Source organism: Bradyrhizobium sp. LB13.1 (assembly GCF_054056815.1).
In genome coordinates, this window is the sequence record NZ_JBSRYQ010000001.1 from 739137 (window position 1) to 796807 (window position 57671).

The 57671-nt window shown below is 64.7% G+C and carries 42 protein-coding genes, 1 tRNA gene and 10 pseudogenes (2 of these 53 cut by a window edge); 25 read left to right on the plus strand and 28 right to left on the minus strand.

The window, feature by feature from the left end; all coding sequences use genetic code 11:
- A protein-coding gene (locus ACVWYI_RS03500) for a type II toxin-antitoxin system ParD family antitoxin (protein WP_456661249.1) crosses the window boundary here: on the minus strand, positions 1-205 show its 5' portion. 53 nt of this gene lie to the left of the window's left edge; only the first 205 of its 258 coding nucleotides appear in the window; it begins with the start codon at positions 203-205; its stop codon lies off the left edge, out of view.
- Positions 206-444: 239 nt separating this feature from the next.
- On the opposite strand from ACVWYI_RS03500, the gene ACVWYI_RS03505 reads away from it, so the two are divergent.
- The 8 genes from ACVWYI_RS03505 (at position 445) to ptsN (ending at position 8649) form a co-directional block, all read left to right on the plus strand.
- The gene (locus ACVWYI_RS03505; RefSeq protein ID WP_456661250.1) at positions 445-1935 is read left to right on the plus strand and encodes a hypothetical protein; all 1491 of its coding nucleotides are present in this window, start codon (positions 445-447) and stop codon (positions 1933-1935) included.
- A gap of 193 nt (positions 1936-2128) precedes the next feature.
- The gene (locus ACVWYI_RS03510) at positions 2129-2743 is read left to right on the plus strand and encodes a ribonuclease D (RefSeq protein ID WP_456661251.1); all 615 of its coding nucleotides are present in this window, start codon (positions 2129-2131) and stop codon (positions 2741-2743) included.
- A gap of 144 nt (positions 2744-2887) precedes the next feature.
- The gene (gene lptC, locus ACVWYI_RS03515; protein ID WP_456661252.1) at positions 2888-3616 is read left to right on the plus strand and encodes an LPS export ABC transporter periplasmic protein LptC; all 729 of its coding nucleotides are present in this window, start codon (positions 2888-2890) and stop codon (positions 3614-3616) included.
- A 5-nt stretch (positions 3617-3621) separates the two neighbouring features.
- On the plus strand, positions 3622-4341 hold the full coding sequence (locus ACVWYI_RS03520; RefSeq protein ID WP_456661253.1) for an LptA/OstA family protein: 720 nt from the start codon (positions 3622-3624) through the stop codon (positions 4339-4341).
- 229 nt (positions 4342-4570) lie between these two features.
- Positions 4571-5581 carry an LPS export ABC transporter ATP-binding protein gene (gene lptB / locus ACVWYI_RS03525; RefSeq protein WP_456661254.1) on the plus strand — a complete coding sequence of 337 codons (1011 nt, stop codon included), beginning with the start codon at positions 4571-4573 and terminating at the stop codon, positions 5579-5581.
- 90 nt (positions 5582-5671) lie between these two features.
- Entirely contained in the window at positions 5672-7285 is a 1614-nt protein-coding gene (gene rpoN / locus ACVWYI_RS03530; RefSeq protein ID WP_247352756.1) for an RNA polymerase factor sigma-54, read from the plus strand.
- Positions 7286-7368: 83 nt separating this feature from the next.
- Positions 7369-7968, plus strand: a complete 600-nt coding sequence (gene hpf / locus ACVWYI_RS03535; protein ID WP_247352758.1) for a ribosome hibernation-promoting factor, HPF/YfiA family — start codon at positions 7369-7371, stop codon at positions 7966-7968.
- 219 nt (positions 7969-8187) lie between these two features.
- Positions 8188-8649 carry a PTS IIA-like nitrogen regulatory protein PtsN gene (gene ptsN, locus ACVWYI_RS03540; protein ID WP_007598573.1) on the plus strand — a complete coding sequence of 154 codons (462 nt, stop codon included), beginning with the start codon at positions 8188-8190 and terminating at the stop codon, positions 8647-8649.
- Positions 8650-9226: 577 nt separating this feature from the next.
- Here ptsN and ACVWYI_RS03545 read toward each other — a convergent pair.
- The 10 genes from ACVWYI_RS03545 to ACVWYI_RS03590 all read right to left on the minus strand — a co-directional run bounded on the left by ACVWYI_RS03545 (position 9227) and on the right by ACVWYI_RS03590 (position 17604).
- On the minus strand, positions 9227-9721 hold the full coding sequence (locus ACVWYI_RS03545) for a PIN domain-containing protein (protein ID WP_456661255.1): 495 nt from the start codon (positions 9719-9721) through the stop codon (positions 9227-9229).
- Positions 9718-10020, minus strand: a complete 303-nt coding sequence (locus tag ACVWYI_RS03550; protein ID WP_456661256.1) for a type II toxin-antitoxin system Phd/YefM family antitoxin — start codon at positions 10018-10020, stop codon at positions 9718-9720. Before ACVWYI_RS03550 ends, ACVWYI_RS03545 begins: the two co-directional genes overlap by 4 nt.
- 119 nt (positions 10021-10139) lie before the next feature.
- Positions 10140-10412 (minus strand): BQ00720 family protein, encoded by a 273-nt coding sequence (locus tag ACVWYI_RS03555; protein WP_007598581.1) that lies wholly within the window; start codon positions 10410-10412, stop codon positions 10140-10142.
- Between the two features lie 51 nt (positions 10413-10463).
- The gene (locus ACVWYI_RS03560; protein WP_018645065.1) at positions 10464-10889 is read right to left on the minus strand and encodes an Hsp20 family protein; all 426 of its coding nucleotides are present in this window, start codon (positions 10887-10889) and stop codon (positions 10464-10466) included.
- A 305-nt stretch (positions 10890-11194) separates the two neighbouring features.
- Positions 11195-12274 carry a sn-glycerol-3-phosphate import ATP-binding protein UgpC gene (locus tag ACVWYI_RS03565; RefSeq protein ID WP_456661257.1) on the minus strand — a complete coding sequence of 360 codons (1080 nt, stop codon included), beginning with the start codon at positions 12272-12274 and terminating at the stop codon, positions 11195-11197.
- Positions 12275-12279: 5 nt separating this feature from the next.
- Positions 12280-13128, minus strand: coding sequence for a sn-glycerol-3-phosphate ABC transporter permease UgpE (gene ugpE / locus ACVWYI_RS03570; protein WP_354048887.1), 849 nt, complete (start codon positions 13126-13128; stop codon positions 12280-12282).
- A complete protein-coding gene (gene ugpA / locus ACVWYI_RS03575) occupies positions 13128-14009 on the minus strand; it encodes a sn-glycerol-3-phosphate ABC transporter permease UgpA (protein WP_456661258.1) in 882 nt (293 codons plus the stop codon). The genes ugpE and ugpA overlap by 1 nt, the downstream gene beginning before the upstream one ends.
- A gap of 47 nt (positions 14010-14056) precedes the next feature.
- Positions 14057-15373 (minus strand): sn-glycerol-3-phosphate ABC transporter substrate-binding protein UgpB, encoded by a 1317-nt coding sequence (gene ugpB, locus ACVWYI_RS03580; RefSeq protein WP_456661259.1) that lies wholly within the window; start codon positions 15371-15373, stop codon positions 14057-14059.
- Between the two features lie 406 nt (positions 15374-15779).
- Complete coding sequence (locus tag ACVWYI_RS03585) at positions 15780-16997, minus strand: CaiB/BaiF CoA transferase family protein (protein WP_456661260.1); 1218 nt, start codon at positions 16995-16997, stop codon at positions 15780-15782.
- 181 nt (positions 16998-17178) lie between these two features.
- On the minus strand, positions 17179-17604 hold the full coding sequence (locus tag ACVWYI_RS03590) for an organic hydroperoxide resistance protein (RefSeq protein ID WP_456661261.1): 426 nt from the start codon (positions 17602-17604) through the stop codon (positions 17179-17181).
- 149 nt (positions 17605-17753) lie between these two features.
- On the opposite strand from ACVWYI_RS03590, the gene ACVWYI_RS03595 reads away from it, so the two are divergent.
- Positions 17754-18215 (plus strand): MarR family winged helix-turn-helix transcriptional regulator, encoded by a 462-nt coding sequence (locus ACVWYI_RS03595; protein ID WP_247352774.1) that lies wholly within the window; start codon positions 17754-17756, stop codon positions 18213-18215.
- Positions 18216-18414: 199 nt separating this feature from the next.
- On the opposite strand, the gene ACVWYI_RS03600 is transcribed toward ACVWYI_RS03595, so the two are convergent.
- Both ACVWYI_RS03600 and ACVWYI_RS03605 read right to left on the minus strand, forming a co-directional pair.
- Positions 18415-18490 (minus strand) — tRNA-Ala (locus ACVWYI_RS03600).
- A 66-nt stretch (positions 18491-18556) separates the two neighbouring features.
- Entirely contained in the window at positions 18557-18967 is a 411-nt protein-coding gene (locus ACVWYI_RS03605; protein ID WP_247352776.1) for a TIGR02300 family protein, read from the minus strand.
- A 112-nt stretch (positions 18968-19079) separates the two neighbouring features.
- On the opposite strand from ACVWYI_RS03605, the gene aroA reads away from it, so the two are divergent.
- The 12 genes and pseudogenes from aroA to ACVWYI_RS03665 all read left to right on the plus strand — a co-directional run bounded on the left by aroA (position 19080) and on the right by ACVWYI_RS03665 (position 31141).
- A complete protein-coding gene (gene aroA, locus ACVWYI_RS03610; RefSeq protein ID WP_456661262.1) occupies positions 19080-20465 on the plus strand; it encodes a 3-phosphoshikimate 1-carboxyvinyltransferase in 1386 nt (461 codons plus the stop codon).
- Positions 20462-21100 carry a (d)CMP kinase gene (gene cmk / locus ACVWYI_RS03615; protein ID WP_456661263.1) on the plus strand — a complete coding sequence of 213 codons (639 nt, stop codon included), beginning with the start codon at positions 20462-20464 and terminating at the stop codon, positions 21098-21100. Before aroA ends, cmk begins: the two co-directional genes overlap by 4 nt.
- A gap of 263 nt (positions 21101-21363) precedes the next feature.
- Positions 21364-23070: a 30S ribosomal protein S1 gene (gene rpsA / locus ACVWYI_RS03620; protein ID WP_247352781.1), complete on the plus strand. Its 1707-nt coding sequence runs from the start codon at positions 21364-21366 to the stop codon at positions 23068-23070.
- 192 nt (positions 23071-23262) lie between these two features.
- Positions 23263-24244, plus strand: a pseudogene (sppA, locus tag ACVWYI_RS03625) (signal peptide peptidase SppA).
- Between the two features lie 172 nt (positions 24245-24416).
- Entirely contained in the window at positions 24417-24722 is a 306-nt protein-coding gene (locus ACVWYI_RS03630) for an integration host factor subunit beta (protein ID WP_007598410.1), read from the plus strand.
- 71 nt (positions 24723-24793) lie between these two features.
- On the plus strand, positions 24794-25186 hold the full coding sequence (locus ACVWYI_RS03635; RefSeq protein ID WP_247444536.1) for a lipopolysaccharide assembly protein LapA domain-containing protein: 393 nt from the start codon (positions 24794-24796) through the stop codon (positions 25184-25186).
- An 81-nt stretch (positions 25187-25267) separates the two neighbouring features.
- Entirely contained in the window at positions 25268-25939 is a 672-nt protein-coding gene (locus tag ACVWYI_RS03640; protein WP_247352787.1) for a phosphoribosylanthranilate isomerase, read from the plus strand.
- A pseudogene (trpB, locus tag ACVWYI_RS03645) lies at positions 25936-27154 on the plus strand (tryptophan synthase subunit beta). Before ACVWYI_RS03640 ends, trpB begins: the two are co-directional and overlap by 4 nt.
- Positions 27151-27987: a tryptophan synthase subunit alpha gene (gene trpA / locus ACVWYI_RS03650; protein ID WP_456661264.1), complete on the plus strand. Its 837-nt coding sequence runs from the start codon at positions 27151-27153 to the stop codon at positions 27985-27987. The pseudogene trpB and the gene trpA overlap by 4 nt, the downstream one beginning before the upstream one ends.
- Positions 27988-28099: 112 nt before the next feature.
- Positions 28100-29043, plus strand: a pseudogene (gene accD, locus ACVWYI_RS03655) (acetyl-CoA carboxylase, carboxyltransferase subunit beta).
- Positions 29040-30383 carry a bifunctional folylpolyglutamate synthase/dihydrofolate synthase gene (locus ACVWYI_RS03660; protein ID WP_456661265.1) on the plus strand — a complete coding sequence of 448 codons (1344 nt, stop codon included), beginning with the start codon at positions 29040-29042 and terminating at the stop codon, positions 30381-30383. Before accD ends, ACVWYI_RS03660 begins: the two are co-directional and overlap by 4 nt.
- 17 nt (positions 30384-30400) lie before the next feature.
- Entirely contained in the window at positions 30401-31141 is a 741-nt protein-coding gene (locus tag ACVWYI_RS03665) for a metallophosphoesterase family protein (protein ID WP_354069156.1), read from the plus strand.
- Between the two features lie 138 nt (positions 31142-31279).
- Here the strand turns inward: ACVWYI_RS03665 and ACVWYI_RS03670 are convergent, their stop codons facing one another.
- From ACVWYI_RS03670 to ubiE, 12 genes and pseudogenes are all read right to left on the minus strand, one after another.
- The gene (locus tag ACVWYI_RS03670; RefSeq protein WP_456661266.1) at positions 31280-32287 is read right to left on the minus strand and encodes an ATP-dependent DNA ligase; all 1008 of its coding nucleotides are present in this window, start codon (positions 32285-32287) and stop codon (positions 31280-31282) included.
- A 147-nt stretch (positions 32288-32434) separates the two neighbouring features.
- On the minus strand, positions 32435-32755 hold the full coding sequence (gene trxA / locus ACVWYI_RS03675) for a thioredoxin (protein ID WP_247352799.1): 321 nt from the start codon (positions 32753-32755) through the stop codon (positions 32435-32437).
- Between the two features lie 63 nt (positions 32756-32818).
- Positions 32819-36332 (minus strand): annotated as a pseudogene (gene addA / locus ACVWYI_RS03680) (double-strand break repair helicase AddA).
- A complete protein-coding gene (gene addB, locus ACVWYI_RS03685; protein WP_456661267.1) occupies positions 36326-39472 on the minus strand; it encodes a double-strand break repair protein AddB in 3147 nt (1048 codons plus the stop codon). The pseudogene addA and the gene addB overlap by 7 nt, the downstream one beginning before the upstream one ends.
- Positions 39473-39673: 201 nt before the next feature.
- A complete protein-coding gene (locus ACVWYI_RS03690; RefSeq protein ID WP_247352806.1) occupies positions 39674-40396 on the minus strand; it encodes a nucleotidyltransferase family protein in 723 nt (240 codons plus the stop codon).
- Between the two features lie 124 nt (positions 40397-40520).
- The gene (locus tag ACVWYI_RS03695; RefSeq protein WP_247352808.1) at positions 40521-40838 is read right to left on the minus strand and encodes a PilZ domain-containing protein; all 318 of its coding nucleotides are present in this window, start codon (positions 40836-40838) and stop codon (positions 40521-40523) included.
- 124 nt (positions 40839-40962) lie between these two features.
- Positions 40963-42496, minus strand: a pseudogene (gene tsaE / locus ACVWYI_RS03700) (tRNA (adenosine(37)-N6)-threonylcarbamoyltransferase complex ATPase subunit type 1 TsaE).
- A pseudogene (locus ACVWYI_RS03705) lies at positions 42493-44998 on the minus strand (ATP-binding protein). The pseudogenes tsaE and ACVWYI_RS03705 overlap by 4 nt, the downstream one beginning before the upstream one ends.
- A 191-nt stretch (positions 44999-45189) precedes the next feature.
- A complete protein-coding gene (gene dut / locus ACVWYI_RS03710) occupies positions 45190-45648 on the minus strand; it encodes a dUTP diphosphatase (protein WP_456661268.1) in 459 nt (152 codons plus the stop codon).
- Positions 45645-47098 (minus strand): annotated as a pseudogene (coaBC, locus tag ACVWYI_RS03715) (bifunctional phosphopantothenoylcysteine decarboxylase/phosphopantothenate--cysteine ligase CoaBC). The gene dut and the pseudogene coaBC overlap by 4 nt, the downstream one beginning before the upstream one ends.
- 56 nt (positions 47099-47154) lie before the next feature.
- Positions 47155-48732, minus strand: a complete 1578-nt coding sequence (ubiB, locus tag ACVWYI_RS03720) for a 2-polyprenylphenol 6-hydroxylase (protein WP_456661269.1) — start codon at positions 48730-48732, stop codon at positions 47155-47157.
- Positions 48729-49491: pseudogene (gene ubiE, locus ACVWYI_RS03725) on the minus strand (bifunctional demethylmenaquinone methyltransferase/2-methoxy-6-polyprenyl-1,4-benzoquinol methylase UbiE). Before ubiE ends, ubiB begins: the two are co-directional and overlap by 4 nt.
- A gap of 81 nt (positions 49492-49572) precedes the next feature.
- Between ubiE and mutM the strand changes: the two are divergent.
- Positions 49573-50454 (plus strand): bifunctional DNA-formamidopyrimidine glycosylase/DNA-(apurinic or apyrimidinic site) lyase, encoded by an 882-nt coding sequence (gene mutM / locus ACVWYI_RS03730; RefSeq protein ID WP_247444547.1) that lies wholly within the window; start codon positions 49573-49575, stop codon positions 50452-50454.
- 263 nt (positions 50455-50717) lie between these two features.
- Here the strand turns inward: mutM and ACVWYI_RS03735 are convergent, their stop codons facing one another.
- Positions 50718-51461: a nucleotide-binding protein gene (locus ACVWYI_RS03735; RefSeq protein WP_456661270.1), complete on the minus strand. Its 744-nt coding sequence runs from the start codon at positions 51459-51461 to the stop codon at positions 50718-50720.
- Positions 51462-51698: 237 nt separating this feature from the next.
- Here ACVWYI_RS03735 and ggt point away from each other — a divergent pair.
- A pseudogene (ggt, locus tag ACVWYI_RS03740) lies at positions 51699-53378 on the plus strand (gamma-glutamyltransferase).
- 68 nt (positions 53379-53446) lie between these two features.
- Here the strand turns inward: ggt and ACVWYI_RS03745 are convergent.
- The gene (locus ACVWYI_RS03745; RefSeq protein ID WP_456661271.1) at positions 53447-54805 is read right to left on the minus strand and encodes a serine protease; all 1359 of its coding nucleotides are present in this window, start codon (positions 54803-54805) and stop codon (positions 53447-53449) included.
- A 234-nt stretch (positions 54806-55039) separates the two neighbouring features.
- On the opposite strand from ACVWYI_RS03745, the gene ACVWYI_RS03750 reads away from it, so the two are divergent.
- Positions 55040-55843 (plus strand): HesA/MoeB/ThiF family protein, encoded by an 804-nt coding sequence (locus ACVWYI_RS03750; protein WP_456661272.1) that lies wholly within the window; start codon positions 55040-55042, stop codon positions 55841-55843.
- A gap of 9 nt (positions 55844-55852) precedes the next feature.
- Here the strand turns inward: ACVWYI_RS03750 and ACVWYI_RS03755 are convergent, their stop codons facing one another.
- A complete protein-coding gene (locus tag ACVWYI_RS03755) occupies positions 55853-56860 on the minus strand; it encodes an aldo/keto reductase (RefSeq protein ID WP_456661273.1) in 1008 nt (335 codons plus the stop codon).
- 115 nt (positions 56861-56975) lie between these two features.
- On the opposite strand from ACVWYI_RS03755, the pseudogene ACVWYI_RS03760 reads away from it, so the two are divergent.
- Positions 56976-57671 (plus strand): annotated as a pseudogene (locus ACVWYI_RS03760) (LysR family transcriptional regulator) (it continues 212 nt past the right edge of the window).

Below are 57671 nucleotides of genomic sequence, written 5' to 3' on the forward strand. Positions count from 1 at the left end.
CAGAACCCGGCTTGGTCCGGCCGGCATCGGCATCCATGAGTCCGCGTGCAATCGAGGCGTCCAGGGCGGCCAGCCTCGTCTCTCTTTCCTGTACGAGGCGTACTCCCTCGCGCAGCACCTCGCTCTTGGAATGGTATCGTCCGGACGACACGGGCTCGTTCACCACGCTCTCGAGCGTCTCTCCCAAATCAGCGCTCACAGCCATGCCAGATCTCTCCGTTTCGCCGCCAATAACTTATTGGCGGAAAGTATTTTTCAAGCAAAACAGCTGGTTGGAGACCTCGGAAACCTGCCGCCGCACCAAATTTCGTTCCCCAATACCCCGATTGCGCCATCCGAATTTACTCCACTTTAGACAACTTGGCCTAAGTCAGCGGTCAGGCTCGCAACCGGCGGTCGGCGAGCACGCAGAGCCGTCAGGCTCGCTTTGTCGTGAGGGAAGCGGTGGATCAGCACCAGGTCTGGCGCGCGTCGGCATTCGACAAGGTTGCGAACGCGATCAGCCCGTTTCTTCTGAGATCGGGAATCTATCTGTTCCTGATCTCGTTCATTTGCCTGTTCTACGTCTTGAACGCGCCGCTTCTGCTCGGTCATTACGATCTGGGCTGGCATCTGGCGGCCGGAGATCTCATCCGGGACAGCAACGCTATCCCGCCCCAGGACCCCTGGTCGTTCACCCACGGCGACAAGCCATGGTTCAATCTGTCCTGGCTCTGGGACGCGCTTGCCAGTGCGACGCTTCAATACGCGGGCTTTGGCGGCCTCGTCGTGCTGACGGTGGCCTGTGGCGCGGCGATCGTCGGCATCCTGACTGCGATCTCTCTTGGCTACGGCGCATCGGCGATCGCGGTTTGCGTCTCGGTCTTCCTTGCCTGCCTGCTCTATCCCGCCTACGAAGCTTCGCCGAACATGTATCTCGCGGTCTCGCCGAATACATGCACGATGTTGTTCTGCGTCGTCTTCTACCGCGAGTGCCTGAGACGAACGCGATGGTTCGTGCTTCCCGTGTTGATGGCGCTCTGGGCCAATCTGCACGGTGGCTTTCTGCTCGGCTTCTTCGTGATCGGCGTGTTCTTCGGCGCCGCCTTGCTCAGAGCGGCCTGGGCTGACCTCAGGATCCTTGCGCTCACCGGAATCGGGTGTCTTGCCGCGACATTCGTCAACCCGCTCGGCTGGAATATCTATGCCGGTGCTGCCGCGACGATGGGGCACTTCGTCCAGGGCAATATCGGCGAATGGCTGTCCTACTATCACAACATGGAAATGCCCGGCAGCATTCCCGGCATCCTGTACATGCTGGCCTTCGTCGCGCTCGAGCTGCGCTACAGAAACTCCAGGCCAGTTCCACTCGAACCGAGATTGATGTCATGGCTGTTCCTGATTCTGGGGCTGTATCAGTTCAGGTACATCGCCTTCTTCTTCATCTTCTCGACCGCACCGATGGCGCTTCACCTCAGCCGCTTGCTGCCGGAACGTCTCACGGGTCTCGATGTGCGTGGACCGTTGCTGGCTGCCGGCATCGTCGGTCTGTGCACCCTGCCGATGGCTTACCTACGCGCTGCGCCGGCGCTCGCACTTCCGCAGATGCTGTCGACCGAAGATGCCGGCTATCTGCAAAAGCATCTCGCAGGTCAGCGGGTGCTGAACAACTGGAACGTCGGCGGTTACCTGATTTTCGCGACGCACGGAACTGTCCCCCTGTTCGTCGACGGCCGCGCCGCGACGGCCTATCCGGATGATCTGCTGCGCGACTATTTCAAGCTGGTGAGTTGGGAGGTCGACGAAGCCGCGTGGGACATGGTGCTCGACAAATACCGGATCGACGCCGTGCTGTGGGTCAAGGCGCACGACCAGCTGCGGCACTTTCTCGTGGTGCGCCGAGGCTGGCGCGAGCAATACACCGGCGCCTACGAGACCGTTTACGTCCGGCCTTGATCCGGTTTTGCCGGCGATGCCAAAAGACAATGACAAACGATAATGACGAGTAGCGCCGCAGCTCTGTATGACCAGCCGCGCCTGATGCTTGCGCCGACGGCTGCCAGCGGATACATCGCGGCCGGCCCTCGCCAGCGTCTGTCCCGGGTATTAGCCTGCCAAGCGCACCGATTCGATTGAGGTTTGAAACGCCATGACCGTACGCCTGCACCGCGGCGACCTGCCCGATCTGTCCCGCTACACCGGAGCGGTGGCGATCGACACCGAGACCATGGGCTTGAACCCGCACCGAGACCGGCTCTGCGTGGTGCAGCTCTCGCCCGGCGACGGCAGCGCAGACGTGGTGCAGATCCCCAAGGGGCATACCGACGCGCCGAACCTGAAGGCCCTGCTGGGCAATCCCGCGATCACGAAGATCTTCCACTTTGCGCGGTTCGACGTCGCGGTGCTCTACCAGACGTTTGGCGTCATGACCGGGCCGATCTACTGCACCAAGATCGCCTCCCGCCTGATCCGCACCTATACCGACCGCCATGGCCTCAAAGACCTCGTGCGCGAGGTGCTCAACGTCGATCTCTCCAAGCAGCAGCAATCGAGCGATTGGGGTTCCGACAGCCTGACCGAGCCGCAGCTCGCCTACGCCGCCTCCGACGTGCTGCATCTGCACGGCTTGCGCGAGCGGCTCGATGCCATGCTGGCGCGGGAAGGCCGCACCGCGCTGGCAAAAGCCTGTTTCGACTTCCTGCCGACCCGCGCCCTGCTCGACCTCCAGGGCTGGGCCGAAGAGGACATCTTTGCGCATTCCTAGAGCTTCGCGTGGCGGCTCGCTTGGGCGGTCGCCCCGTTTCGGTCACTTTCCTGACGGCCTGTCGCCGGCTGCATATTTTGGCGTTGCCGGCTACAATAGGGCGCCCGTCAACCGGACCAGGCGAGCGACACCTCAGGAGCCCAGGTGAATTCGGCCCATAATCCCACCTATGACGCCGCGCTTGCGGCGAAGTTCGCCGGCGCGGCTCGCCACAGCCGCCTGGTGCGGATTCTGCGCATCGCGGTGCCGACCACGGTGGCCGTGGCCATGGCTGTGATCGTGGCCGTGTCAACCTTCCTCAATCCCTTCAAGATCCCGGTGAAGCTCGACTCCGGAAACCTCGTGGTGACAGGCACCAAGATCACGATGGAATCGCCGCATATGTCCGGCTTCACCCCGGACCAGCGGCCCTACGAGCTCTGGGCCAAGACCGCGACACAGGACATCACCGATCCCGACCATGTCGATCTCCATGATTTGCGCGCGAAAGTGTTGATGGAAGACCAATCGACCCTTTTCCTCGATGCCCGCACCGGACGGTTCGACAACAAGCAGCAGCAGCTCGACCTGCACAAGGACATCTTCCTGCGCACCTCGACCGGCTACGAGGCGCGGCTGAACTCGGCCTTTGTCGATATGGGCAAGGGCACGGTCTCCTCGGATGAGCATGTCGACGTCAAGCTGACCAACGGCACGCTGACCGCCGATCGGCTGCGGATCACGGAAGGCGGCGATGTCATCCGCTTCGAGGGCAATGTGGTGATGCATCTCGACAAGCTGGACGATCCTGCCGCCGCTCAGCCTGCGCCACCCGAGCCTGCGCCGCCGGTGAAGACACGCACGCCGCAGAACAAGTCTGCCAATTCAAAGTGATTTTCATGATCAGGTTTTTTCCGCGCAACAAAGACAAGCGGCGCGTCATCCCTGGTGCGGCCGCGCTCGCCGTCGGCGTCGCACTGCTCGCAACGGGTGCGGCAATCGCGCAGAGCACGATGCAAGGCGTGCCCAACGCGATGCAGGGCTTCTCGCAGAATCGCGATCAACCGATCCAGATCGAAGCTGCCTCGCTCGAGATGCGCGACAAGAAGAAGGAGGCGACCTTCTCCGGCAATGTGAAGGTCATCCAGGGCGACACCACCATGACCTCGAAGACGCTGGTGGTGTTTTACGATTCGGGCGGCGACAAGCCGGCCACACCGCAGCCTGCGGCGAAGGCGACAAAGGGCGCTCCGATGCAGTCGGCGACGCCGGGGCCGGGCGGCAGCTCCTCGATCAAGCGGCTGGAGGCGCGCGGCAATGTCGTCGTCACCCAGAAGGACCAGGTGGTGACAGGCGAGACCGCCGTGTTCGACACCAGGACCAATCAGATCACCATGCTCGGCGGCGTCGTCTTGACGCAGTGCAAGAACGTGCTGCGCGGCGACCGGCTGGCGGTCGACATGACCACCGGCGTGTCGCGGGTGGAATCCGACACCGGCCGGGTGCAGGCGCTGCTGCCACAGGGCGGCGGCAATGATTGCGGATCCGGAGGACCGGGCAAGCCCGGCGCGGGGCCTTTGCAACTGCCTGGCGCGCCGGTAAACCGAAGTAAAATTTGAAGAATGATTTCAATCGCTTGGGCCGAGCGCTGCTGATCCGAGGTTGAAGCTTGCCCGGCGAGACTGTATCTGGTGCGAAGGGCTTTCGAAGCGGGATTCGCCGCTTATCGGGGGTGTTTCACTGGGCACGGGACATCCCTTAACTCATGCTGTGTCGGCGAATCGCAAGCCGGCGCGGCAGATCGCGTGAGTTCCGCGCAGGATCGTCGCGAAAGGCTAGAAGGCGGGGATGGTCGATCTCTTCAGCATGTTCCGTCGGCGCCCCGCCAAGCGCGGCCGGCCAGGATTTGCGCGCCAGGATATCACCGCGCTCGGTGACAGCGTCGGCGGTCTCGTGGCCAGCCCGGTACGGGACGCGCCGCCAATTGCGCGTGACCAGCCGATGCATGCGCCCGACCCGTTCCAGGCTGACTTCCAGGCCACCTATCAAGCCGAGCCGCGCGCGCAGGCGGTTCATCCCGTCAGGGCCGCCGCCGCCAGGCCCAATGGTTCCGGCGGGCCTCAGCTGTTGAAGCGGCCGGGCTTCCTGGCTGTGCATAGCGTGGAAAAGAGTTTTGGCAGCCGCCAAGTCGTGCGCGGCGTCAGCATCTATGTGCGCCGCGGCGAAGCGGTCGGCCTGCTCGGTCCGAACGGCGCCGGCAAGACCACCGTGTTCTACATGATCACCGGCCTGATCAAGGCCGACCGCGGCGCGATCGAGCTCGACGGCCACGACGTCACCAAGCTGCCGATGTATCAGCGTGCGCGACTGGGCATCGGCTATCTGCCGCAGGAAGCCTCGATCTTCCGCGGCCTCACCGTCGAGCAGAACATCCGCGCCGTGCTTGAAGTGGTCGAGCCCTCGCGCAAGAAGCGCGAGCAGCAGCTCGACTCGCTGCTCGACGAATTCAACATCACGCGCCTGCGTAAATCGCCGTCGATCGCGCTGTCCGGTGGTGAGCGGCGCCGCGTCGAGATCGCGCGAGCGCTGGCGACGCGTCCGAACTACATGCTGCTCGACGAGCCCTTTGCCGGCATCGATCCGATCGCGGTCGGCGACATCCAGGACCTCGTCCGCCATCTCACCAACCGCGGCATCGGCGTGCTGATCACCGACCACAATGTGCGCGAGACGCTCGGCCTCACCGATCGCGCCTACATCGTCTATGCCGGTGAAATCCTGACCGAGGGGAGCCCGGATGAGATCGTCGCCGATCCGGACGTACGCCGTCTTTACCTTGGCGAGGAGTTCCGCCTCTAGCCCGTTTTTCCATTTCGTCAAGACGTGTACATCAGGCTCGGACTAGGATAAGCAAAAATCGGACCAACTTTTGGGATCGGTTCTTGCTTCATGGCGCTTACGCAGAGATTAGAGTTCCGGCAATCGCAGTCGCTGGTCATGACGCCGCAGTTGATGCAGGCGATCAAGCTGCTGCAATTGTCCAATCTCGATCTCACGACGTTCGTGGAAGAGGAACTCGAGCGTAATCCGCTGCTGGAGCGGGCCAATGACGAGCCCCCGGCGGGCGAAGCCCCGGCCGAGACCGGCCAGTTCAACGATAGCGACGGCGGCCACAATGACGAGCCGGGCGGCGGTCCGGGCGAGGCGTTCGAGCCGGGCCAGGAAGAATGGATGAGCAAGGATCTCGGCACCCGCGCCGAGATCGAGCAGACCATGGACACCGGCCTCGACAACGTCTTCTCCGAGGAGCCGGCCGAGGCTGCCGCACGCAACGCCCAGGATGCGGCGCCGACCACCTATACCGAATGGGGCGGCGGCGCCTCCGGTGACGAGGCCTACAATCTCGAAGCCTTCGTCGCTGCGGAGACCACGCTCGGCGACCATCTCGCCGAGCAGTTGTCGGTTGCCTTCACCGGGGCCGCGCAGCGCATGATCGGCCAGTACCTGATCGACCTCGTCGACGAGGCCGGCTATCTGCCGCCGGATCTCGGCCAGGCTGCCGAGCGGCTTGGCGCATCGCAACAGGACGTCGAGAACGTTCTTGCCGTGCTGCAAAAATTCGATCCGCCCGGCGTCTGCGCGCGCAATTTGAGCGAATGCCTGGCGATCCAGCTCCGCGAGCTCGACCGCTACGATCCCGCGATGCAGGCCCTGGTCGAGCATCTCGATCTCCTCGCCAAGCGCGACGTCGGAGCCTTGCGCAAGCTCTGCGGCGTCGACGACGAGGACATCGCCGACATGATCGGCGAGATTCGCCGGCTCAATCCCAAGCCTGGCATGAAGTTCGGCTCGGCCCGGCTCCAGACCATGGTGCCTGACGTCTATGTCCGCCCCGGTCCCGACGGCGGCTGGCATGTTGAGCTCAACAGCGACACCTTGCCGCGCGTGCTGGTCAACCAGACCTACTATTCGCAGCTCTCGAAGAAGATCGGCAAGGACGGCGACAAGTCCTATTTCACCGACGCGCTCCAGAATGCGACCTGGCTGGTGCGCGCGCTCGACCAGCGCGCCCGCACCATCCTGAAGGTCGCGACCGAGATCGTGCGCCAGCAGGACGGCTTCTTCACCCATGGCGTGGCGCACCTGCGGCCGCTGAATCTGAAGGCCGTCGCCGACGCCATCCAGATGCATGAATCGACGGTGTCGCGCGTCACCGCCAACAAATACATGGCGACCAATCGCGGCACGTTCGAGCTGAAATATTTCTTCACGGCCTCGATCGCTTCGGCTGACGGCGGCGAGGCGCATTCGGCCGAAGCCGTGCGTCACCACATCAAGCAGCTGATCGATTCGGAGGCGCCGTCCGCGATCCTGTCAGACGACACCATCGTGGAACGCTTGCGCGGCTCGGGCATTGATATTGCCCGCCGCACGGTCGCGAAGTACCGCGAAGCCATGCGCATTCCTTCCTCGGTGCAACGCCGCCGCGACAAGCAGAGCGCTCTTGGTAACGTCCTCTCCACCGCAATGTCCGATCGCTCCCGCAGCACCGTGCCGGCCTGATTGCGCTGGCGCGAAATCGCGCTACTCTCATCCCCCCTTCGCGGCCGATCCCAGCTAGGCACTCAAACCAAGCGAGGTATCACATGACTCTTCGGATTTCGGGCAAGAGCGTCAGCGTCGGCGAGGCCCTGCGCGGCCGCGTCACCGACCGGACTGAAGAGGTCCTGCGTAAATATTTCGACGGCAACTATTCCGGGCACATCACGCTCAGCAAGGACGGCTTCGGCTTCCGCACCGACTGCGCGCTGCATCTTGATTCGGGAATTACGCTTGAGGCCGATTCGAACGCGCCCGATGCCTATGCCAGCGCCGACCTGGCGCTCCTGATGATCGAGAAGCGCCTCAAGCGCTACAAGAGCCGGCTCAAGGACCGCTCGGCCCGCAAGGCCCATGTCGCCTCCGCCGCTCTCGCCGCCATGGATGCCACGAGCTACGTGCTGGAGGCGCCGGGCGAGGGTGAGGACGAAGACGAGGTCACCGGCTACAGCCCCGTGATCATCGCCGAAGCCACCACCTCCCTGAAGCAGCTTTCGGTGAGCGAGGCCGTCATGGAGCTCGACCTCAGCGGTGCGCCCTGCCTGGTTTTCCAGCACGGCTCCAGCGGCCGGGTGAACATCATTTACCGCCGGGCCGACGGCAATGTGGGCTGGATCGACCCGCCGGGGGCCAAATCAGGTGGTTAGGGCCGGAACCGGGGCCCGTACCATCCGCAGCCTTAACAATGACGGGGGCAAAGCCGCACGCAGCAGTTGGCACCGGGATTGCGTTGGAGTAGAAGCGCCCCACATCAGGACCGGGCTAAGTTCCCCTCCTGCTTCACCTTCTTGACGCCGGCCCGGCGTGGTTCTCACCAAGCTGGCCAATTCGGAACCTGACGGTTTAATTCACCTCGGAAACCTTCCATGCCGATTACCGATCTGGTCGCGCCCGAGGCGATTCTCCCGGCATTGAAGGTCAACAGCAAGAAGCAAGCGCTCCAGGAACTCGCCGCCAGGGCGGCCGAGCTGACCGGGCAGAACGAGCGCTCCGTGTTCGAGGTGCTGCTGCAACGCGAGAAGCTCGGCACCACCGCGGTCGGCTACGGCGTCGCCATTCCCCACGGCAAGCTGCCCAAGCTGGAAAAGATTTTTGGCCTGTTCGCCCGCCTCGATCGTCCGATCGATTTCGAATCGATGGACGGCCAGCCGGTCGATCTCGTCTTCCTGCTGCTCGCCCCCGAAGGCGCCGGCGCCGACCATCTGAAGGCGCTCGCCCGCATTGCCCGCCTGCTGCGCGACCAGGACATCGCCAAAAAGCTCCGCGCTTCGCGCGACGCCCAGGCGATCTATTCCGTGCTGGCACTGCCGCCCGCGACTGCGGCTTAACAGGTTAGAGCCAATCGTTCATATATCGAGACTTCGCTCGCTCCTTTGCTCGACCAGATTTGCCGATGCTTTCTAAGGGAGAGCTTTCAGGTACTGCGACGGGGGCGTGCCTCCGTAAACTTCGCGAGGGGGCTGGCCCTTGATTACATTTCCCGTACTCGCCGGCATGTTTGGATGGTTGGCCAGCGTAGTTTGGCAATTGCGGCTTGCGAGTACCAAGGGAAAAGTTTGGAGCCGTAACGGCTATGTAACCCGTACAAGTAACGAGACAGTTTTCGGCGCCTGCGTGTGTTTCTACTGGGTCGCACTTGGGTGGGGAGCCGTGATGCTATTTTGCATGGTGATATCGATTATCAGGCAAATCTAGAACTGAGCATGACCCGGATTTGAGCATCCCGGCGTCGCCTTCCGGCTGATAGCACGCAGTATGCGGAAGCAAAGCGGGCACGCTTTCGTGCGAAGGCATGCCCCGCTTGAGATCCTAATCGTGCGACGTGCGTGCGCTCAGTGCACGCTCACCGCTTGCAGCTCCTTGCTCCAAGCGTTGGCGACTGCGGCGTAAGTCAACTTCCTTCCGCTATAGGGTAGAGATTGCTTCGAGCGTCACTGGCGGCCGCATCAGCGTCTCGTTGCCGTGGCGATAGAACTTCTGCGTCCAGGGGTTAAACACCGGCACGCGTGCTTCGATGAATTCGTCGATGTCCCGTGTGACTACGGCGAGATCTTGCAGGGCTGCGATGGCTGCAATGAACAGATCCGGTTGGCCGAATGTGTGGCCGCGCTTGCGACCCTCAACGATCATCGCCTTCCACCGCACGATCGCGTCTTCGGTGATGGCAAGGATCCGTCTCGCAAACAATGGTCGCACTGTGTTTTCCAACCACGATCGAAGATCGGCGCGCCTGGTAGCATCGGACAATTGTTCGATGCCGTAGACGATCTCCGCGATCATTACGTCGCTAACGTAGAGTTCCTCTCCACTTTGGCTCGCGACGAAATCCATGACGTCAGGATTGGGCTGGGGCCTACGTAGTTCCGACACGACGTTGGTATCGAGCAGCCAGCCCCTCAAAGCTCGACATCCCGAACGCTGGACTTGACCGTCAGGCGCTCGAATTCCACGTCGGCTAGCGGGGACTTCGCAAAGGCCGTCACAATATCGCGGCCGCTCACGGGTCGCTGAAGGCGATCGAATTCCTCTGCGGCAACGATAACCGCCGCATCTTTGCCGTGCAGTGTAACCCGTTGTGGTCCTGTGCGCTGGGCCTCCCTGACAATCTGACTCAGGTGAGTTTTTGCATCTTGAAGGCTCCATCGGCGCGATCTGGAGCCATTCTTGGAAGAGGGACGCTTTGCGGTGGTCATGCTCATCGCCTCTAGTCTAAACAACCAGAATTTAGCATATCCGAATTTGACCGCCAAAGCAAAACGGGCACGCCTTCCCTCGAAGGCATGCCCGCCAAAACTCTATTCGTGCGACGTGCGTGCGCTCAGTGCACGCTCACCGCTTGCAGCTCGTTGCTCCAGGCGTTTGCGATCGCGGCTTCGCGGCTGTCGGTCAGCATGATCGGCGTGCCGTCGGCGGCGTGGAGCGCGAAGAGCTTGAGGCCCGGCGCGATCTTCGGCGCTTCGGGAAACAGGCCCGGCACATCCTCCGAGCGGATCTGCTTCACATAGGCGATATGGCCTTCGCCGAGGGTTGCCAGGGTCTCAGGCGAGACGTTCTTGGCTTCGTATTCGAACGCAACATGACCTTCACTCATGGTCTCGACTCCTCTCTCGAAACTAAGCGGTCGAGTCCGCTACTCGTTCCATTATTCGTGCTCATTGATAGCGATTGTCTTAACGATCCTCTCCGGTTCAGGCCGGGCAAGATCGACCGACAACAGCCCGTTTTTCAGATCCGCACCCAGCACCAGCATCCCCTCCGCCAGCACGAAAGTGCGCTGGAAGTGGCGCGCGGCGATGCCGCGATGGATGTATTGCCGGGACTTGTCGTCCTGCTGCCGTCCGCGAATGACGAGCTGGTTTTCCTCAATGGTTACATCGAGTTGGTCGCGGGTGAATCCGGCGACCGCCAGCGTGATCCGCAAACGCTCGGGCTGGCCGTCCGACCGGTCACACCTCTCGATATTGTAGGGAGGATAGCCGTCGGCGCCTTTGACGACGCGATCAAGCACGCGCTCGATCTCGTCGAAGCCCAGAAGGAACGGACTGGAAAGCGTGGGAACACGAGACATAGTTTACAAAGTCCTCTCGAAGCGACTTTGGTGCATCAGGGCCCGTAGAGGCACCCCTTGGTCAGCAATATGGTCATATCCCCGTGTCGGTTCAAGGACGTAGCTGGAATGGCCGGAGGCCAGGAGCTTCCGCTCGCCTGCGTTCCGGCCATCCACGATCTTGCCCGCGCCACTGAGACCGTGGATGCCCGCGACAAGGCCGGCACGACGAATTTGCGGGCCGATTTATCTCAACGAAAACAGACCCCCGGCTACTGTGCATGGGGTTGTTTTCGCGTTTTTAATCGACGGACCAGCGGAACCGGTCAGGCTTCGATCCGGGACCGCCCGTCGCCGCTGAAAAGATGCAGCTTCGCCCGCATTGCTGCGACCCGGATCCTCTCACCGATCGGCGGTGCCTCGGAGCCGGGAATGCGGACGATGACCTCGCCGGGCGGCAGCTCGCCGGGGGTGGCTGCTACGCGCTGCTCGTCCTGCTGCCGCGTGCCGTAGACAAAGGTTTCCGCGCCGAGGCGCTCGATCGCTTCCACGGTAAGCGGCAGCGCGATGCCGCCGGCCGGGGTCTGGTCGGTGATGACAAAATCTTCCGGACGGATGCCGAGGATGCCGGCCTCGGTGCTGCCGAGTTGCGACTTGATCTCCTCGGCGCGAATCGACATCAGATTCATCGGCGGTGCCCCGATGAAGGAGGCGACGAAGGTCGTCGCCGGCTTCTCGTAGATCGCCAGGGGATTGCCGACCTGCTCGACCTGGCCGCCGTTCATCACCACGAGGACGTCGGCGAGTGTCATCGCCTCCAGCTGATCGTGGGTGACGTAGATCGACGTGGTGTTGAGCCGGCGCTGCAATTTGCGGATCTCGACGCGCATCGCGATGCGCAGCTTTGCGTCGAGGTTCGACAGCGGCTCGTCAAACAGAAACACCTTCGGCTGGCGCACGATGGCGCGGCCCATCGCGACGCGCTGGCGCTGACCGCCGGAGAGCTGGCGCGGCTTGCGCTCCAGCATCGGCGACAGTTCGAGCACGCGCGCGGCTTCCTCGACGCGGGTCTTGACCTCGGCCTCCTTCATGCCGCGGTTGCGCAGGCCGTAGGCCATGTTGTTGAAGACGCTCATATGCGGATAGAGCGCGTAGTTCTGGAACACCATCGCGATGTCGCGGTCGGCGGGCTCGACCTGGTTGACGATTCGGCCGCCGATGTCGATCTCGCCGCCGGTGACGGTTTCGAGACCCGCGACCATGCGCAGCAGCGTCGACTTGCCGCAGCCGGAGGGACCGACCAGCACGCAGAATTGTCCGTCGCCGACATCGACGTTGACGCCCTTGATGGCCTCGAAGCCACCAGGATAGGTCTTGCGGACGTTGCGCAGGGTAACGTTAGCCATGGGATTTACTTTTCCGTCTCCACGAGTCCGCGCACGAACAATTTCTGCATGGCGACGACGACGAACACCGGCGGCAGCATCGCCAGCACGGCGGTCGCCATCACGATCGGCCATTCGGTCAGCGCGTCGGTGGTGGTGATCATCTTGCGGATGCCGACCTGGATGGTCTGCATGTCGTCGCGCGTGGTGATCAGCAGCGGCCAGAGATATTGATTCCAGCCGAGGATGAAGAGGATCACGAACAGCGCCGCCATGTTGGTGCGCGACAGCGGCAGCAGCGTATCCCAGAAGAAGCGCAGGGGACCGGCGCCGTCAATGCGCGACGCCTCCAGCAGCTCGTCCGGCACGGTCATGAAGAACTGCCGGAACAGCAGCGTCGCGGTGGCTGAGGCGATCAGCGGCAGCGCGAGGCCGGCATAGCTGTCGAGCATGTGGAGGTCGGCGACGATCTTGTAAGTCGGATAGATTCGCACCTCGACCGGCAGCATCAGGGTGATGAAGATGATCCAGAAGATCGGCATCCGGAACGGAAAGCGGAAATACACGATCGCATAGGCCGAAATAATCGAGATCGCGATCTTGCCCACCGCGATCAGCAGCGCCATCACCAGCGAGTTCAGCATCATGTTGCCGACGGGCTCGCGGGTCGAGCCGCTCGTGCCGACGAAGATGGTCTGGTAGTAGACCTCGAAGAAATGGCCGCCCGGCAGCAGCGACATCTGCCCGTTCGCGATCAGCGCGTTGTCCTGGGTCGAGGCGACGAACGCGATGTAGACGGGGAACGCGACGATCGCGATCCCGATCCACAAAATGGCGTGAGCGACGTAGCGCCGAAAGCCCTCTTCCTCGACCATCAGTAGGTCACCTTGCGTTCGACGAAGCGGAACTGGATTCCGGTCAGCACGATCACCATGACCATCAGGATCACCGATTGCGCCGCGGAGCTGCCGAGATTGCCGCCGAGCAGGCCGTCGGAATAGACCTTGTAGACCAGGGTCACCGTCGACGTTCCCGGACCGCCGCGGGTCATGGTGTCGATGATGCCGAACGTGTCGAAGAAGGCGTAGACGATGTTGACGACCAGCAGGAAGAAGATGGTGGGCGACAACAGCGGGAAAGTCACGGTCCAGAAGCGCCGCATCGGACGCGCGCCGTCGATCGCGGCTGCCTCGAACACGCTCTTCGGAATCGCTTGCAGGCCGGCGAGAAAGAACAGGAAATTATAGGAGATCTGCTTCCACGCGGCGGCAAGGATGATCAGCGCCGCGGCCTGGTCGCCATCGAGCAGCGGATTCCAGTCGATGCCCATGTTGCGAAGATAACGCGAGAGCACACCGAGCGAGGGATGCAGCATGAAGATCCAGAGCACGCCGACCACGGGCGGCGCGACCGCATAGGGCCAGATCAAGAGCGTGCGGTAGAGCATCGAGCCACGCAGCGGCTTGTCCGCCATAACGGCGAGCAGCAGCGCGAAGGACAGCGACGAGACCGCGATGGCGAACGAGAAAAAGAAGGTCCGGACGATCGCCTCGAAATAGGCGCGGTCCCTCAGCAGCTCGCTGTAATTGTCGAACCAGACAAAGGTGGTCGACAGACCGAACGCGTCCTGGAGCAGGAAGGACTGGATCACCGCCTGAATGGCCGGCCAATAGAAGAAAATCAGGACGATCGCGAGCTGCGGCGCAACCAGCGCGTAGGGCAATAGCCTTGATTGGAAAATGGCTTGCTTCTGCATGATGTCAGCTGAGCGGCAGGCCGGGTCGCGACCTGCCGCTCATCGCCTCACTTGACGGCGGTCTTTTCGAACTGACGCAGCATCGTGTTGCCGCGCTCGACGGCGGCATCGAGCGCCTGCTTGGCGGTCTTCTTGCCGGCCAGCGCCTGCTCGATCTCTTCCGACCAGACGTCACGCAGCTGAACCATGTTGCCGAGGCGCAGACCGCGCGAATTCTCGGTCGGCTCCTTGTTGGTCAGCTCGAGCAGCGGGGTCTCGAGGTAGGGCTGGTCCTTGTAGAAGCCCTCTTCCTTCGCCTTGGCGTAGGCCGCCTTGGTGATCGGCAGATAGCCCGAGGCCTTGTGGATATAGACCTGGCGATCGGTGTCGGAGAGGAAGGTCAGGAACTTCGCGACGCCCTTGTATTCGTCGGCCGACTTGCCGCCCATGACCCAGAGCGAAGCGCCGCCGATGATCGAGTTCTGCGGCGCGCCCTTGACGTCCGGATAATACGGCATCGGCACGGCGGTGAAGGCGAACTTGGCCTGCGCCTTGACGTTGCCGAAGAACGCCGACGAGGTCAGGTAGATCGGGCATTCGCCGGAGGTAAAGCGACCCTCGCCGGTGTTGGTGCGGCCGGCATAGTCATAGGTCTTGGTCTTCTGGAGCTCGACCAGGGTTTCGAGATGCTTGACCTGAAGCGGGCCGTTGAACTCGAGCACCGTGTCGAAGCCGTCGAGGCCATTGGCCTTGCTGGCGAGCGGCACGTTGTGCCAGGCGGAGAGCTGCTCGAGATTGACCCAGGTGACCCAGGAACCGGAGAAGCCGCAGGTGTCGTGACCGGCAGCCTTCAGCTTCTTGGCGGCCTCGAACGTTTCGGGCCAGGTCTTCGGGATCGCGACATTCGCCTTCTTCAGCTCGTCGAGGTTCACCCACATCACGGTCGAGGACGAGTTGAAGGGGAAGGACAGCATTTCGCCCTTCGAGGTCGAATAGTAGCCGGTGATGGCGGGCAGGTAGATCTTGGGATCGAACTTCTCGCCGGCGTCGGCCATCAGCTTGTAGACGGGTTTCACGGCACCGGTCGCGGCCATCATGGTGGCGGTGCCGACCTCGAACACCTGCATGATGTGCGGGGCGTTGCCGGCGCGGAACGCTGCGATGCCGGCGTTCATCGTGTCAGGATAGTTGCCCTTGTAGGTCGGGATCACCTTGTAGTCGGTCTGCGCCGCGTTGAAGTCGGTGGCGAGCTTGACGATGACGTCGTTGTTGGCGCCGGTCATCGCGTGCCACCACTGGATTTCGGTCACGGCCAAGGCCGGCGAGGCCGACATTCCAACCGTGAGTGCAACAGCGGCAGCCGCTCCAAAGTGTCGAAGAGCCATCAAGTAAACCTCCCTTGGGTCGTCAAAAATGATCGCTTGCGCTAGCAGCGCCATATGACGTTCACATGACTGTGTAAGCGGCCGAAACGAAAGCGGCAAGCGCTGGAAAAGGGAAGCAGGCAAATAGGCGAATGCGGAGCGGGCAGGTTTCTTCGTTCGCGGTGCAGCATTCGGGAGTGATGGGTTGGGTCGCTGCGTCGTCAGCAGAATAGCGCGAGGCAGACGCGCGGCCCGCGGGCTCCAAGCTCTCCCGCTTGCGGGAGAGGTCGGCGCAACGCGCCGGGTGAGGGCTCTCTCCTCTTGGGGAGTCTCACTGCGGAGGCACCCTCTCCCCAACCCTCTCCCGCAAGCGGGCGAGGGAGCGCACCTTCCTTGCGGCGCGTTGTCAGTTCAATAGCGTCACGCCTCAGCGCTTGCGCTCGGGGCCGCAGACCGTGCCCTGCTCGACCATCGCGTCGATCTCGGACTTGGAGTAGCCGAACTCGCCCAGCACCTCGGCCGAGTGCTGGCTGAATTTCGGCGGCAGGCGGCGCAGGCTCGGCTTGCTGCGATCGAGCCGGATCGGCGACGCCACGCCCTTGTACCAGTCCTTCTCGATGATATCGCCGCGGGCGATGGTGTGCGGGTTGGTCAGCGCCTGGTCGATCTTCTGCACGGGGCCCGCGGGCAGGCCCGCGGCGAGGAGGCGATTGCACAGCGGCTCGGCCTCGTGCTGGCTGAACACGGCGGCGAGCTCGGCGCGCAGCGCTTCGCGATTGGCGATGCGGTCCTTGTTGCGGGCAAAGCGCGGATCGGTGCCGAGCTCGGGCTTGCCGATCTCCTTGGCGAGCTTGCGGAAGGTGCCGTCATTGCCGACGCCGATGAAGATGTCGTCGGTCTTGGTCGGGAAGATCGCGTAAGGCACGAGGTTGGGATGCTCATTGCCGGTCAGCGACGGCGGCTTGCCATGCATGAAATAATTCGCGGTGTGCGGATGCATGATGGCGAGGCCGGTCTCGTACAGCGTCGTCTCCAGGAACTGGCCCTGGCCCGAGCGCTGCCGCTCCGACAGCGCCATCAGGATGCCGATCGCCGCATAGAGGCCGGTGCCGATGTCGACCAGCGGCACGCCGATCCGCATCGGTCCGCTCTCGGGCGAGCCGGTCGCCGCGATCATGCCGGTCATGGCCTGGATGATGGCGTCATAGCCGGGATTGCCGCCGCGCGGGCCGTCGGCGCCGAAGCCGCAGATCCGGCAATGCACCAGGCGCGGGAATTTCTCGCGCAGCACCTCGCTGCCGATGCCCCATTTCTCCAGCGTGCCCGGCTTGAAGTTCTCGATCAGGATGTCGGCGCTCTCCAGCATCTTGAGCAGCACGAGGCGGCCGCCCTCGGAGGCGAGGTCGAGGCCGATCGAGCGCTTGTTGCGGTTGATGCCGATGAAATAGGCGGCGTCTTCCTCGTGGAAGGGAGGGCCCCAGTCGCGCACCTCGTCGCCTGCGGGCGGTTCGACCTTGATCACGTCGGCGCCATGGTCGGCGAGGATCTGGGTGCAATAGGGACCGCCGAGCACGCGCGTGAGATCGATGACGCGCAGGCCGCTCATTGCGCCCGTGGCAGCTCCAGAACTCGCGGCTTCAGTCATGCCTTCGCTTCCCCTGTGTCGATATTGATCACAGGCCTAGCGAGGTTCGTCTGAGTCAGCAATGGCTTGTTGCGGGGGGCCGCATGCGCCGCGGCTGCGCCATCCCGGCGAATGGCAAATCAAACGGAAGCGGCCGGCCCGAGGAGGATCCCGGGCCAGCCAATCCCCCCCCCCCCCGCGATCAGACGACCGTCAGGCGGACGTCGACATTGCCGCGCGTCGCGTTGGAATAGGGGCACACCTGGTGAGCCTTCTCGACCAGCGCCTCGGCTTCGGCACGGGCAAGGCCCGGCAGCAATACGGCAAGGTCGATGTCGAGACCGAAGCCGCCGGCCGCGCGCGGGCCAATGCCGACGGTCGAGGTCACGGAGGCGTCAGCCGGAACCTTCGGCCCGCCCTGCGAGGACACGAATTTCATCGCGCCGATGAAGCAGGCGGCATAGCCTGCCGCAAACAGCTGCTCGGGATTGTTGCCGGCGCCGCCGCCGCCGCCGAGTTCCTTCGGCGTGGTGAGCTTGACGTCGAGCGCGCCGTCGAGGGTCGCAGCATGGCCGTCGCGGCCGCCGGTGGCTTTTGCGCTGGTCTTGTAGAGGACGTTCACGGACATTTTGGTCTCCTGGGTTTTCGCTGGTGCAATCTTTATCGCAGGCAATTAGATTGCGCGCAATTGAAATTACGGAGCCTCACATTTAATTGTTCGCAATTGAATGTGCCGCCGGCCGGCCCCAGAATGGAGCAAGCCTCGTGAGATTCTCTATGCCCCGGAAATCATCGGCAGCGGACCAGCCGCTGCGCCTCGACAACCAGATCTGCTTCGCGGTCTATTCGGCCGCGCATGCCTTCAACCGCGTCTACAAGCCGCTGCTGGACCGGCTCGGCCTGACCTATCCGCAATATCTGGTCATGCTGGTGCTGTGGGAGCGCGACGACGTGCCGGTGAAGGACATCGGCGAAAAGCTGTTCCTGGATTCGGGCACGCTGACGCCGCTGCTCAAGCGACTCGAAGCCGCCCACCTCGTCAAGCGCACGCGCTCGCGCGAGGACGAACGTCAGGTCCTGATCGCGCTAACGGCGCAGGGCCACGCCTTGAAGGACAAGGCGCGCGCCGTGCCGCAATCGATCCTGGCAGCGTCGGACTGCTCGGTCTCGGAACTGGTCACGATGAAGGACGAGATCGTCGCGCTGCGCGATAGGTTGAATGCGGTGATCGGGGAGTAGGCGTATTCCTGCCCGGGAAATTCGATGCTGCGGAGGATGTAGACGTACCACATTGACGATTATCGCCTGGGCAGCCGCTGCGTGGGAATGTCACCGGTCCGCCGTCGCCCTGCGGGCTATGGCGGGACAGCCTTCGTTCACTTCGCTACGAGGGACTTCCCGGGCTTGCCGAGCCGAAGCTCGCGAAGCGAGCGAAGGCTGGTGGAGCCAGGCGGGATCGAACCGCCGACCTCTTGCATGCCATGCAAGCGCTCTCCCAGCTGAGCTATGGCCCCTTAACCGTCCGACGCGCCGTGGGTGACGCGTCGGGAAAGACCCAGAACCACAGTTCTGGGATTATCTCAAGTCTCTTCATCACCGGTGACATCACCAATGATGTCGGTGACGTCCTCATCGCCCTCTTCGTCGTCGGCGATAAAGGTCGAATCATCGTCATCGTCGTCGTCGATGGTCTCGTCGGCCTCGATGTCGTCCTCGGATTCGGGCACGACGGCCTTGACCTTGCCGGTGTTCTCCTCGGCATCGGCCTCCTCGAGCGAGACTTCCTCGACTTCCGCCGGCTCCGGCTTGGTGTCGGCGGCTGCTGCCGCGTGGCGGGCTTCGGCGCCGCGAGGCGCGCGAGCCGGCGCCACGGGCGCGATCGGCACGACCTCACCGGTGTACGGCGAGATCACCGGACTCTTGTTGAGGTCATAGAACTTCTTGCCCGTGGTTGGGCAAATACGTTTGGTTCCGAGTTCGGACTTGGCCACGGCAGAGGAATCCTGGAAATGTCTGAAAAGCGGTGTTTCACTTGGCTAGTTGGCGGGCCGCTGTCAATAGCGCATTACGGGAGAACGACATGCCCGTGACGGCGGAGAGACCATGTGGTACCTGCCCGCGAGCCCAGAGGGCACATCCAAGGACACAATCTTGACCCATTCCGACGAGCCGACGCCGCTTCAGTCGCGCGCCAGCGGCCCCCTGACCGGAAAAGTACGGGTGCCTGGGGACAAGTCGATCTCCCACCGTGCCCTCATCCTGGGCGCGCTCGCGGTTGGAGAGACCAGGATCTCGGGCCTCCTCGAGGGCGAGGACGTCCTCAACACCGCAAAAGCCATGGAAGCGCTCGGCGCTCGGGTCGAGCGCATAGGTGATTTCACCTGGACGGTGAACGGCGTGGGTGTTGCGGGCTTCGCCGAGCCCAAGGCGCCGCTGGATTTCGGCAACTCCGGCACCGGCTGCCGGCTGGTCATGGGCGCCGTCGCCGGCTGCCCGATCTCGGCGGTGTTCGACGGCGATGCCTCGCTGCGCAGCCGGCCCATGCGCCGGATCCTGGACCCATTGGAAAAGATGGGCGCGAAGGTCGCCTCCGGTGGCGAGGGCGGCCGTCTGCCGCTGACCGTCCAGGGCGCGCGCGATCCGCTGCCGATCACCTACGAGACCCCGGTCGCCTCGGCCCAGATCAAATCCGCCGTGCTGCTCGCGGGCCTGGCCGCGCCGGGCACCACCACGGTCATCGAGACCGAGGCCAGCCGCGACCATACCGAGCTGATGCTGAAGCACTTTGGCGCCGAGATCAGCTCGGCGCAGGAGGGCCAGCACGGCCGCCGTATCACGCTCGTCGGTCAACCCGAGCTGCATGGCGCCAATGTCGTCGTGCCCGCCGATCCCTCATCGGCGGCGTTCCCCATCGTTGCTGCGCTGATCGTCGAAGGCTCCGATGTCGTCCTGTCCGACGTCATGACCAATCCGCTGCGGACCGGCCTGTTCACGACGCTGCGCGAAATGGGTGCCTCGATCGAGGCGAGCGAGGTGCGTGGCGACGCCGGCGAGCCGATGGCAAAGCTGCGCGTGCGCGCCTCGAAACTGCGTGGTGTTGTGGTCCCGCCGGAGCGCGCGCCCGCGATGATCGACGAATATCTGGTGCTGGCGGTGGCGGCCGCCTTCGCCGAGGGCACGACCATCATGCGCGGCCTCCAGGAGCTGCGCGTCAAGGAATCCGATCGTCTCGAAGCCACCGCCGCCATGCTCCGCGTCAACGGCGTGAAGGTCGAGGTCTCCGGCGACGACCTGATCGTCGAAGGCCGCGGCCACGTCCCCGGCGGCGGCCTCGTCGCCACCCACATGGATCATCGCATCGCCATGTCCGCGCTGGTGATGGGCTGCGCGTCCGACCAGCCCGTGACCATCGACGACACCGCCTTCATCGCCACCAGTTTTCCGGATTTCATTCCGATGATGCGTTCGCTTGGGGCTGAGTTTTCATGATCATCGCCATCGACGGGCCCGCGGCGTCGGGCAAGGGCACGCTCGGCAAGCGTCTTGCCCACCATTACGGCTACCGTCACCTCGATACCGGCGTGATCTATCGCGCGGTGGCCTATTCGCTGATGCAGTCCGGGCATGATCTCAGGGACGAGGCGGCGGCGGTCGCGGCAGCGTTGGAACTCGATCCCGAAAAGTTCGGCAATCCCGCCCTGAAGACCCAGAAGGCCGGCGAGGGCGCTTCCATCGTCTCGGCCATCCCCAAAGTCCGCGAGGCCCTGGTCGGTTTTCAGCGGCAATTCGCCGCCGATCCGCCCGGCGCCGTGCTCGATGGGCGGGATATTGGAACCGTGATCTGCCCCCATGCCGACGTGAAGATCTTCGTCGTCGCCGATCCCAAGGTGCGCGCCCGCCGCCGGACCATGGAGGCCAAGGCGCGGGGCGAGGAGGCCGACGAGGCGGCCGTGCTCGCCGACATCATCCAGCGCGACGAGCGCGACAAGAACCGGCCGATTGCGCCGTTAAAGCCGGCCGCGGATGCTTACTTGCTAGATAACTCCCAACTGGATATAGAAGGCGGCGTCCGGGCCGCCATCGACATTATCGAGGCCGTCCGAGCGGGCCGGTCGCGGGGTTAAGCCGCTGCCGTCATTGGAGGAAGCGCCCGCTCCCGCTCTTTGAGGTCGATACTTCGGTCCCTGTTCGGGACCGACGCGATCAGGCTCCGGACAAAGATTTCCACGTATCGAATGCGCGGGCCTCAGCCGGCCCGCTTCCGCTGTTCCGGTGCCAGGCCGGGGCAACGAGCGGTCGCTCGAAGGTTCTGCGGACCTTCCGACACTGCGCGTACGATGCGCCCATGAACCCAACGGCCGGCACGACATCCGCAACTGGAGAACAAATGGCTTCGACTTCTGCTGATACCTATAGCCCGTCGCGCGACGATTTCGCCGCGATGCTCGACGAGTCCTTCGCAGGTGGCAACCTGCAGGAAAGCTCAGTCATCAAGGGCAAGGTTGTTGCAATCGAAAAGGACATGGCCGTCATTGACGTCGGCCTGAAGACCGAGGGCCGCGTCGCCCTGCGCGAATTTTCCGGCCCCGGCCGTGAGAGCGAACTCAAGGTCGGCGACGAGGTGGAAGTGTTCCTCGATCGCATCGAGAACGCCCTCGGCGAAGCCGTGCTGTCGCGCGACAAGGCGCGCCGCGAAGAGAGCTGGGGCAAGCTCGAGAAGGCTTTCCAGAACAACGAGAAGGTCAACGGCGTCATCTTCAACCAGGTCAAGGGCGGCTTCACCGTCGACCTCGACGGTGCCGTGGCCTTCCTGCCGCGTTCGCAGGTCGATATCCGTCCGATCCGCGACGTTGCGCCGCTGATGAACAACTCGCAGCCTTTCCAGATCCTCAAGATGGACCGCCGCCGCGGCAACATCGTCGTGTCCCGCCGCACGGTTCTCGAAGAGACCCGCGCCGAGCAGCGCCAGGAGCTGGTGCAGAACCTCGAAGAGGGTCAGGTCATCGACGGCGTGGTCAAGAACATCACCGATTACGGTGCGTTCGTTGATCTCGGCGGCATCGACGGTCTGCTGCACGTCACCGATATCGCGTGGCGCCGCGTCAATCATCCGACCGAGGTGCTCTCGATCGGCCAGACCGTGAAGGTCAAGATCATCAAGATCAACCACGAGACGCACCGCATCTCGCTGGGCATGAAGCAGCTGCTGGACGATCCGTGGCAGGGCATCGAAGCCAAGTACCCGCTGGGGTCTCGCTTCACCGGCCGCGTCACCAACATCACCGACTACGGTGCGTTCGTCGAGCTCGAGCCGGGCATCGAAGGCCTGATCCACGTCTCCGAGATGTCGTGGACCAAGAAGAACATGCACCCCGGCAAGATCGTTTCGACCTCGCAGGAAGTCGAAGTGCAGGTGCTGGAAGTCGATTCCGTCAAGCGCCGCATCTCGCTCGGCCTCAAGCAGACCATGCGCAACCCGTGGGAGGTCTTCGTCGAAGGTCACCCGACCGGTTCGACGGTCGAGGGCGAGGTCAAGAACAAGACCGAGTTCGGTCTGTTCCTGGGCCTCGAGGGCGACGTCGACGGCATGGTCCATCTCTCCGACCTCGACTGGAAGGTTCCGGGCGAGCAGGTGATCGACAACTACAAGAAGGGCGACATGGTGAAGGCCGTGGTGCTCGATGTGGACGTCGAGAAGGAGCGTATCTCGCTCGGCATCAAGCAGCTCGAAGGCGACCCCTTCGCCGAGCCGGGCGATGTCAAGAAGGGCGCGGTCGTGACCTGCGAAGTGCTCGAAGTGAAGGAGGGCGGCATCGAGGTGAAGATCATCGGTACCGACTTCGCCACTTTCGTGAAGCGCTCGGAGCTCGCCCGTGACCGCAACGATCAGCGCACCGAACGTTTCGCCGTCGGCGAGAAGGTCGATGCCCGCGTGATCCAGTTCGACAAGAAGGCCCGCAAGGTCCAGGTGTCGATCAAGGCGCTCGAAGTCGCCGAAGAGAAGGAAGCCATCGCGCAATACGGCTCCTCCGATTCGGGAGCGACGCTCGGCGACATCCTCGGCACCGCGCTCAAGAACCGCGACACCAAATAAGCGAAACGTACGTTTCGCTGCATCAAAGCCCCGGCGCAAGCCGGGGCTTTTTTGTGTGCGCCCGGCTACGCGGCCTCCGCCGAGCCAAGCCTTGTTTACTTCAAATTGCGCCGCAATTGATGTATCCAGATAAGCCAATGGTCATGCTGTGACGGCACAACGCGCTTGGCCCTTCATTTTGGAGATATTCCGATGTCGCTCGATTCGGACATCATCGTCGATCGCCGCAGGATCCGCCGCAAGCTTGACGTTCTGGCGCGTGATGGCCGCGCTGATCGCGATCGCGGCGATTGCAGGCTTCGCGCTGGTGGCGACACCAGGTGCGCGCGGCACGTTCGCGTCCGCCGGCTCGATCGCGCGGGTCCAGATCGAGGGCCTGATCCGCAGCGATTCCGATCGCACGCAGGCGCTGGAGCGGCTGGAGAATTCGCAGGCTGCCGCCGTCATCGTCCACATCAACTCGCCGGGCGGCACCACCGCCGGCTCCGAGCAGCTCTATGATTCGCTTGTGAGTCTGAAGGCAAAGAAGCCTCTCGTCGTCGTGGTCGAAGGGCTTGCGGCGTCCGGCGGCTACATCACCGCAATCGCCAGCGACCACATCATCGCCCAGCAGAGCTCGCTGGTCGGCTCGATCGGCGTGCTGTTCCAGTTTCCAAACTTCTCGGAGCTGCTGAAAACCGTCGGCGTCAAGGTCGAGGAGGTGAAATCCACGCCGTTGAAGGCCGCGCCCAACGGTTTTGAGCCGACCAGCCCCGAGGCGCGGGCTGCGCTCGATGCGCTGGTGAAGGACTCCTATGCCTGGTTCAAGGGCCTGGTGAAGGAACGGCGTGGCATGGATGACACGCAGCTCGAGAAAGTGGTTGATGGCCGTGTCTTCACCGGACGCCAGGCGATCGATCTCAAGCTGATCGACCAGATCGGCGACGAGAAGACCGCCGTGACCTGGCTGGTCGAGCAGAAGGGCGTCAAGAAGGGGCTCTCCGTGCGCGATTACAAGTTGCAGCCGCGCTTCGGCGATCTGCCGTTCCTCAAGACTGCGGCCGCAGTGACGCTGGAAGCGCTGGGTTTAGGCTCGATTGCGCATCAAATCGGACAAACCGGCGTCGCTCAGGCGGTCGATCGGATCGGAATGGATGGAATGCTGGCCTTGTGGCAGCCGGCGGCGTCGAACTGACCGGCGCCGGGCGAGCCCCAGAAGCTTTTCCCGTTCGACGCGTGCCGGGCCAGCCCGCTTTTTCGGCATTTGTCACGCATTTTCACGACGCTCAATCTTCATTTAGCGTCTTGACAGATCACGGTATTTTCACGGAAATGGTCATCCGCACGCTCCCGGGTCCTATCTCTCAATGATCAAATCCGAACTTGTTCAGCGTATCGCCGAGCACAACCCGCATCTGTACCAGCGGGATGTCGAGAACATTGTGAATGCGATTCTCGAAGAGATCGTAGCGGCTCTCGCGCGCGGTGACCGCGTCGAGTTGCGCGGCTTCGGTGCCTTCTCGGTCAAGCATCGCCCTGCACGCGCAGGGCGCAATCCGCGCACCGGCGCCCATGTGCCCGTCGACCAGAAGAGCGTTCCGTTCTTCAAGACCGGCAAGGAAATGCGCGAACGGTTGAATCGCGACCATCCGGATCCAGGCGCGCCAGACTGAGGCCGACGTCAGGGTTTCCCGCGGTCGCGAGCGATGCGGCCGCAAGCTTGATTCAAGGCGAGCGAAGCGAGATGCGAAAGTTCCTGACCGCGCTGATCGTGATTCCGCTGGGCCTGATCCTGATGGTCTTTGCCGTCGCCAACCGGCATTTCGTCACGGTCTCGTTCGATCCCTTCGTTTCCAACGATCCGTCATTCTCGGTCACGCTGCCGCTGTTCCTGCTCCTGATCGTGGTGGCTGCGCTCGGGGTCTTCGCAGGCGGCTGTGCCGTCTGGTTCGGCCAGCGGCGCTGGCGGCGTGCGGCGCGCCGGAATGACGCGGAGGCCCGGGCCGCACGGGGCGAACTGGCCGATCTGCGGGCCCAGGCGGCCGCAGCAAGGCCCGAGTCCCAGCGCCTCCCCGTTCCCTCCGGGGTGGGCCTTTACGGGCCGGTCGGGCGAGACAAGCAGCGCGCGACGTTGTAGAAGCGGCCGCAACCGAAAACCCTGTTTTCCGGCCGCCGACCCGCGGCCTCCATTTGCTTTGAGCCCATATCCTTGGAAAACATGTCCCTGCTTGTCAAAATCTGCGGCCTGTCCACGCCCGAGACGCTCGAAACGGCGCTCGACGCGGGTGCCGACATGGTGGGGTTCGTGTTCTTCCCGCCGTCGCCGCGGCATTTGTCGCTGGAGGCGGGGCGGGACCTCGGCCGGCAGGTGAAACGGCGCGCGCTCAAGCTCGCGCTCACCGTCGACGCCGACGACGCGACGCTCGACAACATCATGGACGCGCTGTCGCCGGACATTTTCCAGCTTCACGGCAAGGAGAGCGTGGCGCGGCTACGCGACATCAAGCAGCGGTTCGGTCGCCCGGTGATGAAGGTCGTGCCGGTCGCAACGTCAGCCGATCTCGCCGTGCTGCCTGGCTACCTCGCGGTCGCCGATCGCATCCTGTTCGACGCACGCGCGCCGAAAGACGCGACCCGGCCCGGTGGCCTGGGTGCACCGTTCGATTGGCGCCTGCTCGAAAACCTTGAGCTCGCGCTGCCGTATATGGTTTCGGGCGGGCTACATCCAGGGAACGTCGCCGAAGCCCTTCGCGTCACCCGCGCCGGCGGTGTCGACGTCTCCTCCGGTGTCGAGAGCGCCCCGGGCGTGAAGGACCCCGAGATGATCAAAGCCTTCATTCGCGCTGCGCGCGCAAGCCAAGATGCAAGTCAAAAGTTGAGCGTCCGATGAATAGCGTAAAACCCAATTCCTATCGTAGCGGGCCCGACGAGCGCGGCCATTTCGGCATTTTCGGCGGACGCTTCGTCGCCGAAACCCTGATGCCGCTGATCCTCGATCTGGAGAAGGCCTACACCGAGGCCAAGGCCGATCCGGCCTTCCAGTCCGAGATGAACGGCTATCTCAAGAATTATGTCGGCCGGCCCTCGCCGCTTTATTTCGCCGAGCGTCTGACCGAACATCTCGGCGGCGCAAAAATCTACCTCAAGCGTGAAGAGCTCAACCACACCGGCTCCCACAAGGTGAACAACGTGCTCGGCCAGATCATGCTGGCGCGGCGCATGGGCAAGAAGCGCATCATCGCCGAGACCGGCGCCGGCCAGCACGGTGTCGCCACTGCGACGCTGTGCGCGCGCTTCGGTCTCGACTGCGTCGTCTATATGGGCGCCGTCGACGTCGAGCGGCAGCAACCCAATGTCATCCGCATGGAAATGCTGGGCGCCAAGGTGATCCCGGTGCAGTCGGGCACGCGCACGCTGAAGGACGCCATGAACGAGGCGCTGCGCGACTGGGTCACCAACGTGCACGATACCTTCTACTGCATCGGCACTGTCGCCGGTCCGCATCCCTATCCGACGCTGGTGCGCGACTTCCAGTCGATCATCGGCAACGAGACCAAGGCGCAGATGCAGGAGATCGAAGGCCGCCTGCCGGATTCGCTGGTCGCCTGCATCGGCGGCGGCTCCAACGCGATGGGCCTGTTTCATCCGTTCCTCGACGATTCCACCGTCCAAATCTTCGGCGTCGAAGCCGCCGGCCACGGGCTGACGCAACTGCATGCCGCCTCAATCGCGGGCGGCCGTCCCGGCGTGCTGCACGGCAACCGCAACCTATCTCCTGATGGATGCCGACGGCCAGATCCAGGACGCGCATTCGATCTCGGCCGGCCTCGACTATCCCGGCATCGGCCCCGAGCATTCCTGGCTGCACGAGATCGGCCGCGTGAACTATCTCTCCGCGACCGACGACGAGGCGCTCGCAGCGTTCCAGTTGTTGTCAAAGCTGGAAGGCATCATCCCCGCGCTCGAGCCGGCACATGCCATCGCCAAGGTGATGGAGCTCGCGCCGAAGCGGGCAAAAGATCACCTGATGGTCGTCAACCTCTCCGGCCGCGGCGACAAGGACGTCCCGCAGGTCGGCGACATCCTGAGGGGCAAGAGCAAGTGACCACGCGTATCGACACCCGTTTCGCCGAGTTGAAAAAAGCCGGCCGCGCGGCCTTCGTCACCTTCGTGATGGCCGGCGATCCCGATCCGGCGACCTCGCTCGAGATCATCAAGGCGCTGCCGAAGGCGGGCGCCGATGTGATCGAACTCGGCATGCCCTTTACCGATCCGATGGCCGACGGCCCGTCGATCCAGGCCGCCGGCCTTCGCGCGCTCAAGGTCGGCATGACGCTGAAGAAGACGCTCGATCTCGTGCGCGGCTTCCGCAAGGACGACAACGCCACGCCGATCGTGCTGATGGGCTATTACAACCCGATCTACATCTATGGCGTCGACAAATTCTTAGGTGATGCGAAAGCCGCCGGTATCGACGGCCTCATCATCGTCGACTTGCCGCCGGAGGAGGACGACGAGCTCTGCCTGCCCGCGATGAAGGCCGGCCTCAACTTCATCCGCCTGGCGACGCCGACCACCGACGACAAGCGTCTGCCGGCGGTGCTCGCCAACACCTCGGGCTTTGTCTATTACGTCGCGATCACCGGCATCACAGGCGCGGCGGCGGCTGACGCCTCCTCCGTGAGCGAGGCGGTTACCCGTATCAAGCGGCACACCAAGCTGCCGGTCTGCGTCGGCTTCGGCATCCGCACGCCGGAGAACGCCCGCGCCATTGCGTCCCATGCCAATGGCGCCGTGGTCGGCACCGCGCTGATCGACGCCCTCAAGAACAGCCTCGATGCGGACGGGCGCGCCACCGGCAAAACCGTTAACGCCGTCGCCGAGTTGACGGCGGCCCTGGCCCAGGGCGTCAAGGGCGCGCAACAGGTGGCGGAATAGGCCACAATTCCGCTTTTTCGGGCGGGCGACACGGCGGCTTGCCGGGCCGGGGCCCGGCCGCCATATATCCCTTCAGGCGATCCGCAAGGCGGGTCGCACATCGGAGCAAACCATGAACTGGCTTACCAATGTGGTCCGGCCGAAGATCCGCAACATGCTGCGGCGGGAGACGCCGGAGAATCTGTGGATCAAGTGCCCGGATTCCGGACAGCTCGTGTTCTACAAGGACGTCGAGGCCAACCAGTTCGTCATCCCCGGTTCGAACTATCACATGCGCATGAACTCGGTCGCGCGTCTGAAGTCGATTTTCGACAACGAGACCTGGTACGACGTCGCGCTGCCTGACGTCACGCCCGATCCGCTCAAATTCCGCGACGAGAAGAAATACGTCGATCGCATCAAGGATGCACGCGCGCGGACCAATCTGAACGACGCGATCAAGGTCGGGTACGGCAAGCTCGAAGGTGCCGCCGTCGTCGTCGCTGTGCAGGATTTCGATTTCATGGGCGGCTCGCTCGGCATGGCCGCGGGCGAAGCCATCGTGCGCGGGCTCGAGCTTGCGGTCGAGAAGAAGTCGCCGTTCATCGTGTTCGCCGCCAGTGGTGGCGCGCGCATGCAGGAAGGCATCCTGTCGCTGATGCAGATGCCGCGTACCACCGTCGCGGTGCAGATGCTGCGTGAGGCAAAACAGCCCTACATCGTCGTGCTGACCAACCCGACCACCGGCGGCGTCACCGCGTCCTATGCGATGCTCGGCGACGTGCAGATCGCCGAGCCCGGTGCGCTGATCGGTTTTGCCGGCGCGCGCGTGATCGAGCAGACCATTCGAGCGAAAAGCTCCCCGAGGGTTTTCAGCGCGCCGAATACCTCAAGGAGCACGGCATGGTCGACATGGTCGTGCACCGCCACGAATTGCGCCCGACCCTGGCGCGGCTCTGCCGGCTGTTGACCAGGGCGCCGGCGCTGGAGAGCGCCTCGAAACCGGTGCAGCCGGTCGTCAGCCCGGCGCAGATCGTATCGGCTCCCGAGACGGCGCCGGCCGCGCCGCACGCGTGAACACTTCCTCCGACAGCGCAAAGCCATCGCTGGGCGACTTGATCGCGCGGCTGTCGGTCCTGCATCAGAAGCGCATCGATCTCGGGCTGGAGCGGATGCACCGCCTGCTCGAGCGGCTCGGTCACCCTGAAAGCAAGCTGCCGCCGGTGATCCATATCGCCGGCACCAACGGCAAGGGCTCGACGCTCGCTTATCTGCGCGCGACGCTGGAGGCCGCGGGCCTCCGCGTCCACGCCTACACCTCGCCCTATCTCGTTCGCATCAACGAATGTTTCCGGCTCGGCCGCGTTGGCGGTGGCGTGCTGGTCGGTGACGACGAATTGCGCGCGGCGCTGGAAGAGGTCGAGCGGGTCAATGCCGGCGAAGCCGCCACCGTGTTCGAGCTCAAGACTGCGGCTGCGTTTCTTCTGTTCGCGCAGAATCCGGCCGATGTCGTGCTGCTCGAAGTCGGCCTCGGCGGCCGGCTCGATTCGACCAATGTGGTCGATACACCAGCGGCCTGCGTGATCACGCCTGTCAGCATGGACCACATGGATTTCCTCGGTGACACCTTGACCTCGATCGCCGGCGAGAAGGCCGCGATAATCAAGCGGGGCGTGCCGGTGATCTGCGCCGAGCAGTCGGGCGAGGTGATGGCGGTGATCGAGGCCCAGGCCAAGCGCATGCGCGCGCCGCTGTTTGCCGCAGGCGAGAGCTGGCACGTCAATGTCGAGCACGGGCGGCTAGTCTATTCCGACGATCGCGGTTTGATGGATCTCACGGCGCCGCGCCTGTTCGGCCGCCACCAGTTCGACAATGCCGGCCTCGCGATTGCGACGCTGCGGGCCACCAACGCCTTCAAGATCAACCAAGCGGCGTTTGAGGCCGGCATCGTCGGCGCCGAATGGCCGGCACGTATGCAGCGCATTACGTCCGGCGAGTTGCTCTCCTGGGGGCCGCAGGGATCGGAGATCTGGCTCGATGGTGGGCACAATGCCGAGGGCGGCCGCGTCGCGGCGGCAGCGCTCGGCGATCTCGAGGAGCGGGTGTCGCGACCGCTGGTCGTCATCGCCGGCATGATGGCCAACAAGGACGCGCGAGCGTTTCTGGCCAATTTCGCCGGTCTGACCCGTCATATCATCGCGGTGCCGATTCCCGACACCGATAACGCGATGCCGGTCGACATCCTCGCGGATGCCGCGCGCAGCCTCGGCATGCGTGTCGAGCCCGCGCCGGGTATCGAGGCCGCACTGCGCGCATTGGCGAAGCTCGCCTACGAAGTGCCGCCGCGCATCCTGATCACCGGCTCGCTCTATCTCGCCGGCCACGTGCTGGGGCTCAACGGCACGCCTCCTGCATAAGGGTTGCGGTGACCAACATGCGTTTTGCCGCGATTGCCGACGTCCACGGAAACTATCTCGCGCTGGAGGCAGTGCTCGCCGACATTCGCGCGCAGGGCATCGCCGAGATCGTCAATCTCGGCGACATGCTGAGCGGGCCGCTCGACGCGCGCCGCACGATCGAGATCCTGATGAAGCTCGATGCCGTACACGTGCTCGGCAATCACGACCGCTATCTGCTCGACCGTCCCCCGGAGAAGATGGGTTCATGGGATCGCCCCGCCCATGCGCAGCTGGATGGCACGCAGCTCGACTGGCTGCGCGCCCAGCCGATGACGCGGGTGTTCCGCGATCAGGTTTTCCTCTGCCACGCGACGCCCGGCAATGACGAGGTCTACTGGCTCGATACCGTGCATCCCGACGGCGCGGTGGCGCTGTCGCCGCTCGATCGCATCGAGCAGTTTGCGCAAGGCATCGCGCAATCATTGATCCTTTGCGCCCACACCCATCTTGCCCGCGCCGTACGGCTTCGCGACGGAAGGCTGATCGTCAATCCCGGCAGCGTCGGCAGTCCCGGTTATCGCGACAAGCATCCGTTCCCGCATGTCGTCGAAGCCGGCACACCGCATGCGCGCTATGCGATCGCCGAGCGCATCGATGGCGCCTGGCAGATGACGTTTCGTCACGTTGCGTACGATCACGACACCATGGCCGCGCTGGCGCGTCGCAACGGCCAGCCGGAGTTGGCGAATGCGCTGGCGACGGGATGGATTAGATAGCCCTGCTCGTGTCCCGGACGCGGCGCGGCATGAAATGACGCGACGCAGCAGAGCCGGGACCTAGCAGGCGGTGGGCCCCGGCTCTGCAGCGCACCGCTGAAGAAGCGCTGCGTTGGGTCCGGGGCACGAGAGCGATCGTCATCCAAGCAACTTCATCGGATCCGCCACCTTCTGCTTCAGCTGCTCGAAGCTGCATTGGCGCGGTGCCTTGTCGGGGCGCCAGCGCAGGATCGAGGTGCCGTGGCGAAAGCGCTCGCCGCTGAAGTGGTCGTAGCAGACCTCGATCACGAGCTTCGGCTTGAGCGGACACCATTTTGCCGAGCGCTCGGTGGACCAGCGGCTCGGCCCGCCCGGCGCGTTACCGGTGAAGCCCGGCTCGCCGATCAGCGCTTCCAGCCGATCGGTCAGAGCAGGCCTTTCTGTCGCCTTGATCGCCGAGGTGAAGCCGACATGGTGAAGGAGACCTTCGTCATCGTAGAGTCCGAGCAGCAGCGAGCCGACCACGCTCCGGCCGGCGAGCTTGTTGGTGGCATAGCGGAAGCCGCCGACGACACAATCGGCGCTGCGGAATTTCTTGATCTTCTGCATGCCGTCGCGATTTCCCGCCTGGTACGGCAGGTCGATGCGCTTGGCGATGACGCCGTCCGAGCCGCCGCCGGATTGCGCCAGCCATTTTTGCGCGGTGGCGTAGCTTGTCGCCGCCGGTGAGAGGCGGAAGATGCTGGCTTTCAGGTTGGCTTTCGCAAACGCTTCCAGCGTCGGCCGCCGCTCGCCAAGCGGCTCTTTGGCAAGCTGCTTCTCGTCAGCCGTCGCAAGCAGATCGAAGACGAGATAAAGTGCCGGCGTGTCCTGAGAGAGCTTGTTCACGCGGCTTGAAGCGGGGTGAATGCGCTGCAGCAGCGCGTCGAAAGAAAAGCTTTTGCCGTGCGGCACGACAATCTCGCCGTCGAGCGTGAAGCAATCCGCCTTCAGCTTCAGTGCCGCGGCGACGATCTCGGGGAAGTAGCGCGCGAGGTCCTCGCCGGATTTCGAGCGCAAATCAATGCTGCCGCCGTTGCGCGATAGCAGGCAACGGAAGCCATCCCATTTCGGCTCGTATTGCCACTCCCTGCCGCGCGGGATCGCATCGACGGACTTCGCCTCCATCGCAACGAGAGATGTCGATTTTCGTGCGCGCTTTGCAGGTGCTGCAGGCAAGTGGCTGGGACTCGTCATACGCTGGACATGTCCCATCAACGCAAAACGGCCGACTTTCGCCGGCCGTTTCCAAAAAATAATCTCGTGCGCGGCGGATCAGACCGCGGAGGTGATCCACTGCTGCAGCTTTGCCTTCGGCGCTGCGCCGACCTGGCGGGAAGCCATCTCGCCGCCCTTGAAGATCATCAGGGTCGGGATCGACATCACGCCATATTTCGACGCGGTCTTCGGGCTCTCGTCGACGTTGAGCTTCACGATCTTGACCTTGTCGCCCATCGCGCCGGAGATCTCGTCGAGCGCGGGTGCGATCATGCGGCAGGGACCGCACCATTCGGCCCAGAAATCGACAACCACCGGACCGTCCGCCTTGAGCACTTCGGCTTCGAAATCGGTGTCAGAAACTTTGCCAACGGCCATGGGAATACCTCGTACCTGAGAGAAGGACGCGACGGGAATCGCACCCGAGATCATGGCGTCAACCTATGAACGGCTCCTTGCCGGGTCAAGGACGCTCACACGGAGATGAAGGGATGCCAGCGCCGCGTCCAGCGCGGGGGCTGAAATCTCCATATATTCAAGGGCCTCGGTCCAGAGCAGAACGGCTCGAACAGGCTTTTGGGGATAAAGCCGCGATAGCACCGCCCGATACAGCGCAAGCTGCCGGACATAGGTCGCGGGCGCCTCAGCGGCGCTCCTGGGCGCCGCCTGGTTGGTCTTGAAATCGACGATCAAAACCTCATCCGGACGAACGACCAGCCGGTCGATCTGCCCCGACACCAGCGCCGGGGTGCGGCCTGGCCGCTCCAGTCTGCCGACGATGGCGACCTCCGCCCGGCTGCCCGCGGCAAAGACCGGCGCGAAGCGCGGCTCGGTGATGAGGGCGAGCACCTTGTCGGCCAGCGCGGCGCGGTCAGCCTCCGCCCAGTCCGAGGCATTGCGCGCCATGAAGCCGAGCGCGGCCTCGCGCCGGCGATCGCTGGCGATGTCGGGGAGTGATTGCAGCAGCCGGTGCACCAGCGTGCCGCGTTGCAGCGCGAGCGCGCGGGACTGCACCGATTCACTTGACCGCACCGCGCGGCCTTCCTCGGCGGACTGGCCGGAGGGACGGACAGGATCGTCATCGATGGTCTCGCGCGGCGCCGGCGTCTGCAGCCAGTCCGGAAGCGCGGTCGTCTGGTCCACGGACGTCGCCGGCGTGCCCAGTGCCTCGGCATCCCCGGGCCGCGCGAATCGCGTCACCTTGCCGAGCGGCGTCTCGATTGTCTGCTTGTCCAGGCCCGAGCCGGCGAGCCCGGTGTCGACCAGGTCGTACCAGCTCAGCTTGCGAACCGTCTTCATGTTGCCGGGCAAGCAGCCGCCGACGATCAGCCGGTCGGCGGCGCGCGTCATCGCGACGTAGAGCAGGCGGCGGTATTCGTCCTCGGTCTCCTCGATCATCGCCTTGCGTGCGTCGGCGACGGGCTTGGGATCGTCCGCCTTGCGGCCAGCCCACACCACGACCTCGCCGCCATTGCCGCGCGGCATGTGGATCAACCGGACCCGCTGCGAGTCCGCGGGCGACGATGTGGTGTCGACCATGAACACGACGGAAGCTTCCAGGCCCTTGGCGCCGTGCACGGTCATCACCCGTACTTCGTCGCGCGAGATCTCCATGTCGCGCTTCACCTCAGTGTCGGCCGAGCGCAGCCAGGCCATGAAACCCTGCAGCGAGGCCGGCGCCTTGCGCTCGTAGTTCAGCGCCAGCTCCAGAAATTCGTCGAGCGCGTCGTTGGCCTCGTGACCGAGCCGGCGCAGGATGCGCGCGCGTCCGCCGTCGCCGCCGAGCAGCCAGGCATAGAAGGCGAACGGCGTCTCTTCGCGCGACCGGACCTCGCAGGCTTCCAGCCGCCGCAGCACCGTCGAGAATTTGTCGCTTGTGGACGCGTGCGCACCAAGCGCGCGTCGCAGCGATCCCTTGCGATCCCAGGCAAGCTGAAACAGATCGTCGTCATCAAGCCCGAACAGCGGGCTCTTTAACGCCACCGCGAGCGCGAGATCGTCCTGCGGCAGCAGCAGCGCATCGGCGAGGTTCATCAGATCGATGATGCCGATATGCTCGGTGAGCTTCAGCCGATCGGCGCCCGCGACAGGAACGTTGGCATGCTTCAGGGCCTGGATCACGGCGTCGAACGCATTGCCGCGCCGCCGCACCAGGATCAGCATGTCGCCATAGCGCAGGGGCCGCCGCTCGCCTTCGTGTCCCGTCAGCGTGCCGCTCTCGACCAGCCGCTTGATCTCGGTCTGGATACGGCGCGCAAGCTTGACCTCGGGGCTGGTGGCGGCGACGCCGTCGAACGGCGCGCGCCAGCCCTCGATCTCCTGCCTTTCGTCGGCTTCCGCGAGGTCCCACAACTCGATCACGCTCGGGCCTGCGTCGCCGAGTGCATTGTGCAGGGGATGACCGGTCTCGAGCGAATGGATGCTCTTGTAGATCGCAGGCTCGCGGAAGACGTGGTCGACCGAATGCAGGATCGCAGCACCCGAGCGGAACGAATAGGTGAAGGCGACCGGATCGAACTTCAACCCGGCGGCGGTGAACTTGCGGTCCAGCTCGCGCCGGCGCGCGTCGAATTCATGCGGGTCAGCTCCCTGGAACGAGAAGATCGACTGCTTCTCGTCGCCGACCGCGAAGACGGTGCGGTTCAGTCCCTCGCGGGCACCTTCACCTGCGGTGAACTCGGAGATGATGTGCGCGACGATCTCCCATTGCCGGGGGCTGGTGTCCTGGGCTTCGTCGATCAGCACGTGATCGACGCCGCGGTCGAGCTTGTAATGCACCCAACCCGAAGAAACGCGGTTGAGCATCGCCAGCGTCTTGTCGATCAAATCGTCGTAGTCGAGCAGCCCGCGCTCCTGCTTCTCGCGCCGATAGTTTGCGGCGGCAGCAGTCGCGATATGCAGCAGGGCCGCGGTGCGGTCGCGCATGGTCACCGCGCGGCGCTTCTCGATCAGAGCGTCGAGCCGCTGCGCCTCGTGCTCGAATAGGTGAGCGACTGCCGGATAATCTTTGCAAAACTGTTTGGTTAGCAACGTCTTGCGTGGTTGCTTCTTTTCATCGGTCAGGAAGGCCCCAAGATAAGCATCGACTTGCGTACTGCCTGAGAACGCTTTTGCCGAACGTAAGCAATCGGCTTGGTCCTTCTCGGTCTTGTTGCCGCCATCGAGTGCGAGGGCAACTTCGTCCCAGCGCGATCGCGGCAGGAACGGACCGTCGAGAATCTCGGTCTCGACGTCCTCGATGCCATCGCTCGCGTCCACGCCCAGCGCGGTGCTCATCTGCGTCGCAGCCGCTTCCGCGTTGCCGGCCTCGTCGGTCCAGGCCATGAAATGGTCGCGGCTCAGACAAGCCTCGCGCACGACCTCCTTGAAGGTGACATCGGCGGCGCTCGCCATCGCAGTCAGCAGCGCGCGGCCGGTGACGCTGTCAGGATCGCGCGGCGGCCTCCAGCAGTACCTTCAGATTGGCGCGCTCCATCATGTCGGTCTGGTCGCGATCGTCGATCACCGCGAAGCGCGCGGGCACGTTGGCCTCAAACGGAAACTGCTGGAGCAGGCGGGTGCACAGCGCGTGGATGGTCTGCACCTTCAGTCCGCCGGGCGTCTCCAGCGCACAGGCGAACAGTTTTCGCGCTTCGCGGCGCAACTTTGAATTGGGATGCGGGATGCCGACCGCCTTGATCGCCGCGTCGAGTGCCGTGTCGTCGAGCGTTACCCAATGCCCGAGCGTGGTGAACACGCGCTCGGCCATGTTGGCGGCAGCCGCCTTGGTGAAGGTGATGCAGAGGATCTTTTCCGGCGGCACGCCAGAGAGCAGCAGGCGGATCACCCGCTGCACCAGCACATGCGTCTTGCCCGAGCCGGCATTGGCCGACACGAACGCCGACGCAGTCGGATCGGACGCGCGTGCCTGCCGCGCGCGCACCTCATCAGGAATGGGACGCGGCAACTTCACCATTCCTCGATTCCCAATCCGCCGGCCGCGGACCATTCCTTGATCCGGGCTAAGTCGTCATAAGTGCCGTAGCGGTTCGTCCACATCGGCAGGTTCAGCGAGGTGTAGGGCTGGCTCTCGTCATCGAAGGCGCGGATCAGCGCCTCCAGCTTGGCCCGTGCTTCGGCAGCAGCCGTATCAGGCGGCTGCGGCTCGTCGCCTTGCCTATATTTGAGCTCGAGGATGCGCTCCTCGCCCGGCGGATTGTTGCCGCTCAGGCGCACATAGACGAGCTGGCTCACGGACGCGCCGGCATCGATATCGGGAAAACCGCCCTCGCGCAGGATCGCGGCTTCCAGCGTGAGCTGCGGCGACAGGCCCATCCGGACCTGTTTGCCGGTCGGCGGCTGGCCGGTCTTGTAGTCGAGGATGGCATAGCCGCCGCCCTGGCGCCGCTCGATGCGGTCGGCGCGCGCGGACAGCTTGAAGCTGCGCGTACTGTCGAGCGCGATCGAAATCTCGCCACGGGTCTCCGCGGTGATGGCCTCGATCACGTCGCGACGCGCCGTCTCCCATTCGCCGAACCAGCGGGCGATGCGCTGGAAACGTGGCCACCATAGCGCGCGCGCCTCGGGACGTTCCATCAGCGGTGCAAAGTACTTTTCACCGATCACGCGCAGCACGCGCGCGGGATCGTCGGGCAGATTCGTGGCGTAGCGTTCCGTGAACTCGCCGAGTGCATCGTGGATCGCCGAGCCGCGGTCGGCGGCCGACAGCGGCATGTCGACGGGATCGAGTGCGTCGAGCCGCAAAATGTGTTTTGCGTAGATCGTATAGGGATCGCGCAGCCAGTCCTCGATCGCAGTCACAGACATCCTGAGCGGCCGGGTCGCGCGCGGCGGTCGCGGCTCGGGTTGTTTGATCGGTTTGACCTCGTCGGGCTGGTCCAGCGCGGCTGCGAATTGCACATATTTCTCGCCCGCGCGAATTGCTGTCTTCCAGTGCGCGTCGCCCGCGACCGCCTCCAACCGGTGCAGGAAGCGCGAAGCCACCGCGGGCGCGCCGCCGGCCTTTGCGGAGTGGGTGAGGATGACCTCGTCGCCGCCGAGCAGTTGCGCAAAATCATGGGCGGAGAGGCCGATACGGCGCTCAGGCAGATCGAGGCCGAGCTGGTGCCGCATCGGTCGGCTGAGCCAGGGATCGATGCGCGGCGCCGGCGGCCAGACGCCCTCGATCAGCCCGCCGACGATGATTCGGTCGGCCTGCATCAGGCGCGATTCCAGCGGGCCGTAGATCTGAAGCCGCGCGCCGGGCTTGTCTCGCCGCCGCACCGCGCGATCGCCGAATGCGGTCTGGAAGACGTCTGCGTAGTCGGGCAGCGTCACCATCATTCCGCTGGTCGTGCCGCCGCGCAGGAGATCGTCGAAGGCGCTCGCGAGCGCGAGGCCCTCGCGGTCCTCGAAGGCCAGGGAAATGCCCTGCTCGTCGCGCGACAGCTCGATCATGATCTCGCGGTGGCGATGTGCGAGCTCGGCGAAGTCAAACGCCTTCGCTGACGCCAGGCTCTCGATCGGCGCCAATGCTATCCGCAGGGCATCGATCAGCGCCTGGATGCGATCGAGGTCTTCCGCTTTGAGACGCGCGCGCGGCTCGGCCTTATGCAGCGCGGAGACCTCGCTGCGCCACAGCTTTGCCAGCTCCTCGCGGAAGCGATTGAATTCACGCAGCAGGCCGGCAGTGCCTGCAGGCGGTCGCGTGCCGCGCAAGACCGCAAGCTCCAGGCCTTCGACCGCCGGCCTCCACGCGCCAGGTGCGCGGCCCAGCCGGCACAGCGGATGCTTCAGCATCGCCAGAAGCGTCGGCGGCTCCAATCCCTTGGTCGCAGCCTCCGCTGTGAGCCGCGCAAAGACGCCGGCGAACGTCTCCATCAAGACGTCGCCGCCGGAATCGTCGAACGCGAGGTCCCACCGGGTCAGCGCGGCCATCACCCGTCGCGCCAGTGCGCGATCGGGCGTGACAAGCGCGGCGGATTTGTCGAGATGCCGCGCCTCACGCATCACAATCGCGATGGCGAGGGCTTCCATCTCGGGATTGGGGGCTTCGACCACTGCGAGATTGTTCATGCCGCCGGTGATCTTCGCGGCCACATCCGGCTGCTTCAGGCGGTCGTGCCAAATCTCGGTCTTGGCCGATGGCCGCATCGATTCGGAGGCGAGCAGATCGCGGCCGCCTTCCGCCGGAGGCTGGAGGATATCGACGTCGCTGCGCTTGATGCCAAAGCGATCCAGCAGCGCGTGCATGGCATATTGCGGATGGTTCGAGACCGGATGCTCCGCGAACTTGCCGAGCGAGTCGCGTACGCCGCCGATGCTGCGCCAGGCATCGTCGTCGAGATCGGTATCGAGGCCGGGCAGCACCACGGCGCCATGCGGCAGCAAGGCGACTGCGTGGAGAAATCTTGCCGTGGCCGGCATCGAGCCGGTCGAACCGGCCGCGATCACGGGGCCATGGTGATGCGCGGTCAGCCGCTTGGCTTCGGCATCGATCAGGAGGTCGCGGCGGGCAGCGGGCTCGATGCGTTTGATTTCGGCGAGATGACCGGGCCAGGCGATGCGCGCGATGCGCAAAAATTCAAGCGAGTGCTGCCAGTACCGGTCGAGCATATCAGGCACGAGGCCATCGAGTGCGCTCCAGTCGACGCCGCGCGTGACCATATCGTCGATCAACCGCGCGAGATCGGAGGCCAGCGCCAGAGTCGAAGCGGGGCCGCCGACGACCAGCGGAGACAGCACTGGGCCCTTGGACCAGGCTGCGACCAGCTGCGCCAGTGTCAGCCGCCGTTCGAGTTCGCCGAGGCGCGGCGGAATGTCGAGCGGTGTTGCGCCGGAAAACTGTTCGCCTTCATCGGCGAAAGCGAGTTCATCCTCATCGATGTCGCCGAGCGCGACGATGCGCGGCAGCACGACGGCATCCGCCTTCAACTCGTCGAGGAAGATCTCGCGGACGATTCGCATGGCGCGCCTTGTCGGCAGGTACAACGTGGCGTCCGCCAGCCGTGCAGGTTCCTTGCGCGCCTCAAAGCCGTCGACCAGCCGGCCGTCGAGCAGGCTTGAGACGACGGTGCGCAGGAAGGGAACTGAGACTGGAACGCTGAAAACGCGCATGAGCTGCCTGATTCGGGAATCAGGCGCCAATATAGGGAGGTGGACTCAAATGGTCATGGGTGGAAGGGAGATAGTCCCCGCTGTTTGACGGCTTCGCCGCTCGCGACCGGGGCGCAGGCTACGTCATCACGGCTGTGGCTGTGGGTCCCGGCTCTGCGGAGCGGCACTTCGCGCCGCACCGCGTCCGGGACAAGAGAGACCCTACGCCACGCTCTCCAGAAACGCCTCTTCCGCGGCGTGCACGGCGTCGGGCGTGCCGACATGCATCCAGACGCCGTCGAGGCGGAGGCCGAACAGCCGCTCCTGCTCGTTGGCGCGGTCAAACATTTTAGTCAGCGAGAACTCGCCTGTCGGAGCATCGGCGAAGATCGAGGGCGACAAGATCGCCGCGCCGGCATAGACGAACGGAACGACCTCTTTTTCCTTGCGCTTGCGCAGGGCGCCGTCGGCCAGCATGCCGTAATCGCCGCGGCCGCTATAGCCGATGCTGGTCGCCGTCGGCGCCATCAGCAGCAGGATGTCCATCCGCGCGAGATCGAAGTTTTCGGCAAGCCGCGCCAGATTGGAGCGCACGCCGTCGATCCACAGCGTATCGGAATTGACATGGAAGAACGGCGCATCGCCGAGCAATGGCAACGCCCTGACCACGCCGCCGCCGGTGCCGAGCACCTGGTCGCGCTCATCCGAGATGGTCACGCGCGGATGCTGGCGGGACGCGGTGTGATTGATGATCTGGTCCGGCAGATAGTGTACGTTGACCACCGCCTCGCTCACGCCGGCCTGGCCGAGCTTGTCGAGCACGTGGTCGAGCAGCGGCTGGCCGGCCACCGGCACCAGCGGCTTCGGCATCTTATCCGTCAACGGACGCATGCGCAGGCCGAACCCTGCGGCGAGCACCATGGCTTTGGTCGGCTTGACGGACATCCTTCGCTTTCTCAGACCCATTGATTTCGCGTTCGCCGCAATCCTAACACGAGGCTTGACCGACCGCACCGCGTCTTAATCGCCTTAACCACCTGCCGTGACGCTTGTACGACGAGTGTTGCCGTTACGCCCGGACGGATGTGGAACGCGCCTTTTTCTTCTTGTCGCCAAGCTTGAGAAAATTGACGCCGATCTGATCGCCATTGACCCAGGCGAGCTCGCAGCGCCGGTACGCAAGTCCGGTAGACGACAGCAGCAGAAAAAACTCCTTCAGATGCAGGCCTTCGACCGAGCCGTCGATGGTCAGCTTGGCGCCGCTCTCGGAGACGTCCTCCATGCTGCAGTCGCGCCGCCAGGTGCCGTCGATACCCATCATCTGGGCCGCTATCCCGCGCTCGAAAACAACCCGGCTGTTGCCGCGCTGGTCCGTCTTCACCGCCATCTGCCCTGCTCCGGCCCGTAATTACCCGGCTACCTCGCCACCAGATTACCGGTGTCTTGGCTAACAGCCGGTAAATCGGGCCCCGAATCAGCCTCTATCAGCCTTGTCAGCCTTGTCAGCCTTGTCAGCCTTGGACCGGCCGTTGGGGCGGTGGGACGTTGGCGAGATACCAGCCGCGCAGATGGGCGAGCGCGGGATGCGCCAGGGAGCGCTGGAGATAGGTCCAGATCCGCGGTTGGTGACGCAGATAATGCGGCTTGCCGTCGCGGCGGTTGAGGCGGGCGAAGGTGCCGAGCAGACGCGTGTTCCGCTGCGCCGACATGATGGCGTAGAGCTCGGCGAAGCCGGCCGCGTCGAAGTTTGCGTCGTTCGCGCGGCGCGCCTTGATGTAGCGCGACAGCAGCGTCAGCTCGATCGTCTCGGGCACGTCGATGCGGGCGTCCTGGAGCAGCGACACCACGTCGTAGGATTGCGGCCCCCAGCACGGTGTCCTGGAAATCGATCACGCCGACGCGTTCGATGCCGGTGCGATTCCCGAGCCAGATCAGGTTCGGCGAGTGATAGTCGCGGATGATCCACGTCTTCGGCGCCGCCAGCGGCTTCTTCAGCAGCTCGCGCCAGATCGCGAAAAATTCGATGCGCTTCGCGTCGTCCAGCGGTGCGTTGCGATCGGGCAGGTACCATTCCGGCATCAACCCGATTTCAATCAGCAGCGCCTCGGTATCGAAGACAGGAATGGCGTAGGTCTGCCCATCGAGCGGCAATTTTTCCGGCAGCGTCTCGCCGTGCAGCACGGCCAGCAAATCGGCCGCGGCTTCGTAGCGCTCGGCGATCGGGCGCGGCGGATCGCCCTCGATCACGCCTTCGCTGCCAAAGTCTTCGCTGATCAGGAATCCCTGGTCGAGGTCCGAATGATGGATCGCAGGTGCCGAGATGCCATGTGCGCGCAGACCTTCGCCGATGGCAACGAAGGGTTTTATATTTTCGGCGAGGTGCACCGCGGCGCTGTAGGATTTTCCGTTGTAGATCGTAGCGCCATCCGGGCGCTGCGGTGAGTTCATGAGGATGACGATCGCGTCGTCGCGCAGCAGCCGTGCATAGGAGCGCGTCGAGGCGTCGCCCGGCATGCGCTTGCGCGTCGCATCCATGTAGCCGGATGCATCGAGGAATTCGCGTAGCGCCTTCAGTCGCGCGACGGTGGCGGCGGCCTTACCATAGCCGGTAATGTCGGCGGCGCGTGCGCTCGAGCCCAGCGCCGGCCGGTGCGTCAGCGCGATGTCGATGCGGTCTTGAGGCATCGCCGACGGGGCGCGCTCCGGCCATTCGATCAGGACGAGGGTCGCTTCCGGCAGCGGCGACAGCCCGATCTCTTCGAGCTCGCTCTCGTCCTCGACGCGGTAGAGGTCGGCATGCATCACCGGGAATGGCGGCAGCTCGTAGCCCTGCACCAGCGTGAAGGTCGGGCTCGGCACTTCCAGCGCCTCGTCGCCGGCGAGATAGCGGATCATGGCCCGCGCCGCCGCGGTCTTGCCGGCACCGAGATCGCCGGTAAGCGTGATGACGTCGCCGGAGCCGACCAGCAGCGCGAGGTCGGCCATCAGGTGCGCGGTCGCCGTCTCGTTGTGAAGCGCGACGGAGAATGTGGTTTGTTCAGTCATTCGGCGGCGTCGCGATGCGCCGCCTGCTCGGTCGGGAAGTCGCAGATTACGACCGTGCCTCTGCCCACGATCGAATCTACCCGGATCTTGCCGCCGTGCAGCTCGACGAAGGAGCGCACCAGCGACAGGCCAAGCCCGGCGCCGCGGTGACGCGAGCCCTGCGATCGGCTTTCAAACCAGTTGAACACCTTGTCCTTCATGTCGGCAGGTATTCCAGGCCCGGAATCTGTCACAGTGAAGACCACGCTGCGTTCGGTGCGGCGGGCGCTGATGCCGACGGCGGAATCCTGTGGAGAAAACCCGACGGCATTGGCGAGGAGGTTATAGAGCACCTGCACCACGCGCTTCTCGTCGCCGGTGAAGCTGCCGACGTCGGGCGCGATCTCGACCTTGAGACGGATGCGGTCGGTGGCGAGCCGGTCCTGAATACCCTCGGCGGCGAGCTCGATGGTCTTGCTGACGTCGACCGGGCCGAGTTCCAGCTTCATGGCGCCGGCGTCGATGGTGGCGAGATCCAGGATGTTGTTGGTCAGCGCCAGCAGGGCATTGGTCGATTTGGTGACGTAGTCGAGATATTCGGCCTGCTTCGGCGTCAGCGGCCCGGTCGAGGGATCGCTGAGGAAATGCGCGAAGCCGATGATGGTGGTAAGCGGCGAGCGCAGCTCGTAGGAGACGTGGTGGACGAAATCCACCTTCATCTGGTCGGCGGCCTCCAGCGCCTCGTTGCGCTCGCGCAGCGCGCGCTCGACATTCTCGGTGTCGGTGATGTCCTGGAACGTCAGCATGGTCGCGCCGTCGTGCAGCGGCCGGATCATGCCGTCGAGCACGCTGCCGTCCTTGCGCTCCAGCTTCAGCGGAACGTCGGCGCGGCTCTCGATCGAGGTGACGGCCTCGCGGATCTGCCGCCAGACGATAGCGTCATCGAACAGCTGATGGCACCAGCCTTCGACGGTCTGGATGTGCGGCTCGTCGCGCATGGCGTCGCTTGACAGCTTCCACATCCGGACGAAGGCCGGGTTGAACAGCTGCGCCCTGCCGTTGCTGCCGAACACCGCGACGCCCTCGGCGAGGCTGTCCAGCGTCTCGCGCTGGACGCGGATCATGCCGTCGAAGCGGCGGGCGAGCTCGAGGCTCTCGGTGACGTCGTCGAACAGATAGGTGACGCCGCCTTCCGGATTCGGCGTGGTGACGACGGAAAGTGCGCGGCCGTCGGGCAGGTACCAGGTGTCCTTGGCGGTCTCGACCGCGCGGTAGGCCTCGTGCAGCTCGACCTTCCAGGCGCGGAAGTCCGGCTGCTCCGGCAGCTTGCGCCCGGCGCGGAGTTGGTCGAGCACACTGGAATCATCGGGGTTGGCGTCGAGGAAGGTGCGGTCGAGGTCCCACAGCCGGCGGTAGGAATCGTTGTAGAAAGCGAGCCGGCGCTGGCCGTCGAACACGGCAACGCCGGAGGAAAGCTGGTCGAGCGTGCGGCGATGCGCCTCCGCCATCCGCACCAGCGCCGAGCTCAGCGCATCCGCCTCGCTGGCATCGATGGCAACGCCGACATTGCCCCGGCCGACATTGACGGCGCGGACGTCATAGATGCGCCGCTCGCCGCTGATCACGATCGGCAGCCGCGAGGTGAAATTGGCCGCCTCCTTCAGTCCCCGCTCCATCGCCGTGCGGTCGGCGCTGTCGAGCAGCTCGAGCTTGCGATCCTGGGCGTCGGCGATGGTGGCCGCTTCGGTCGCACGGACATAGGCGGGGTTGGCGTAGGTCAGCGCGCCGTTCTCACTCTTGGCCCAGATCGGCCAGGGTGCGGCGGCGGCGAAGCCGCGCAGCATCTCGGTTTCGTCCGACAGCGCCTTGTAGCGCAAATTGGTCTCGGCCAGATCGCGGCGCAGCCCTGATAGTTCGCGAATCCTGACGATGGCCTGGCCGCCGATGGCGCGGCCGATGGCCTCCAGCGTGTGGCCATGCGCGGTGGTCAGCGTCAGCTGGAACCCGTCGCCACGGTCCCGCAGCGCGTCGACCGCGTGATCCATCTGGAGCGCCGGCTCCGGCGGCAACCAGGTTCCAAATGCGAGCAGGCGCTGCGGGGAGGAGTCGCGCGGCAACACCATGGAGATGTCGCCGGAAATCTGGGCGCGATTGTCGCCGGCCGGCCAGGAGATCAAAATTTGCGGCTCGGCGAACAGCAGCGCGCCGAAGCGGTCGGCCTGGAGCTGGAGTTCCCCGATTCGGGCGCGCAGCCGCGCCTCGTTCCTCGCCGTGCGCACACGCGTGCGCATCAGGAGAATCGCGGCGACCACCGAGAAGCCTAGCAAAGCCAACGCAGTGGCCCAGCACCGCGAGCTCCTGCCGGTTGAAATCCAGCAATGTTGAGAGTGTGTCGACGAGATCGGCGGCCTTAGCCGGCGCAGCCGGCAGCAGCGCCGCGAGAGCGCTTCCCAAGACGCCGTTGCGCACCAGCGATGTGCACGACAGCAGCGTCCGACGCATCGACACGATCACGCCTGACATAGTTGCCCCAAGAACCGCACGAATTTGCACGCGGCGACCCCCGTCGCGTGCGAATCAAACGACAATACCCTCACCGTGACTCCACCGGTAAGAGTCCAGATCGTGAACGCAAAGCCGGCCCCACAAAAATGCCGGCCGCGCTGTTCCAGCCACGTAAATCTTCGGGATAATTCGGCTGGACGTGCCGCGCGTTAGCGGCCGGTCGAGCCGAAGCCGCCGGCACCGCGGTCGGTGGACGACAATTCGGCCACGGGAACCAGCGCGGCCTGCACCACGGGCGCGATCACCATCTGCGCGATGCGCTCGCCGCGCTTGATCACGAAGGCGGCCTGGCCGTGATTGACCAGGATCACCTTGATCTCGCCGCGATAGTCCGCGTCAATCGTGCCCGGCGAGTTCAGCACGGTGACGCCGTGCTTGACTGCAAGCCCCGAGCGCGGCCGCACCTGCGCCTCGTACCCGGGCGGCAGTGCGATCGCGAGGCCCGTCGGCACCAGCGCGTATTGGCCGGCCGCGAGCGTCATCGGCTCGCTGTCCGACACCGCTGCCATCAGGTCGAGACCGGCGGCATCGTTGGTCTGATAGGCCGGCAGCGGCAGGCTCTCCGCATGGGGCAGGCGTTGCAGTTCGACCGTGACTTTCGTGCTCAAGATGCCGGCTCCCGGGATTTGCCGGTCACGCTCTTTGCGACATGCGCGACCAGTTCGATGGCGACCTGTTCCTTGGTCATCGCCGGCCAGGAATCAACTGCAATCTCGCCATCCTTCTCATCGTTCTTGCGGCTGATGAGGTGAACGGTGTTGCGGTCTCCGCCCATCAACCCCGGTTGCGGGGGAGACGTCGTTGGCGACGATCCAGTCGCAGCCCTTACGGGCAAGCTTCGACTTGGCGTTGTCGATGAGGTGCTCGGTCTCGGCCGCAAAGCCGATCACCAGTGGCGGACGCTTGTCGGTCAGCTTGGAGATTGTCGCGAGGATGTCGGGGTTCTCGACCAGCTGGAGCGGCGGCATGCCGGCCGAACTCTTCTTCAGCTTCTGCTCGCCTTCATTGGCGACCCGCCAGTCGGCGACGGCCGCGGCGAAGATCGCAATGTCGGCGGGAAGCGCGGCCTGCACCTGCTCCAGCATCTGCCGCGCCGATTCCACGTGCTTGACCGTCACGCCCCGGGGATCGCCGAGATCGACCGGTCCGCTCACCAAAATCACCTCGGCGCCTGCGGCCTGTGCGGCGGCGGCGATGGCAAAGCCCTGCTTGCCGGAGGAGCGGTTGGCGATGTAGCGCACCGGGTCGATCGGCTCGTGAGTCGGACCTGCCGTGATCAGCACGCGCTTGCCGGCGAGCGGGCGCGGCACCGGCGGCCGCAGCAGGCGCTCGGCGGCGGTCGCGATCTCGATCGCCTCGGACATGCGGCCGATCCCGGCCTCGCCGGCTTCGGCCATCTCGCCGGAATTCGGCCCGATCAGCACCACGCCGTCGCGCTGGAGCTGCGCGACATTGCGCCGCGTCGCCGCGTTATTCCACATCAGCGGATTCATCGCCGGTGCCAGCAGCACCTTGCGGTTGGTCGCGAGCAGGATGGCGCTGGCGAGGTCGTCGGCGTGGCCGTTTGCCATCTTGGCCATCAAATCGGCGGTGGCGGGCGCCACCACGATCAGGTCGCACTCGCGCGCGAGGCGGATATGACCGGCGTCGAACTCGCTCTGGGGATCGAACAGGTCGGTGTAGACGCGCTCATGCGAGAGCGCACTCACGGCCAGCGGCGTGACGAATTGCTGCGCCGCCTTGGTCAGCACGCAGCGCACCTCGATCCGCCGCTCCTTGGAGCCTTCGGATCAGGTCGAGCGATTTGTAGGCCGCGATCCCGCCGCCGATGATCAGGGTAACGCCGGCCTCGGGAAGGGCACCGGGGCGCTGGGGGATGGGGGTGGCGGAGGCCGCGGGCGGCGCCGTGAACGGCGTCAGCGGCTCCTCGCGCCCCTCGATCAGCTCCCCGAGGATGACCCGGACCTCTTCCTCGACCGACCTGCGGTTCCTGGCCGAGCGCAGGCGGAGGAAGGTTTTGACGTTCTCGTCGAGCTTGCGGATGGTCAGGCTTGCCATGGCACTCTCCGGCGGAAAATGATAGCGATGCTATCAGTCGTATGATTGCACTGCAATCATAGATTCCGGACGGCGATCAGGATGCCGATGAAGGTCGCCGCGATGATCCAGAGCGCCACGGTGCGCCAGCGGTTCTTGCGGCCCTCGCTGCGGCCCATCGCCGCGATGCTCTCCGGCGACAGCCGGATGCCTTCCCGCGTCATGATCTCCAACTGTTCGAGCGTCACCGCGACCGAGCGCGCGGCGATGTCAGGCAGACGCATCAGGATGCGGGCGAGATCGCCGGTGCCGGAAAGTGCGCCCTGGACCCGGCCGATCGGCCCGAGATTGCGCTCGATCCATTCGCGCACCACGGGGTCGGCGACTTTCCAGATGTCGAGCTTGGGATTGAAGCCGCGCGCCACACCCTCGACCACCACCATGGTCTTCTGAAGCAAGATCAGCTCGGGCCGCGTCTTCATGTCGAACATGCCGGTGACTTCGAGCAGCAGCGTCAGCAGCCGCGCCATCGAGATCTCTTCGGCGGTGCGATTGTGAATCGGCTCGCCAATGGCGCGGATCGCTTGCGCAAAATTCTCGACCGAGTGATGCGCGGGCACGTAGCCCGCTTCGAAATGCACCTCGGCGACGCGGCGATAGTCGCGGGTGATGAAGCCGAGCAGGATTTCGGCGAGGAAGCGCCGCTCCTTCATGCCGAGCCGGCCCATGATGCCGAAATCGACCGCGACGAGACGGCCGGCGTCATCCAGGAACAGATTGCCCGGATGCATGTCGGCGTGGAAGAAGCCGTCGCGCAACGCGTGGCGCAGGAAACTCTGGATCACCTTGCGGCCGAGATCGGGCAGGTCGACCTGCGCTTCTTTGAGGCGTTTGTGGTCGTTCAACGCAATGCCGTCGATCCACTCCATCGTCAGCACGTTGTGCGTGGTGCGGTCCCAGTCAACGGTCGGCACACGGAAATCAGGATCGTCGCGCGTGTTCTCCGCCATTTCCGACAGCGCGGCAGCCTCGAGCCGCAGATCCATCTCCATCGCGACCGAGCGCGACATGGTGTTGATGACCTCAATCAGGCGCAGGCGCCGCGCCTCGGACGAATAGGCTTCGGCCTTGTGCGCGACGAAGAAGAAGTCGGAGAGATCGCGGCGGAAGCGGGCGGCCACGTTGGGTCGCAGCACCTTCACTGCGACGGCCTTGCGGACGCCGTCGCGCAAAACTTCGCCGCGATGAACCTGCGCGATCGAGGCGGCCGCGACCGGCGGACTGAGGCTCGCGAACACATCCGTCAGCGGCCGCTCCAGCGAGGTTGCGATCGCAGCTTCCGCTTCGGCTTGCGAGAACGGCGGCAGGCGATCCTGCAGGCTTTCGAGGTCGAGCGCCATGACGACGCCGACGACGTCGGGGCGTGTTGCCAAAAATTGTCCGAGCTTGAGATAGGCCGGGCCCATCCGGGTTAGCGCGCGGGTCAGCCGCGGGCCGTGCTTCGGGCCGCGCCGCTCGATGAGGCGTGCAACTTTCAGCGCGAGCTGCCCGGGCGGTGGCACCAGGCTCGGATCGACTGAGCCGAACACGCCCTCGCGCGCAAAGACGAACGCGGCGCGGATCAGGCGCGCAATGTGGGTGACGGCAGAAATCACAAACGCCAGCCCGAATGCAGCGCGACGATGCCGCCGGACAATGTCTGCCAATTCACGCGGGCGAAGCCGGCGTCGCGGATCATGTCGGTCGAAGGCGTTGGGTTTTGGAAACTTGCGGATCGACTCGACCAGATATTGGTAGGACTCGGCGTCACCCGTGATCATGCGGCCGAGCGGCGGGATCACCTTGAACGAGAACAGGTCGTAAAGGCGATCGAGCCCGGGCATCTCGACGGTGGAGAATTCCAGGCAGAGGAAGCGGCTGCCTGGCTTGAGCACGCGATAGGCCTCGGCCAGCGCGAGATCGATCCGCGGCACGTTGCGAATGCCGAAAGCGATCGTATATGCGTCGAAGCTGCGGTCGGCGAAGGCGAGCGCCTCGGCATTGCCTTCGACGAAATCGACCTGGGTCTCGAGATGCCGCTTGGCGGCGCGCTCGCGGCCGACCTCCAGCATCCCGGAATTAATGTCGCAGACGGTGGCATGGAAGCCGGGGCCTGCGGCTTTGGCGGCGCGGAACGAGATGTCGCCGGTGCCGCCGGCAACGTCGAGCAGCGCGAACGGCCGGTCGCCCTTGGGCGGGTTGAGCGCGTTGATCATGATGTCCTTCCAGACCCGGTGCAGGCCACCGGACATCAAATCGTTCATCAAATCATAGCGCGACGCCACGCTGTGAAACACATCGTTCACCAGCGTCTGCTTGTCCCCCAGGGGAACGTCCCTGAAGCCAAAATGCGTGGTTTCGCCCGGCCGATCCATTACTCTACTCCACGAGGCGGACCATAGCGCGCCCGCCGCAATGGCGCTATCACACCGCCCTGATAAGGTGAATGCCTGACCATGCCTGAATTGCCCGAAGTCGAGACCGTCCGCCGCGGCCTTCAGCCCGTCATGGAAGGTGCAAAAATCCTCGTTGCGGAGGCCCGCAGGCCCGATCTGCGCTTTCCGTTCCAGCCGGATTTCGTGGCCCGGCTGAAGGGGCAGGTCGTCACCGGGCTCGGGCGCCGTGCAAAATATCTCATGGCCGATCTCGCCTCCGGCGACGTGCTGCTGATGCATCTGGGCATGTCGGGCTCGTTTCGCGTCATCAAGCGGGACAACGAGGCTGCGCCGGGCGAGTTTCACTATCCGCGGGCCAAGGACTCCACCCACGACCACGTGCTGTTTCGGATGTCCTCGGGCGCCGACATCATCTTCAACGACCCGCGCCGCTTCGGTTACATGAAAGTGATCGCGCGCAGCGCGCTGGACGAGGAGCCGCTGCTCCGTGGGCTCGGTCCTGAGCCGCTCGGCAACGAATTCGACGCGGCGATGCTGGCGCAGTCCTGCGCGGGGAAAAAGACCAACTTGAAGGTGGCGCTGCTCGACCAGCGCGTAGTCGCGGGGCTCGGCAACATTTATGTCTGCGAAGCCCTGCATCGCTCGCATCTGTCGCCGCGCCGAATTGCTGCGACGCTCGCCACGAAAAAGGACGAGCCGACCGACCATGCAAAGAGATTGGTAGGAGCGATCCACACCGTGCTGAACGACGCCATCAAGGCCGGCGGATCGTCACTGCGCGACCATCGCCAGACCTCGGGCGAGCTCGGCTATTTCCAGCATTCGTTCAAGGTCTACGATCGCGAAGACGAGAAATGCACGACGCCGCGCTGCGGCGGCACGGTGAAGCGTTTTACGCAGAACGGCCGCTCGACCTTCTGGTGCTCGAAATGTCAGAAGTAACGATCAAGCCCGCGGCCGCGAGACCGTGAGTTTCTGCGAGGTGACAAATTCACCACGAGCGTCATTGCGAGCGCCGCGAAGCAATCCAGAATCTTTCCGCGGAGGGACTCTGGATTGCTTCGCTGCGCTCGCAATGACGGTGGATGGAGTCCTTTCAAAAGCGCGAAGCGAAGCAATCCCGGCCGGGCTGGTGGCCGGATTGCTTCGTCGCTGGGGCCTTCCGGATGGCGAAGGGCCGGCTGGCGTCTGAGCAATCGCCCCGCTCAGGACGTCAGTGTCGTGGATTCATCTGACGCAAGCTCTGAAGCCGGGTGCAGCATGCCGTCCGCGGTCGAGATGAACTGGTCGGTCAGAACATTGGTCGTGGCGGCGAGCTCGAGCCGGGTCTCGATCCAATCCCAGAGGCCGCGGATCTCGTCTGATGATTTGCCGTTCGGCGCGAATTCGCTGACCGCGAGGCCGCTGGCGAGCGAGTCCTGATGATCATTGCGCATCACGATCAGCGGGCGTGCGAGCACCTCGGTGAGATCGAGGGCGGCTTCCTCGGCGAGCGTGTTGGCCGCGTTGTCGATGCGCTGGCCGCGGATCGGGGTCTGGTTCAGCACGAAGCTGTAAGGCCGTTTCCAGGCGCGCGCGACGCTCAGCGTCGAGGCGGTCGCCTCGATATCGGCGACGCTCGGGCGGGCCGGGATCAGGCAGAGGTCGGAATGGCGGATCGCGGCGGTGGTCGCGGCGCTGAGGCCGGCCGCGGTGTCGACGATTGCGAGCTGGAGGCCGCTGTCGGCCAGCATCTTCAGACGCGGCTCGATGTCGGCGGCGTGATAGATCGGCTCGACGACGAGATCATCGGCAGTGCGGCGGCGCTGCCAGTTGGACAAAGTGCCCTGCGGGTCGGTCTCGATCAGGCGGACGGTGAAGCCGGCCTGCTTGGCTGCGAGCGCGAGGCCAATGGCGAGCGTGCTCTTGCCGCTGCCACCCTTTTGGGTGGCCAGTACGATCGTGTGCATTGAAGATCAATCCTTTGGAGTGCTTGGGTCAGGGAAACGCCACGCGAACGTGCATCGATCTCGATGCTGAGCTCTTCTCGCTCAGGACGTGCCGGCCCGATCCAAAGGGGATCGCGGAGGTCCGAATCAGCAGTAACGATGATGGCGGAATCGGGAATGCCAGCGAATCCGTACGATTACTGGACCAGTAGTGGTACGTGTGCTGTGCTTACCGCCGTGAATAAAAGGACAAGCGGCATGAGCGGAAACTGGCGCGACCGGACGGCGACGAATTTTGAGTGCCAGAAGATGCCTGCGGTATCGAGCCGCGGCATGGTGGTCAGCAACCATCCACTGGCCTCCAGCGCCGGCGCGGAGATGCTGGCCGCGGGCGGCAACGCCATCGACGCCGCAATCGCGACCCTGTTCACGCTGACCGTGGTCGAGCCGATGATGGTCGGCATCATCGGCGGTGGCATGGCGCACATCCGGCTGGCCGACGGCAGCCACCGCTTCATCGACGGGCAGAGCACCGTGCCCGCGGCGGTGCGCGACACCAGCTACACCTCCATGCCGGGCTCGGCGCATGACGTGTTCGACACCGTCGGCAATGAAAACCTCAACGGCCCAAAGGCGGTCGCTACACCGGGTTCGCTGAAAGCCTGGTGCGAGACGCTGCGCCGGTTCGGCACGATGAGTCTTGCCGACGTCATGCAGCCCGCGATCAAGCACGCCGCGCGCGGCTTTGCGGCGACGCCCTATCTGCATGAATGCGTCAGCGAGAGCGCCGTCGAGATGCGCAAGGACAAGCCGATCGCGGCGATTTACCTGCCTGGTGGAGAGCCGTTGAAGGTCGGTGAGCGCGTGGTGCAATCAGAATATGCCGAGACGCTCCGCTACATCGCCGATCACGGCGAGACCGCGCTCTACGAGGGGCCGCTCGGCGACATCCTGATCGACTACATGGAAAAGGCCGGCGGCTTCATCCGGCGCAACGATCTCACCAGCTACAAGACCGTCGAGCGGCAGCCGATCCGCGCCGATTATCGCGGCTGGACCATCTTTGGCCCGCCGCCGCCCGCGGCCTCCGGCGTGCATATCGCGCAGATGCTGAACATTCTGGAAGGATACGACATCGGCAGCCTTGGCTTCGGCACGCCGGAGACGATCCACTATCTCGCGGAAGTCCTGAAGATCGCCTTCGCCGATCGCGCCGCGGCCAGCGGCGATCCTGATTATGTCGGGGTGCCCGTGGACCGGCTGACCTCGAAGGCGTACGCCGAGGAGCGCCGCGGTGCGATTGATCCGGCGCGGGCGCAGACCTGGGGCGCCGGCGTGTCGCAGCTTGAAGGCGCTCACACCACGCACATGACCGCGGCGGATGCCTTCGGCAACGTGGTCGCAACCACGCAGACCATCAACAATCTGTTCGGTGCCAAGATCATGATCCCGGGCCTCGGCGCCATCGCCAACAACTACATGAACCTGTTCGATCCGCGGCCAGGCCGCGCCCTGTCGCTGGCGCCGGGCAAGCGGGTGACGACCTCGATGTCGCCGATGATGGCCTTGCGCGAGGGCAAGTTGCGTTAAGCGTTGGGTCTGCCCGGGGGAAAACGCATCTTTCCGAGCGCGATGCAGGCGCTGGTCAATCTGATCGACCACGGCATGAGCCTGCAGGAGGCGGTCGAGGCGCCCCGCGTCTGGACCGAGGGCAATGCGCTCGAGGTCGAGCAGAAGGTGCCGGAAGCCGTGCGCGCAAAGCTCGAAAGCCTCGGCCACAAGGTCCAGCCAGTTGCGACGGTCGCCGGCGGCATGAACGGCATCGCCTTCCACGACGACGGCACCATGACCGGCGCCGCCTGCTGGCGCGCGGACGGCACGCCGGTGGGGATCTCGGGTGGTCTCGCGAAGAGCGGGATCAGATTCAGGCTGAGCTGATTTGATGGTGCGCTGGCCGAGGACTCGGTCACCTCTCCCGCTTGCGGGAGCGGGAGCGCAGCGCTCGCTTACTTCCGCACGCATATCACGCGCACGACCGCGGCCTTCGCATCCGTCGACGTGCCATTCGCAGCAACGCCGTTCGCCTTCAGAAAATCGCGCACCGTCTCCGCGGAGACCATCACCGCCTGCGACGCCGGCACCGATGTCGCGGGGCCCGCAACGATCGCAGATTTCAACAGCGCGATGCCGGCGAAATTGCCGTCGCCGTCGATGGCGGCGCTGCCGGAAAAGCCAACCGCCGGCGGCGGTGAGAGCGCGGAATCGCCGCCACCGACAGATGCCAGCGCGGCCTTGAGGCTCGACGCACCGGCCGCTCCGCCCTGGCTCTGTGGATCAGCGATACCGATGATATCGACACTCGTCTTCGCCGCGCCGGCGGAGAGGCTGAACGGCTTCAGTCCGCGCGCGCCATAGACGTGCAGCAGCGCGAGATCGTGTTCCTTGTCCTCAGCGAGACGGTCGGCGCTGCCATAGCCCGCGATCGTGATCGCGAGGCAGCTATCAGTGACGAGGCGGTCGGTAATGATCGCGCCATCGTCGCTGACGACGATGCCGGTGCCATATTCGACGGTCTTGCGCGGCGGCGGCCCGGCCTGTGGTCCTGACGGGAATGCATTGAACGCGCTCGACATCGCGATCACGACCGGCTCGACCGTGTTCTCGGTCGCCTGATCGTAGAGGATCGTCATGATGCGGACCTCGTCGCCCCTGGAGGTGCCGCGCAAATAGAATTTCTTCAGGCCCTGCAAACCAGACAGCACGAAGAAGTCGGGCTTCACCACGGTGTAGTCGATCTTGCGACCCGGCTCCTTCTTCTCCGCTTCGGCAAGCTTGGCTGTGGTCGGGTTCGCCTCCTTGCGGCGGCCGAGCAGCACCTGCACCGTGCCGGTCGGCGAGGTCCATTTCGAGCCGTTGGCGTCGGTCGCCTGCTGCGGCACCAGTTTCGAGGGAATGCCGAGCCGCGCGCCGCTGGTCATCTCGGTTACGATCTTCCAGCCGACGTTGTCCTGCTTCCGGCGCGCGGCTTCGGCGAGCGCCGCGCGCTCCTGCGGATTGAGCACGCCGGTCGGCTTGCTGCCCTTGAGCTTCTGGTATTCCTTGATGGCATCGACCATGCGCGCGCTGACGTCGCCGGTGATGGCGCCGTTGTACCGGCCGACCCAGGCGAGGTCGGACTGCAGCGACAGCCGCTCCGCCTGCGCCATGGCATCCGCCGTCTCCGACGGCGTCTGCAGTGCGGGCGGGCGGATCGGAATGGTCTGGACCGGCTTCGGCCTGGTGCCGGGGATCTGCGGCGTCGTCATCTGGGCGTTCGCGCCTGTCGCGGCCGCAAACATCAGTGTTGCCGCAAGCATCGATCTCATGACAAATCCAGCCAGCCCATTGAACGCAATGCCATTGAAGCACATCTCGTTGGTCGCGAACAATCTCGGGGTGGTTCAGGCGGCGATAGAGCCCACGGACACAGGCCCTCATCCTGAGGAGCGGCCTCAAGGCCGCATCTCGAAGGATGGCTCCGGGCGATATCGGGGCCGTCATGGTTCGAGACGCGCGTTCCGCGCTCCTCACCATGAGGGTTGAGAGAACGAAGGACGACGATGCTGAGCCCGGACGAACTCGAACGTTATGCCCGCCATATCGTGCTGCGCGATGTCGGCGGTCCCGGCCAGGCTGCGCTGAAGCGGGCCTCCGTGCTGGTGATCGGCGCCGGCGGGCTCGGTGCACCGGCCCTGATGTATCTGGCTGCGGCAGGGATCGGCACGCTCGGCGTGGTCGACGACGATGTGGTGTCGCTCTCCAACCTCCAGCGCCAGGTCATTCACACCACGCCCGATATCGGCCGGCACAAGGTCGAGAGCGCGGCCGAGCGAATCACCGCGCTCAATCCGCACGTCCGCTTCGTCGGCCACGCCACTTGGCTCAACGCCGACAACGCGCTCGGCCTGATCGGCGACTACGACCTCGTGCTCGACGGCTCCGATAATTTCTCGACGCGCTATCTGGCCTCGGACGCCTGCTTCTTCGCGAAGAGGCCGCTGATCACCGCCGCGCTCGGGACCTTCGACGGCTCGCTCACCACCATCCGCGCGCATGAGAAAAACGACGACGGCAAGTTCAATCCGACCTATCGCTGCCTGTTCCCGGAGGCGCCGCCGCCCGGGACCGTGCCGGCCTGCGCGGAAGCCGGCGTCATGGGCGCGCTTGCGGGCGTGATGGGATCGATGATGGCGCTGGAGGCGATCCGCGAGATCGTCGGCTTCGGCGACGGCCTGGTCGGCCGCCTCCTGATGATCGATGCGCGCGCGATGCGCTTCGAGACGTTGCGCTATGGGCGCGATCCGGCCAATCCTCTCAATGGCGATGGGCCTGTGATCACTGACCTCAGCACCCATCGTACCTGATCGCAGCCGTTAAATCGTGGCCGGCTTCTCGCTGTCGAGGTGCGCCATCTGCTCGGCCGCGTAACGCGTACCGGCGGCGACATCGGGCGGGAAGGCCTTTGCCAGCACCGCGAGATGACCCGGCGTCAGCGTGACCTTGGTCGCGCCGAGTGCTTCGCTGAGACGGTTGCGGGTGCGAGCGCCGACCAGCGGCACGATCTGCTTGCCTTGCGCCGCCACCCAGGCGATCGCGACCTGCGCCGGCGTCGCACCGATCTCGGCGGCGATGGCGCGCAGCTGCTCGGCCAGCGCGAGATTGGCATCGAGGTTCGCGCCCTGGAAGCGCGGGCTCATCAGCCGGTAGTCCTTGCCGGTCTTGCCGGAATCCTTCGACCAATGGCCGCTGATCAGGCCGCGCGCCAGCACGCCGTAGGCGGTGATTCCGATGCCGAGCTCGCGGCAGGTCGTCAGGATGTCGCGCTCGATGCCGCGTTCGATCAGCGAATATTCGATCTGGAGATCGGCGATCGGATGCACGGCGTGCGCGCGGCGGATGGTGTCGGAGCCAACCTCGGACAGACCGATATGTTTGATGTAGCCGGCCTTCACGAGCTCGGCGATGCCGCCGATGGTCTCCTCGATCGGGATGTTGGGATCGAGCCGCGCCGGACGGTAGACGTCGATGTAGTCGGTGCCGAGCCGCTGCAGCGAATAGGCAAGGAAGTTCTTCGTTGCGGCCGGCCGCGAGTCGATCCCGGCGAATTCGCCGGCGGGGCCGCGCAACGCGCCGAACTTGACGCTGATCTGCACTTTCTCGCGCGGAACGTCTTTCAGCGCCTCGCGGACCAGCATTTCATTGTGGCCCATGGCGTAGAAGTCGCCGGTATCCAGCAGCGTGATGCCGGCATCGAGCGCCGCGTGGATCGTGGCGATGCTCTCGCCGCGATCGGCCGGGCCGTAGACCTCGGACATGCCCATGCAGCCGAGACCGAGGGCGGAGACGGTGGGGCCGGTTGAACCGAGTTTGCGCTGTTCCATGATGGCTCTCCTCGAAAAGGCGCTGACCGCGCCGGGTGACGAGGCCTGATATGCGCCTGATCGATTACGCCGATAAGCTGGACAATCGAGAATGGCTTGTTCATTCTAGCGAACAATGGCCGAACCCGACCTGCGTGATCTCGACGTCTTCGTGGCGGTCGCCCGCACCCGCAATTTCCGGCGCGCGGCGGTCGAAATTCGCGTGTCGGTGTCGAGCCTTAGCCAGCGGCTACGGGAGCTGGAGGAGCGCCTCGGCGTCCGCCTGATGAACCGCACCACCCGCAGCGTCGCCCTGACCGAGGCGGGCGAGCTGCTGCTATCGCGCGTGGCGCCCGCCTTGCGCGATGTCGGCGACGCCCTGGATCAGGTGCGGGGCCTGCGCGAGGTGGCCTCGGGCCGCCTGCGCATCAACGCACCGCCCCCGGCGGTCGACCTCGTGCTGGCGCCGATGGTCGGGCTCGTTCCTGGGGGCGTATCCGCAGGTCGATCTCGACGTCGTGTCCGAAAGCGGGTTCGTCGACATCGTCAGCGCCGGCTTCGATGCCGGCGTGCGCTACGGCGAGCATCTCGCGCAGGACATGGTGGCGATCCCGCTGAGCGGCCCGCAGAACTATGTCGTCGTCGCATCGCCCGATTACGTCGCGCGCCGCGGCATACCCAGGCATCCGAAGGACCTGCTCGACCATGATTGCATCCGCGCCCGCTACTCGAGCGGCGTCATGCATGATCTGGAGTTCGAGAAGGCCGGTCAGTTGGTGAAGGTAGATCCGCCGGCCAGGCTGATCTCGACCAATATGGGCCTCGCGATGCG

Excerpts from the sequence above, each read along its gene's own strand:
- ugpB (WP_456661259.1), bottom strand. The coding sequence starts at position 15,373 with ATGGCTCTTCGACACTTTGGAGCGGCTGCCGCTGTTGCACTCACGGTT.
- rpsA (WP_247352781.1), top strand. The coding sequence starts at position 21,364 with ATGGCTTCGACTTCTGCTGATACCTATAGCCCGTCGCGCGACGATTTC.
- ACVWYI_RS03555 (WP_007598581.1), bottom strand. The coding sequence starts at position 10,412 with ATGAGTGAAGGTCATGTTGCGTTCGAATACGAAGCCAAGAACGTCTCG.
- ACVWYI_RS03595 (WP_247352774.1), top strand. The coding sequence starts at position 17,754 with ATGCCCCGGAAATCATCGGCAGCGGACCAGCCGCTGCGCCTCGACAAC.
- trxA (WP_247352799.1), bottom strand. The coding sequence starts at position 32,755 with ATGGCCGTTGGCAAAGTTTCTGACACCGATTTCGAAGCCGAAGTGCTC.
- ACVWYI_RS03565 (WP_456661257.1), bottom strand. The coding sequence starts at position 12,274 with ATGGCTAACGTTACCCTGCGCAACGTCCGCAAGACCTATCCTGGTGGC.
- ACVWYI_RS03590 (WP_456661261.1), bottom strand. The coding sequence starts at position 17,604 with ATGTCCGTGAACGTCCTCTACAAGACCAGCGCAAAAGCCACCGGCGGC.
- aroA (WP_456661262.1), top strand. The coding sequence starts at position 19,080 with ATGTGGTACCTGCCCGCGAGCCCAGAGGGCACATCCAAGGACACAATC.
- ACVWYI_RS03690 (WP_247352806.1), bottom strand. The coding sequence starts at position 40,396 with ATGTCCGTCAAGCCGACCAAAGCCATGGTGCTCGCCGCAGGGTTCGGC.
- ACVWYI_RS03520 (WP_456661253.1), top strand. The coding sequence starts at position 3,622 with ATGATCAGGTTTTTTCCGCGCAACAAAGACAAGCGGCGCGTCATCCCT.
- ACVWYI_RS03750 (WP_456661272.1), top strand. The coding sequence starts at position 55,040 with ATGCTGAGCCCGGACGAACTCGAACGTTATGCCCGCCATATCGTGCTG.
- ACVWYI_RS03695 (WP_247352808.1), bottom strand. The coding sequence starts at position 40,838 with ATGGCGGTGAAGACGGACCAGCGCGGCAACAGCCGGGTTGTTTTCGAG.
- ACVWYI_RS03665 (WP_354069156.1), top strand. The coding sequence starts at position 30,401 with ATGCGTTTTGCCGCGATTGCCGACGTCCACGGAAACTATCTCGCGCTG.
- ACVWYI_RS03630 (WP_007598410.1), top strand. The coding sequence starts at position 24,417 with ATGATCAAATCCGAACTTGTTCAGCGTATCGCCGAGCACAACCCGCAT.
- ACVWYI_RS03560 (WP_018645065.1), bottom strand. The coding sequence starts at position 10,889 with ATGTCTCGTGTTCCCACGCTTTCCAGTCCGTTCCTTCTGGGCTTCGAC.
- ACVWYI_RS03670 (WP_456661266.1), bottom strand. The coding sequence starts at position 32,287 with ATGGAGGCGAAGTCCGTCGATGCGATCCCGCGCGGCAGGGAGTGGCAA.
- lptB (WP_456661254.1), top strand. The coding sequence starts at position 4,571 with ATGGTCGATCTCTTCAGCATGTTCCGTCGGCGCCCCGCCAAGCGCGGC.
- cmk (WP_456661263.1), top strand. The coding sequence starts at position 20,462 with ATGATCATCGCCATCGACGGGCCCGCGGCGTCGGGCAAGGGCACGCTC.
- ptsN (WP_007598573.1), top strand. The coding sequence starts at position 8,188 with ATGCCGATTACCGATCTGGTCGCGCCCGAGGCGATTCTCCCGGCATTG.
- hpf (WP_247352758.1), top strand. The coding sequence starts at position 7,369 with ATGACTCTTCGGATTTCGGGCAAGAGCGTCAGCGTCGGCGAGGCCCTG.
- ACVWYI_RS03635 (WP_247444536.1), top strand. The coding sequence starts at position 24,794 with ATGCGAAAGTTCCTGACCGCGCTGATCGTGATTCCGCTGGGCCTGATC.
- ACVWYI_RS03735 (WP_456661270.1), bottom strand. The coding sequence starts at position 51,461 with ATGCACACGATCGTACTGGCCACCCAAAAGGGTGGCAGCGGCAAGAGC.
- ACVWYI_RS03585 (WP_456661260.1), bottom strand. The coding sequence starts at position 16,997 with ATGACTGAAGCCGCGAGTTCTGGAGCTGCCACGGGCGCAATGAGCGGC.
- ugpA (WP_456661258.1), bottom strand. The coding sequence starts at position 14,009 with ATGCAGAAGCAAGCCATTTTCCAATCAAGGCTATTGCCCTACGCGCTG.
- ACVWYI_RS03550 (WP_456661256.1), bottom strand. The coding sequence starts at position 10,020 with ATGAGCATGACCACCGCAAAGCGTCCCTCTTCCAAGAATGGCTCCAGA.
- ACVWYI_RS03755 (WP_456661273.1), bottom strand. The coding sequence starts at position 56,860 with ATGGAACAGCGCAAACTCGGTTCAACCGGCCCCACCGTCTCCGCCCTC.
- rpoN (WP_247352756.1), top strand. The coding sequence starts at position 5,672 with ATGGCGCTTACGCAGAGATTAGAGTTCCGGCAATCGCAGTCGCTGGTC.
- ACVWYI_RS03640 (WP_247352787.1), top strand. The coding sequence starts at position 25,268 with ATGTCCCTGCTTGTCAAAATCTGCGGCCTGTCCACGCCCGAGACGCTC.
- ACVWYI_RS03745 (WP_456661271.1), bottom strand. The coding sequence starts at position 54,805 with ATGAGATCGATGCTTGCGGCAACACTGATGTTTGCGGCCGCGACAGGC.
- ACVWYI_RS03510 (WP_456661251.1), top strand. The coding sequence starts at position 2,129 with ATGACCGTACGCCTGCACCGCGGCGACCTGCCCGATCTGTCCCGCTAC.
- mutM (WP_247444547.1), top strand. The coding sequence starts at position 49,573 with ATGCCTGAATTGCCCGAAGTCGAGACCGTCCGCCGCGGCCTTCAGCCC.
- ugpE (WP_354048887.1), bottom strand. The coding sequence starts at position 13,128 with ATGGTCGAGGAAGAGGGCTTTCGGCGCTACGTCGCTCACGCCATTTTG.
- addB (WP_456661267.1), bottom strand. The coding sequence starts at position 39,472 with ATGCGCGTTTTCAGCGTTCCAGTCTCAGTTCCCTTCCTGCGCACCGTC.